Source organism: Lysinibacillus sp. NPDC086135 (assembly GCF_044746345.1).
In the GTDB taxonomy this organism is placed as follows: domain Bacteria; phylum Bacillota; class Bacilli; order Bacillales_A; family Planococcaceae; genus Lysinibacillus.
Genome location: NZ_JBIVCA010000006.1, coordinates 57,672 through 110,255, shown reverse-complemented (window position 1 = coordinate 110,255; position 52,584 = coordinate 57,672). Strand labels below are relative to the sequence as shown.

General features: G+C 36.5%; 51 protein-coding genes and 2 riboswitches (1 of these 53 cut by a window edge). Of the genes, 37 read left to right on the top strand and 14 right to left on the bottom strand.

Going from position 1 to position 52,584, the window contains the following annotated elements:
* Positions 1-344: 344 nt before the first annotated feature.
* On the bottom strand, positions 345-1,163 hold the full coding sequence (locus tag ACIPKN_RS10320; RefSeq protein ID WP_400935723.1) for a glucosaminidase domain-containing protein: 819 nt from the start codon (positions 1,161-1,163) through the stop codon (positions 345-347).
* A gap of 580 nt (positions 1,164-1,743) precedes the next feature.
* Here ACIPKN_RS10320 and ACIPKN_RS10315 point away from each other — a divergent pair.
* The 6 genes from ACIPKN_RS10315 (at position 1,744) to ACIPKN_RS10290 (ending at position 7,429) form a co-directional block, all read left to right on the top strand.
* Positions 1,744-2,703 carry an ABC transporter ATP-binding protein gene (locus ACIPKN_RS10315; protein WP_400935721.1) on the top strand — a complete coding sequence of 320 codons (960 nt, stop codon included), beginning with the start codon at positions 1,744-1,746 and terminating at the stop codon, positions 2,701-2,703.
* Positions 2,696-4,210: an ABC transporter permease/substrate-binding protein gene (locus ACIPKN_RS10310; RefSeq protein ID WP_400935719.1), complete on the top strand. Its 1,515-nt coding sequence runs from the start codon at positions 2,696-2,698 to the stop codon at positions 4,208-4,210. The genes ACIPKN_RS10315 and ACIPKN_RS10310 overlap by 8 nt, the downstream gene beginning before the upstream one ends.
* 479 nt (positions 4,211-4,689) lie before the next feature.
* The gene (locus tag ACIPKN_RS10305; protein ID WP_400935717.1) at positions 4,690-5,928 is read left to right on the top strand and encodes a DUF5068 domain-containing protein; all 1,239 of its coding nucleotides are present in this window, start codon (positions 4,690-4,692) and stop codon (positions 5,926-5,928) included.
* A 288-nt stretch (positions 5,929-6,216) separates the two neighbouring features.
* The gene (locus ACIPKN_RS10300; protein WP_400935715.1) at positions 6,217-6,747 is read left to right on the top strand and encodes a TetR/AcrR family transcriptional regulator; all 531 of its coding nucleotides are present in this window, start codon (positions 6,217-6,219) and stop codon (positions 6,745-6,747) included.
* A gap of 5 nt (positions 6,748-6,752) precedes the next feature.
* On the top strand, positions 6,753-7,079 hold the full coding sequence (locus tag ACIPKN_RS10295; protein ID WP_400935713.1) for a DMT family transporter: 327 nt from the start codon (positions 6,753-6,755) through the stop codon (positions 7,077-7,079).
* 14 nt (positions 7,080-7,093) lie between these two features.
* Positions 7,094-7,429, top strand: a complete 336-nt coding sequence (locus ACIPKN_RS10290; protein WP_400935711.1) for a DMT family transporter — start codon at positions 7,094-7,096, stop codon at positions 7,427-7,429.
* A 72-nt stretch (positions 7,430-7,501) separates the two neighbouring features.
* On the opposite strand, the gene ACIPKN_RS10285 is transcribed toward ACIPKN_RS10290, so the two are convergent.
* Together ACIPKN_RS10285 and ACIPKN_RS10280 are read right to left on the bottom strand one after the other, a co-directional pair.
* Positions 7,502-8,557 (bottom strand): DUF4179 domain-containing protein, encoded by a 1,056-nt coding sequence (locus ACIPKN_RS10285; protein ID WP_400935709.1) that lies wholly within the window; start codon positions 8,555-8,557, stop codon positions 7,502-7,504.
* Between the two features lie 2 nt (positions 8,558-8,559).
* On the bottom strand, positions 8,560-9,102 hold the full coding sequence (locus tag ACIPKN_RS10280; protein ID WP_400935707.1) for a sigma-70 family RNA polymerase sigma factor: 543 nt from the start codon (positions 9,100-9,102) through the stop codon (positions 8,560-8,562).
* 444 nt (positions 9,103-9,546) lie between these two features.
* On the opposite strand from ACIPKN_RS10280, the gene ACIPKN_RS10275 reads away from it, so the two are divergent.
* Both ACIPKN_RS10275 and ACIPKN_RS10270 read left to right on the top strand, forming a co-directional pair.
* Positions 9,547-9,978, top strand: a complete 432-nt coding sequence (locus tag ACIPKN_RS10275; protein WP_400935705.1) for a hypothetical protein — start codon at positions 9,547-9,549, stop codon at positions 9,976-9,978.
* Positions 9,979-10,230: 252 nt separating this feature from the next.
* Positions 10,231-12,489 (top strand): YheC/YheD family protein, encoded by a 2,259-nt coding sequence (locus ACIPKN_RS10270; protein ID WP_400935703.1) that lies wholly within the window; start codon positions 10,231-10,233, stop codon positions 12,487-12,489.
* A gap of 96 nt (positions 12,490-12,585) precedes the next feature.
* Here the strand turns inward: ACIPKN_RS10270 and ACIPKN_RS10265 are convergent, their stop codons facing one another.
* On the bottom strand, positions 12,586-13,788 hold the full coding sequence (locus tag ACIPKN_RS10265; RefSeq protein ID WP_400935894.1) for an ATP-grasp domain-containing protein: 1,203 nt from the start codon (positions 13,786-13,788) through the stop codon (positions 12,586-12,588).
* A gap of 149 nt (positions 13,789-13,937) precedes the next feature.
* Between ACIPKN_RS10265 and ACIPKN_RS10260 the strand changes: the two genes are divergently transcribed.
* Both ACIPKN_RS10260 and ACIPKN_RS10255 read left to right on the top strand, forming a co-directional pair.
* Positions 13,938-15,332, top strand: coding sequence for a UDP-N-acetylmuramoyl-tripeptide--D-alanyl-D-alanine ligase (locus tag ACIPKN_RS10260; RefSeq protein WP_400935701.1), 1,395 nt, complete (start codon positions 13,938-13,940; stop codon positions 15,330-15,332).
* 132 nt (positions 15,333-15,464) lie between these two features.
* Positions 15,465-16,850 carry a UDP-N-acetylmuramoyl-tripeptide--D-alanyl-D-alanine ligase gene (locus ACIPKN_RS10255; protein WP_400935699.1) on the top strand — a complete coding sequence of 462 codons (1,386 nt, stop codon included), beginning with the start codon at positions 15,465-15,467 and terminating at the stop codon, positions 16,848-16,850.
* 98 nt (positions 16,851-16,948) lie between these two features.
* Here ACIPKN_RS10255 and ACIPKN_RS10250 read toward each other — a convergent pair whose 3' ends face one another.
* The 4 genes from ACIPKN_RS10250 to ACIPKN_RS10235 form a co-directional block, all read right to left on the bottom strand.
* On the bottom strand, positions 16,949-17,884 hold the full coding sequence (locus ACIPKN_RS10250; protein WP_400935697.1) for a C40 family peptidase: 936 nt from the start codon (positions 17,882-17,884) through the stop codon (positions 16,949-16,951).
* A 780-nt stretch (positions 17,885-18,664) separates the two neighbouring features.
* On the bottom strand, positions 18,665-19,027 hold the full coding sequence (locus tag ACIPKN_RS10245) for a VOC family protein (RefSeq protein WP_400935695.1): 363 nt from the start codon (positions 19,025-19,027) through the stop codon (positions 18,665-18,667).
* Between the two features lie 59 nt (positions 19,028-19,086).
* Positions 19,087-19,485: a DUF5367 domain-containing protein gene (locus tag ACIPKN_RS10240; RefSeq protein WP_400935693.1), complete on the bottom strand. Its 399-nt coding sequence runs from the start codon at positions 19,483-19,485 to the stop codon at positions 19,087-19,089.
* A 16-nt stretch (positions 19,486-19,501) separates the two neighbouring features.
* Positions 19,502-20,074 carry a TetR/AcrR family transcriptional regulator gene (locus ACIPKN_RS10235; protein WP_400935691.1) on the bottom strand — a complete coding sequence of 191 codons (573 nt, stop codon included), beginning with the start codon at positions 20,072-20,074 and terminating at the stop codon, positions 19,502-19,504.
* 186 nt (positions 20,075-20,260) lie between these two features.
* Positions 20,261-20,440, top strand: a riboswitch (cobalamin riboswitch).
* Positions 20,441-20,759: 319 nt separating this feature from the next.
* Here ACIPKN_RS10235 and metE point away from each other — a divergent pair.
* The 4 genes from metE (at position 20,760) to ACIPKN_RS10215 (ending at position 25,406) form a co-directional block, all read left to right on the top strand.
* The gene (gene metE, locus ACIPKN_RS10230; protein ID WP_400935689.1) at positions 20,760-23,054 is read left to right on the top strand and encodes a 5-methyltetrahydropteroyltriglutamate--homocysteine S-methyltransferase; all 2,295 of its coding nucleotides are present in this window, start codon (positions 20,760-20,762) and stop codon (positions 23,052-23,054) included.
* 172 nt (positions 23,055-23,226) lie between these two features.
* A riboswitch (cobalamin riboswitch) is annotated at positions 23,227-23,417 on the top strand.
* Positions 23,418-23,447: 30 nt separating this feature from the next.
* Entirely contained in the window at positions 23,448-23,570 is a 123-nt protein-coding gene (locus ACIPKN_RS10225) for a hypothetical protein (protein ID WP_400935687.1), read from the top strand.
* A 62-nt stretch (positions 23,571-23,632) separates the two neighbouring features.
* On the top strand, positions 23,633-23,815 hold the full coding sequence (locus tag ACIPKN_RS10220; protein WP_400935685.1) for a hypothetical protein: 183 nt from the start codon (positions 23,633-23,635) through the stop codon (positions 23,813-23,815).
* A 232-nt stretch (positions 23,816-24,047) separates the two neighbouring features.
* Positions 24,048-25,406 carry a PepSY-associated TM helix domain-containing protein gene (locus ACIPKN_RS10215; RefSeq protein WP_400935684.1) on the top strand — a complete coding sequence of 453 codons (1,359 nt, stop codon included), beginning with the start codon at positions 24,048-24,050 and terminating at the stop codon, positions 25,404-25,406.
* 54 nt (positions 25,407-25,460) lie between these two features.
* On the opposite strand, the gene ACIPKN_RS10210 is transcribed toward ACIPKN_RS10215, so the two are convergent.
* The 3 genes from ACIPKN_RS10210 to ACIPKN_RS10200 form a co-directional block, all read right to left on the bottom strand.
* A complete protein-coding gene (locus ACIPKN_RS10210; RefSeq protein WP_400935683.1) occupies positions 25,461-26,066 on the bottom strand; it encodes a response regulator transcription factor in 606 nt (201 codons plus the stop codon).
* Positions 26,063-27,040: a sensor histidine kinase gene (locus ACIPKN_RS10205; protein ID WP_400935682.1), complete on the bottom strand. Its 978-nt coding sequence runs from the start codon at positions 27,038-27,040 to the stop codon at positions 26,063-26,065. The genes ACIPKN_RS10210 and ACIPKN_RS10205 overlap by 4 nt, the downstream gene beginning before the upstream one ends.
* Before the next feature lie 151 nt (positions 27,041-27,191).
* Positions 27,192-28,325, bottom strand: coding sequence for a DUF418 domain-containing protein (locus ACIPKN_RS10200; RefSeq protein ID WP_400935892.1), 1,134 nt, complete (start codon positions 28,323-28,325; stop codon positions 27,192-27,194).
* A 368-nt stretch (positions 28,326-28,693) separates the two neighbouring features.
* On the opposite strand from ACIPKN_RS10200, the gene ACIPKN_RS10195 reads away from it, so the two are divergent.
* The 3 genes from ACIPKN_RS10195 to ACIPKN_RS10185 all read left to right on the top strand — a co-directional run bounded on the left by ACIPKN_RS10195 (position 28,694) and on the right by ACIPKN_RS10185 (position 30,729).
* Positions 28,694-29,164, top strand: coding sequence for a hypothetical protein (locus ACIPKN_RS10195; protein ID WP_400935681.1), 471 nt, complete (start codon positions 28,694-28,696; stop codon positions 29,162-29,164).
* 236 nt (positions 29,165-29,400) lie between these two features.
* Positions 29,401-30,117 carry an MBL fold metallo-hydrolase gene (locus tag ACIPKN_RS10190; RefSeq protein ID WP_400935680.1) on the top strand — a complete coding sequence of 239 codons (717 nt, stop codon included), beginning with the start codon at positions 29,401-29,403 and terminating at the stop codon, positions 30,115-30,117.
* A 12-nt stretch (positions 30,118-30,129) separates the two neighbouring features.
* Positions 30,130-30,729, top strand: coding sequence for a TetR/AcrR family transcriptional regulator (locus ACIPKN_RS10185; protein ID WP_400935678.1), 600 nt, complete (start codon positions 30,130-30,132; stop codon positions 30,727-30,729).
* A gap of 209 nt (positions 30,730-30,938) precedes the next feature.
* Here ACIPKN_RS10185 and ACIPKN_RS10180 read toward each other — a convergent pair whose 3' ends face one another.
* Entirely contained in the window at positions 30,939-31,610 is a 672-nt protein-coding gene (locus ACIPKN_RS10180) for a class I SAM-dependent methyltransferase (protein WP_483869519.1), read from the bottom strand.
* Positions 31,611-31,868: 258 nt separating this feature from the next.
* Between ACIPKN_RS10180 and ACIPKN_RS10175 the strand changes: the two genes are divergently transcribed.
* Positions 31,869-32,111: a hypothetical protein gene (locus tag ACIPKN_RS10175; protein WP_400935676.1), complete on the top strand. Its 243-nt coding sequence runs from the start codon at positions 31,869-31,871 to the stop codon at positions 32,109-32,111.
* Between the two features lie 124 nt (positions 32,112-32,235).
* Here the strand turns inward: ACIPKN_RS10175 and ACIPKN_RS10170 are convergent, their stop codons facing one another.
* Complete coding sequence (locus tag ACIPKN_RS10170; protein WP_400935674.1) at positions 32,236-33,276, bottom strand: NAD(P)/FAD-dependent oxidoreductase; 1,041 nt, start codon at positions 33,274-33,276, stop codon at positions 32,236-32,238.
* A 148-nt stretch (positions 33,277-33,424) separates the two neighbouring features.
* Here ACIPKN_RS10170 and ACIPKN_RS10165 point away from each other — a divergent pair, with 148 nt between their 5' ends.
* The 15 genes from ACIPKN_RS10165 (at position 33,425) to ACIPKN_RS10095 (ending at position 46,754) form a co-directional block, all read left to right on the top strand.
* Positions 33,425-34,213, top strand: a complete 789-nt coding sequence (locus ACIPKN_RS10165) for an ABC transporter ATP-binding protein (RefSeq protein WP_248718757.1) — start codon at positions 33,425-33,427, stop codon at positions 34,211-34,213.
* 15 nt (positions 34,214-34,228) lie between these two features.
* Positions 34,229-35,146, top strand: a complete 918-nt coding sequence (locus tag ACIPKN_RS10160) for an iron-hydroxamate ABC transporter substrate-binding protein (protein ID WP_400935671.1) — start codon at positions 34,229-34,231, stop codon at positions 35,144-35,146.
* A gap of 25 nt (positions 35,147-35,171) precedes the next feature.
* Positions 35,172-36,173 (top strand): FecCD family ABC transporter permease, encoded by a 1,002-nt coding sequence (locus ACIPKN_RS10155; RefSeq protein ID WP_400935669.1) that lies wholly within the window; start codon positions 35,172-35,174, stop codon positions 36,171-36,173.
* A complete protein-coding gene (locus ACIPKN_RS10150) occupies positions 36,166-37,173 on the top strand; it encodes a FecCD family ABC transporter permease (RefSeq protein WP_400935668.1) in 1,008 nt (335 codons plus the stop codon). The genes ACIPKN_RS10155 and ACIPKN_RS10150 overlap by 8 nt, the downstream gene beginning before the upstream one ends.
* Positions 37,174-37,340: 167 nt before the next feature.
* Positions 37,341-37,598 carry a hypothetical protein gene (locus ACIPKN_RS10145; RefSeq protein ID WP_400935666.1) on the top strand — a complete coding sequence of 86 codons (258 nt, stop codon included), beginning with the start codon at positions 37,341-37,343 and terminating at the stop codon, positions 37,596-37,598.
* On the top strand, positions 37,591-37,794 hold the full coding sequence (locus tag ACIPKN_RS10140; RefSeq protein WP_400935664.1) for a hypothetical protein: 204 nt from the start codon (positions 37,591-37,593) through the stop codon (positions 37,792-37,794). The genes ACIPKN_RS10145 and ACIPKN_RS10140 overlap by 8 nt, the downstream gene beginning before the upstream one ends.
* Before the next feature lie 316 nt (positions 37,795-38,110).
* Positions 38,111-39,061, top strand: a complete 951-nt coding sequence (locus tag ACIPKN_RS10135) for an NERD domain-containing protein (RefSeq protein WP_400935662.1) — start codon at positions 38,111-38,113, stop codon at positions 39,059-39,061.
* 372 nt (positions 39,062-39,433) lie between these two features.
* Positions 39,434-39,853 carry a MarR family winged helix-turn-helix transcriptional regulator gene (locus ACIPKN_RS10130; protein ID WP_400935660.1) on the top strand — a complete coding sequence of 140 codons (420 nt, stop codon included), beginning with the start codon at positions 39,434-39,436 and terminating at the stop codon, positions 39,851-39,853.
* An 11-nt stretch (positions 39,854-39,864) separates the two neighbouring features.
* Positions 39,865-41,064 carry an MFS transporter gene (locus ACIPKN_RS10125; RefSeq protein ID WP_400935658.1) on the top strand — a complete coding sequence of 400 codons (1,200 nt, stop codon included), beginning with the start codon at positions 39,865-39,867 and terminating at the stop codon, positions 41,062-41,064.
* Positions 41,065-41,207: 143 nt separating this feature from the next.
* Complete coding sequence (gene efeO, locus ACIPKN_RS10120) at positions 41,208-42,074, top strand: iron uptake system protein EfeO (RefSeq protein ID WP_400935657.1); 867 nt, start codon at positions 41,208-41,210, stop codon at positions 42,072-42,074.
* Positions 42,075-42,080: 6 nt separating this feature from the next.
* Positions 42,081-43,340, top strand: a complete 1,260-nt coding sequence (efeB, locus tag ACIPKN_RS10115) for an iron uptake transporter deferrochelatase/peroxidase subunit (RefSeq protein ID WP_400935655.1) — start codon at positions 42,081-42,083, stop codon at positions 43,338-43,340.
* Entirely contained in the window at positions 43,315-45,030 is a 1,716-nt protein-coding gene (locus ACIPKN_RS10110; protein WP_400935652.1) for an FTR1 family iron permease, read from the top strand. Before efeB ends, ACIPKN_RS10110 begins: the two co-directional genes overlap by 26 nt.
* Positions 45,031-45,317: 287 nt before the next feature.
* Positions 45,318-45,503, top strand: a complete 186-nt coding sequence (locus tag ACIPKN_RS10105; RefSeq protein ID WP_142507840.1) for a hypothetical protein — start codon at positions 45,318-45,320, stop codon at positions 45,501-45,503.
* Positions 45,504-45,754: 251 nt separating this feature from the next.
* A complete protein-coding gene (locus ACIPKN_RS10100) occupies positions 45,755-45,976 on the top strand; it encodes a hypothetical protein (RefSeq protein WP_400935650.1) in 222 nt (73 codons plus the stop codon).
* Between the two features lie 328 nt (positions 45,977-46,304).
* Positions 46,305-46,754, top strand: a complete 450-nt coding sequence (locus tag ACIPKN_RS10095) for a DUF1569 domain-containing protein (protein WP_400935647.1) — start codon at positions 46,305-46,307, stop codon at positions 46,752-46,754.
* Positions 46,755-46,937: 183 nt separating this feature from the next.
* Here ACIPKN_RS10095 and ACIPKN_RS10090 read toward each other — a convergent pair whose 3' ends face one another.
* A complete protein-coding gene (locus ACIPKN_RS10090; RefSeq protein WP_400935645.1) occupies positions 46,938-47,804 on the bottom strand; it encodes a pentapeptide repeat-containing protein in 867 nt (288 codons plus the stop codon).
* A gap of 202 nt (positions 47,805-48,006) precedes the next feature.
* Between ACIPKN_RS10090 and ACIPKN_RS10085 the strand changes: the two genes are divergently transcribed.
* The 4 genes in view from ACIPKN_RS10085 to ACIPKN_RS10070 are tightly spaced (at most 3 nt apart) and all read left to right on the top strand, a layout consistent with a single transcriptional unit that may run on beyond the window.
* Positions 48,007-48,657, top strand: a complete 651-nt coding sequence (locus ACIPKN_RS10085; RefSeq protein ID WP_400935643.1) for a TetR/AcrR family transcriptional regulator — start codon at positions 48,007-48,009, stop codon at positions 48,655-48,657.
* Positions 48,638-49,948, top strand: a complete 1,311-nt coding sequence (locus ACIPKN_RS10080; protein WP_400935641.1) for an MFS transporter — start codon at positions 48,638-48,640, stop codon at positions 49,946-49,948. Before ACIPKN_RS10085 ends, ACIPKN_RS10080 begins: the two co-directional genes overlap by 20 nt.
* Entirely contained in the window at positions 49,933-52,251 is a 2,319-nt protein-coding gene (locus tag ACIPKN_RS10075) for an ABC transporter permease (protein ID WP_400935639.1), read from the top strand. Before ACIPKN_RS10080 ends, ACIPKN_RS10075 begins: the two co-directional genes overlap by 16 nt.
* A gap of 3 nt (positions 52,252-52,254) precedes the next feature.
* On the top strand, positions 52,255-52,584 hold the beginning of the coding sequence (locus tag ACIPKN_RS10070; RefSeq protein ID WP_400935637.1) for an ABC transporter ATP-binding protein. The gene runs 429 nt beyond the window's last position; only the first 330 of its 759 coding nucleotides appear in the window; the start codon lies at positions 52,255-52,257; its stop codon lies off the right edge, out of view.

Below are 52,584 nucleotides of genomic sequence, written 5' to 3'. Positions count from 1 at the left end.
GATGATGTGCATGAACTTAAGAGTGATGTACACGTACTTAAGGATGATGTGCATGAACTTAAGAGTGATGTACACATACTTAAGGATGATGTGCATGAACTTAAAAGTGATGTACAAATACTTAAGGGTGATGTCTTTGAACTTAAAATTGGACAAGCAGAGCTTTAGAAAAATATTATCGAAAATTTAGGTGAGTTTACTGAAAAAATTGCTCAGCAGGTAGAAGGTAGAACTTACGCTTTAAATAAACGAGTCTTTGACTTAGAAACTGTGATTTACAGATTTATAAGTTAGTATAAGCAAAAAATCTCCATGTCTATAATTATTCATGGAGATTTTTTATATTAATATTTATAAATATTTAATTGTTGACCGGCTTCAAGTCTATCAGATCGAAGCTGATTCCATTGTTTAATGGATGTAACTTTAACATTATGAGCCTCTGCAATATGCATAAGAGAGTCACCATCGGCTACAGTAATTGTTTTTTTATCTTTCACAGGACTGTCATACTGTTGTAAAGCATACTTTGCTATCACTGCATTAAGCTTTTCATTGTATTGTGAATCTGTTGCATAGGAGCCTGTTAAAAACTTCGTAGCATCTGCATAAGACTTCGTATTGCTTTTAAAAACGCCTGCATAGAAATTTTTGTTCCAGGAAACCCCATTACGCATTAATTTTACATAATCTTGTATGGAAGCTTCATAGGAAGGGTATTTGCGAAATGCAGCCATCACCCTTGTCATATTACCTGAACCATCATCCTCAGATGTTTCCAATGTTACGGAGTTATTTTGGTAACTGCCTTTCATACCAAATAAATTGTTATTTGGAGCGGATCCAAGGCCACTTTGTCCATGCTCACTTTCTAACACCGCTTGCGCAATGATAACCGATGCATACAAGTCATTCTCGGAACCTTGTTGTCGAGCAATTTCAGCAATAGCGCCAATAAACTCTTCTACACTAGGGCTATTATCGACAACTACAGGCTCTTCAGTTTCATGAGTATTGAAAAATTGTGTCACCATAAAAAACGAAATACAGATAACAATAACAGTAATCAGAAGAACTTTGAAAAAATTAATGAAGTATTTCATTGTCATTGATGTTGGTAGATTACCACATCTTCCTCCTTTCTTTGCATTAACGAGGTTCATATATTTCTAATTATTACAGAGTTATAAATAGAAATAAAGTCAGTTTTCTATAATAGAGTACATCATTCATAGAACGAAAAACCCCCTCATTTAGTTCCTTAATTTCTAGCATAATCGAGAAATGAAAGGCCAATTAAAATATAGTTGCAATCATTACTAGGTAGTATGAACATTTCTGAAGTTAGTCATTTTGAAAGGAAATCTTTATTGAAGGTTATTTATTTGTACCCAAAGACAGTATACGATTTTCTATGGAAATTATGAGACAAATAGAGGAGAGCGTCAAGAGGACCAATGTCTTGATATGAAACAAAAAAGTAAGTTTGAAATGACTTTAGTTAGTGAAATATATATAGTAACTTGATGTCCCTTTTAAAAGAGTTAGTTCTAGACCTACTATGCTGAACGTATATGAAATGAAGAGGATAAAAATAGTAGTTTATTTCTAGATTAAAACATTAAGTCAATATATATTGTTGCCAAAATGATCAAGGTAATCTTTGCAAATGTTGTAGGTGATGTCCGTTCTGAACTAACAGTATGTCATTATGGAGGCGCATTACTAAAAGGAGCTTATACAATGATAGCATTTGAAAATGTCACAAAAAAATATGTAAATGATCAAGTCGCAGTAAAAGCTATTAATTTAGAGATCAATAAGGGAGAATTTTTTGTTCTTATTGGACCGAGTGGTTGTGGAAAAACAACTTTATTAAAGATGATTAATCGATTAATTCATTTAACAGAAGGAACCATCCGCATTAACGGTAAAAGAATTAGTGATTACAACATTCATGAATTGCGATGGAATATCGGCTATGTCCTACAACAAATTGCACTTTTCCCCCATATGACGATTGAAGAAAATATAGCTGTTGTGCCTGAATTAAATAAATGGGGTAAACTGCAAATCCAGCAACGAGTTGGCGATTTATTGGATATGGTTGGACTTGAACGAGATAAATATAGTCAGCGTAAGCCAATAGAGCTTTCTGGTGGTGAACAACAAAGGGTCGGTGTTGTTCGTGCATTAGCAGCTGATCCCGAAATCATTTTAATGGATGAGCCTTTTAGTGCTTTAGATCCGATTAGCCGCACAAAATTACAAGATGATCTTCTCGAGCTTCAGCAAACGATACAAAAAACAATCGTTTTTGTTTCGCATGATATGCAAGAGGCCTTAAAACTTGGTGATCGCATATGTGTAATGAAGGATGGAGAAATTGTACAGATTGGTACTCCACGTGAAATCATAGACAATCCTGTTAATGATTTTGTTCGTGAATTTGTTGGGGTAAAAGAGTATGGGACTTTCCATATCCAAGCTGTACTTGGACCAATTGCTGATGAGGTTCATCAAAGAAATCAAGCGAACGCCATTTCTTCAAAGGATTCTTTGCATACCATTCTTCAAAAATTAGCTCAATATGAATGTTTAAGTGTGGAAGAGAACGGGACAATAATTGGTGTTGTCACGAGAGCAACCATGCTTCGTTATCTAGCACATGATTCCTTAGAGAGAGGTAATTTAAATGGCTAACTTTTTTGGTGTGTTTAATGAACGAAAAGGCCAGCTATTGGCATCATTATTAGAGCATATTCAAATTTCATTCATTGCATTATTTCTTGCGGTAGTGATTGCTATCCCTCTAGGAATCTATTTAACGAATAAAAAGAAAATAGCAGAAAGTATTATCGGTATTAGTGCAGTTTTACAAACGATTCCTTCATTGGCGTTATTGGGGTTGTTGATTCCGTTGTTTGGCATCGGAAAAGTACCTGCCATTATTGCTTTAGTTGTTTACGCACTACTTCCGATTTTACGTAATACATTTACTGGGATAAACGAAGTAGATCCGTCTTTAAAAGAGGCTGCGATGGCGATGGGGATGAATACGCGAAAGCGATTAGTGAAAGTAGAATTGCCTCTTGCTATGCCTGTTATTATGGCAGGGATTCGCACAGCTATGGTATTAATCGTCGGAACGGCAACTTTAGCGGCATTAATCGGAGCTGGGGGATTAGGGGATATCATTTTGCTTGGAATTGACCGAAATAATACCGCACTTATTATTTTAGGGGCTGTCCCTGCGGCGATTTTAGCATTAGTGTTCGATTTCTTCCTAAAAAAACTAGAATCACTGTCGTTTAAAAATACAATTTCGGCATTAAGTATTATTAGTGGAGTAGCATTAATAATGATAATCTTCCCGTTACTAAACTTCAAAGAGAAAGAAGAAATTGTCATTGCAGGTAAGCTTGGCTCTGAGCCAGAAATTCTAATTAATATGTATAAAATGCTTATTGAAAATGAAACAGACTTAAAGGTGCAATTAAAACCTGGACTTGGTAAAACTTCCTTTGTATTTAATGCACTTAAATCTGGCAGTATCGATATTTATCCAGAATTTACTGGAACGGCAATTTCAGAGTTTTTAAAAGAGGAAGCCATCAATAATAATCAGGAAGCTGTTTATCATCAGGCAAAAGAAGGCATGATGAATAAATTTGGTATGGTGATGCTTAGTCCGATGAAATATAACAATACGTATGCATTGGCAGTATCGAAACAAATGGCTGATACTTATCATTTGCAAACAATTTCTGACATTAAGCCTATTCAAGAAACGATAAAAGCCGGTTTCACATTGGAATTTAATGATCGAGAAGATGGTTATTTGGGCATTCAAAAGCGTTATGGTATTACACTTTCTAACATAACAACGATGGAGCCGAAGCTTAGATATCAGGCGATCGAATCAGGAAATATAGATTTATTAGATGCTTATTCAACGGATAGTGAAATACGTCAATATCATCTGCAAGTTTTAGCAGATGATCAGCAACTATTCCCACCTTATCAAGGGGCTCCTTTACTAAGGAAAGAAACGTTAGAAAAATATCCTGAGATTGAAACAGCCTTAAATAAGCTGTCAAATCAAATAACAGATGATGAGATGCGCGAAATGAATTATCGAGTAAATGTAAAAGGCCAAAACATAGAAGAAGTGGCACGAGACTATTTAACAAAGGCAGGATTGTTATAAGACGAAAATCATCTGATATAAGTAGCTAGAAAAGAGATGCTTATCTTTTATCTAGCTTTTTTGTTTTTCTCGAACTTTGACCTATCGATAAGAGAATATATTTGCATGAAAAGGAAGCGACAGCAACAATAAAGGTAAAAATACGTGAATTCACATGTGACTATATTCTTAGGTATATTGTACTTATTCTCTGATAACTGCAGAGAAATACAGGTGTTTTAGTAAATTAATAAGTATTACTAAAAGGAACAACCTCAAAAATGATTAGATGTGGTAAATAAAGGTAATATGAAAATGACATTGAATTATTCAATAGACAATATTTGGATGCTGGTTATTTCGTTAGTACAATTTCTTCCAGTTCAAGTTGTTTCGGAGATGAAAATGGATTAAAATGGGTATCAGCTCAAAAAATAGCTTTTATTATTTACTTTTACAGTTGGGCCTAAAAACTTTAAAGACACGTCTTGGAGGAAGAAATGAAAAAGAATTTATTTTTAATGTCTTCACTAATTTTATCAACTTCAATTATTTTTAGTGGCTGTGGAAAAAGCGCGGACGAAACAAAAAAAGATGATGAACCTAAGAAAACACAGGAGGAAAAAGGACAAGATAAAGTCCAAAAGGAAGAATCTAGTTCAGCTGACTTTGCTTCTTTAATTTCTTATATGGAAAAAGAAACTCAAGGGAAAACGAAAGTTCTTTTTGAAAACAATGAACCACAAGTACATAAAATGGAGAATGTTTCAATTTCGCTTGATGCATATTCAGTTGTAGAATTAAAGGATTTCCACACAGACTTTAATATCCCATTTGGTGAACAAACAAACGGTGGCGTCATTTTAGCTAAATATACAGTGAAAAATGACATGGATAAAGATGTGTATTACATGCCTACTTTAGACGCGACATTCACTGGTGCAACTAAAGATTATACGAATGATAAGTATTTAATTCCTGAAGAAGATCAATTACCAACAAAACTAGGCTATAAAACAGATTATTTATTAAAAGCGGGTGAAGAGGTAACGGGGTATATCGCTTATCCATTCGGTGAAACAGATTTAGCAAAAATCAATGAACTTGGTACAGTAACTGTTATGGTTTCAAAACCGTTTACTGAAAAAGAAAATTATGGCTCTACTTTTGGTTCAGATGGAAGATTTAATCTTGCTTTAACTACGAATGGTTCGAAAAAAGTAGCAAGTAATTCGTCATTTTATCAAGATAAAGTAACAATGGACAATATGGGCGAAAAGACGATGTTAAAGGAAAAAAGCGACATCAATGAAAGTAAGAAAATAGGGGATGTAAATGCTATACTAGAAGGGTATCAGTTTACAAAATTTACACCAAATGAAGTGGAAGCTCCTCGTTTCTCTAATTTCACTAATGGTGTCACTTTATTAACAGTGAAGTTTAAGTTAGAAAATAAAGCAAAAAGTGAAATCGGTTTATCATCTATGTCATCAAAATTGACAGTTAATGATGGTAAGCAATATTCATTAAGCGAAGGTATGCTATTAAATTACAATTATAATGAAGTTATTAAAGCTGGAGAAACTGGCGAGCTATTACAAGTTTTCGTATTAGATCAAGAGCAATATGAAAAAATTTGGAAAGATAAAGCCTTTGAAATTGAATTCGGTCCTATCCGAAATAAAGGAGCGGAAGATACTTCAAAAGGTAAAAAAGAAACGTTTATATTACCGAAATAAATTTAAGGAGCCCTCTCAATATTTGAGAGGGTTTTAGTTTGGCGATAAAAGAATGAATACAAAATATGGTGTAACTATAAGCATAGGTTGATTTTCATTACGAACTGGCGCTTTCCACGGGCTCGGCTTCAATCTCCACGTTACTATGTTCCGACGTGTTGTTTTCACAAGTTCATTCAGCATCAGATCCCAAAATTTTTCGTATTGTAATTGACGATGTGCAATAAGAGTTATAATATAGAAAAAGACCGACCAGACGGTTTTTTTATTTTAAAAGGGAGCGATTGTATGTCATCAAAAGCAGATTTAAAACGTTCACATATTATCCAAACGGCGATTGATTATTTAAAGGACAATGATTTAAGTACTTTAACTTTAGATAAAATAGCTAGTCAAGCAAACATTAGCAAAGGTGGATTATTGTATCATTTTAAGACGAAGGATGCGCTTCAAACAGCAATCGCTGAAACGATTTTGAATGAGGTTGTACAATCCTATGAACATTTAGCAAGCCTTGAGCAAGGGACAGGAAGATTGACGAGAGCATTTATCTTCGCGTCACAAAAAGATCTTGCGAACGGGGCATCCTTAAATATTGCGATTCAAATTATGCAAAATGACCATTCAGCCATCTCAACAGTTTATGACTGTTTACTTGACGAATTGTTCCAAGATGGTTTGGAGGAATCCGTTGTTCATCTGATTCGATTAACAATTGATGGATTGTATTATTCGAAACTATTAAATATCGCACCGATTTCCGCTAAGGCAGCAGACGGTGTCTTTGCACAATTAATGCACATGACAAGGAAGGACTAACATACATGAGTGCTTTTGGTTTTTTATTCATTTCAATTATCTCAGAAGTTTTTGCTAGCTCGATGTTGAAACTTACAAATGGCTTTAAACGATTACTACCGTCAGTGGGTGTAGTAGTTGGATATGGAACGGCTTTTTATTTCCTTTCTCTAACATTACAATCTTTAGCAATTGGCACTGCGTATGCGATATGGGCAGGAGTAGGAACGGCGCTAACGGCGGTCATCGGTGTAGTCTTTTATAAGGAATTATTCAATCTAAAAAAAATTATGGGTATTCTATTAATTATTGTCGGTGTGGTTATTCTTAACCTTGCGGGTAGCGGACATTAAGGAGGGATTTGTAAATGAAAGGGTATTTATTTTTAACGTTATCCATTGTCAGTGAGGTATTTGCAACAACGATGCTTAAGTTTTCAGAAGCATTTACAGTTCTAGGTCCCTCGGTAGCTGTCGCATTTGGATATGGCATTTCGTTTTATTCATTATCTCTATGTTTAAAAACGCTACCATTAAGCCTTGCGTACGCCGTTTGGTCCGGTGTAGGCACAGCATTAACAGTCATTGTGGGAATTGTTGTATGGGGAGATATTTTTAATCTTTACTCAGCTTTAGGCATTACATTAATCATTGGTGGAGTTATTCTACTAAATCATGGGAATCAAAATAATGCCACAACGTAACGTCTAAAGAGAAAACGTCCATTGTCAAATTGGACGTTTTCTTTTTTATATTTTCAAGATTGGTAGACTTAATTATTTGTTCAATTGGGTAGTAATTGTGTACTCATGAAACACTTTGACAACATCCTTGTGAGGAACGCCACTTTTTACATTAATAGAGTGCGGAACGAGTGTGATATTTGTTATTGGCTCCATATTTTCCTTCTGGAAGCGAAGTGTAGAATTTTCGAGCATTGTTTTAAAAGCAGATTGACCTAACTGATTATTATTCTGGTCGTATAATCTAAATTGGACATCATAATCCATTGTCTTGTCAGGCGCCGGAAACATATGATAATAAAGAATTAATGAAACGGGCGATTGAGTAATTTTTTCAACTACAACTTTCTGTCCGTTCGGTAAAGAAAAAGATTGATTAATCATGGTTTCTGTTGTTTTAGCCGCAATGGCTTCACCTGTGGCAATGAAATTAAATTCCCAAGGGTCACTAATTTTATCGTTTTTAAAAGAAAACTGAATTTCATGTGGCTTAGAAAGCTCTATATTTGGAATGCTAATCTGACTATAAATGACAAATGTTTGGTCATCGATTTTATTATTACCTGCTCCTCCTCCAGACTCTACTTCCTTCCCATCTAATTCTATTTCAGGGAAAAGGGGCAGGTAATCTGTGTCTGGAAGGTGCTTATTAACTTGAAGATATTCCGAGTTTGGAACGGGTTTATTGCTATGATAAGTAGTCGTGATGAAAAGTTCTCCTTGATCTAACATAACTTCATTTAACGTTAAGGTTCCATATTTATTTTCTTTTGTTTGTCCGATTATATTTTTATACGTTGTATACATTTCGTCATTAACAGCTGGGTGATTCATATATTGTTCAATAAAGCTACCTATTATGGGTAATTTAGCAAGTGCATTTGGGCTAGAAATGGCTATTGTAGCGGCAAGCATAGCGACACCTACCCCACTTAAAATTGTAAGCTTCTTCTTTTTTGATGTTTGTGTTTTCAATTTTGAATGCAGACGTTTTTTTATACGTGCTATTTCTATATCTGACAACGGGGTTTCATCATATTCTTCTGTTTGAACCTTTGCTCGATTAAATAGTTTAAATAATTCACTCATTTTTATAGCCTCCCTGTAATCCATTTTTGTTTTAATGCACGAAGTTTATGACGTCCACGGGAAAGTCTGTTATGTATAACCGGGACAGACACATTAAATTCTTTTGCAATGTTCTTGGAATTTACATTATCTAAATAATATTTTTTAAATAATAATTGGTCCTCAACAGATAAATGTTGTAAAAGTTCTTCGACGTCCTCTAATTCTGTCCTCTCAGTATTTGTGAAAGACTCTTCAAATTCTAAAGTTGAAATGTAGCGTTCATTATAACGTTGTAATTTTTTTCTTCGATCCAGCGCTTTATATTTTGCAATGATCGCAATCCAATTTTTAAAAGATCCTTTCGCTTCATCGAAAAATTCACCATTTTCCCAAATAGCAAGTAATGTGTCATCCAAACATTCATCAACTTCTTCTAAGTAAGGAAAGAGATGTTTAGTGATGATGCTTTGTAGTAATCCACCATATTGCTCAATGATGAAATGTAAAGCATGTTCATTGTGATTTTGTAGTTCATAAACGACATTTTCAGCTTGTATGTTCATAACAAACTCCTTTCTAAATTAAGTCGCTTCTTACCAGTTTGCTTGAATAGTCAGTGAATAGAACTATTGTTTATCCGAATACTTATCAAGGCAAACAGGTGAGGCATCTATTTCATCGTTCACTATTAAATACGATTTTTTTTATTGAAAACTATCCTGAAATAAAAAACTTTTTAAATTAATTTGATTTTTCGATGAAGGTTTTTCATATTTTACGAAGATTGCGTAACAATAGTGTAAATGTTTCACTCTGCTCTGAAGCATACATATTCAAACAAAATGACCAGTTTTATATGTAAAACGAAAAAAATTGTCATATTTCTTGTCTTTACATATTATAACGAGAGGATGTTGAATAAAGTGAAACTTTCGTTTAGGGCAGTTGATCTTCCACTAGTATCAATGCTAGTAAATTTTAATAAAGACTTGGAAGGAGCGGAGGAAATGAATAATGAATACAAAAAAAAACATTTTCTATGTGAAGCGCTCTACGACATAAAAGCACTCCAGGATGTGATAAAGGATTTTCATTCTAAATATTTTGGTCAGCTTCTTGTGAAAATAGTGGGAAGCGATACGATTCCTTTTTTTTTAATAACACACAACGGCAGTCATTTAAGGTTGATGGATACTGTAAAGCAGTTTGAAACAGAGTTTTTTCGCATAGAGGCTATTGATCGAGAAAGTTGTCGCGGAACTGTTTCGCTTTTGCGAGCCTATGATTATGAAGGACATGATACGAATTTAATGGCAGAGGTTGTCCGATTAGAGCGAACATCCTCAGAAAAATCCATTGACTTAAGTGGTATATCTGCGATTCAGTTATTAAAGCCTGACATGTTAAAAGGGAAATTTATCATTGAGCCCAAATGGTGAAGTTAACGCCTCCGACGGATGTTACGGAAATCGGAAAGGAGTTAAAAAAGGATGTTAGCCTATGGCATTACCGAAATGACCGACATCGTGTTGGCCCTTGTGCAGCCTAAGTACAAAGCCGATTTAAGGACACAATTATGCCGAGGTAAAATACTATTAAAATAACATAAAAATTAGAGCATCTGTCTAGGTGCACGTTGTAGTCATTGAATTTATTAGAGAGAGAATCCTATGAAGGGAAGAGATTAATGAATGACAATTATTGGAATGTTGCATCATCGGTTAGATCCTAGAACTGTTCTAAAGTCATATGCATTTGCGGCCGTTGCACAAGCAGAAGGAGCTCAATTTTTTTACTTTACACCAAAAAGCGTTGACTTTGATAAACGTTCCATTAGAGGAAAGGTATATGAAAATGGTGATTGGCATGAAAAAATGATGCCCTTTCCGGATGTTATATACAATGCAGGAAGTCCAGAAAAATTATCGGTATCAAAGGACATTATTGAGAAATTGAAAAAGGAAATACCTTTTACAACTCATTCTATAGGGAATAAATGGAATGTTATGAAGCGACTTAAAGAAGCAGAGGAATTTGATAAGTATTTAATTCCATCTGAGGTTGTTGAAAATGTTGAATTACTCCATAAATTTATGGCCTTTTATAAAAAAGTCGTATTTAAACCGATAGATGGCCGGAAGGGAAAAGGGATTTATTTTATTTCGAAAGTAGGAAGAACTAACTTTGAGGTAAAGAAGGATAGGGAAACTACATTATGTACACAGTCACAGCTAGATGAGTTAATTAGAGAGCAACTTTCTACAGGCACCTTTATCGTGCAACCCTATATTCAATCAAAAACAAAATCAGGTCAAATTTATGATTTTCGTCTACATGTTCAAAAAAACGGTGAAGGTAAATGGATTATAACGACGGTTTATCCGCGAATTGCACCAAATGGCTCGATTATACCGAATATTAACAACGGTGGTTTTACGAATTATTTAGATCCTTTTTTAGAGCAGGAATTTAAAGAAGATGCTTATGATATTCGGCGTATGTTAGAGCATTTTTCTTTATCACTAGCTCGACATTTAGATGAAATTCAGATGGCGCAATTTGGAGAAGTTATTGATGAAATTGGCATTGATGTAGGCTTAGATGAACAAAGGAAAATTTGGATGTATGAAGTGAACTGGCGACCAGGTTGCCCTCCTGCTTTTTATTTAGAATTAGATGTAGTCATCAATACTATAAGGTATGCAATGTACCTTGCTAAGAACCAGAAGCAAATTAAAAGGGAAATTAGGCAACATAGGAAAATTAAAGATTCATCTGAAGAAAGGGCTTTAGTAGAAGAATCTTTAGTAGAAGAAGCATTACCAGAAAAAAAAGCTTTACCAGAAGAAAAACCTTTAGCAAAAGAAAAGGCTTTACCGATTATTGCGATTACCGGCAGTGCTGGAAAAACAACATCAAAAGCATTTCTAGCCTCCATTTTATCGGTAAAATGGAATATCTTTGAGTCAAAAGATTATTGGAATACAACAGAGCATACGAAAAAACATAAAGAAGAAATTAATGCTTCACATGAGGCTGTTGTGCTTGAGTATGGGATGGCTTATCCAGGTATCATAACAAATCACTGTAGCATTATCCAACCAAATATTAGTATCGTTACAAATATCGGCTTAGCTCATGTAGGTAATTTTGATGGAGATATTAAAGGAGTAGCCAAGGCGAAATCGGAATTAATACATGGGATGGAGCAAAACGGTTTATTAATCCTGAATAAGGACGATGATAATTCTAAGTATTTGGAGACACAGCAGTTTAAAGGAAAAATCCTAACAGTTGGTATTCATAGCACAGCGGACTATCAAGCTTATGATATCCAATATAAAGACATCGGTATGTCCTTTAAAATAAAGCTGCATGGGCAGGAAATGGCAATGTATATCCCAATTTTAGGAGAACATCATGTATATAATGCACTCAATGCCATTGCGGTTGCAGATTATTTAGGATTTAGTCCAGCAGATATTAAAACAGGGCTAAATTTCAAAAAACCACCTAGACGATTAACAATTTATAACTGTCGCAATGATATTACAGTTATTGACGATACCGTTCACTCCCATCCTCAGGGCGTACGTGCTGCTATTGATGTTCTTACAAATATAGCGAAGAAACGTAAAATTGCTATTATTGGTCAAATGCGAGAATTAGGGGATTTAAGAGAAGAGGAATATCGTAAATTGGGCGAATACATTTACGAGCAAAACATAGATTTATTCATCACTTATGGTTTTAGAACGGAGGAAATGGGAGTAGCAGCGAAGGCAGTAGGGATGGATCCTTCTAAAATTTATCATTTCCTGAATAAGGATGAATTACATGAACTCTTAGAGAAAGTGATACAACCTCGCGACACCATTTTAGTAAAAGGTGCTAGTAAAACGAATATGTTTGATACGGTTAAATTTTTAGATCAAAAATTTCAAGAATAAATAAAAAAGCCCGAGTAATTGACCTTTTGAAGGAAACAATTATTCGGGATATTTTTTTATAGCTAAATAATGAGAGCATGGAAAGATATTTTAAATTTAAGATTTTAGAATGAACTTAATTTCTTTTGCGGCGTTAATGGCTTTATTTTTAGCTTCCGCTAATGTTGCGCCTTCCGCAATTACATATGCATAACGATGTCCCATCGATAAAGGAGGGGTCAGCAATGTCCCTCTTTTCGGCTTCACATATACATCCACAACTCCAGGTGAATGAGCTGCTTTATTTCTTCCAATAACTTTTTCTAAAATCCCTTTACTTTCAATAATGACGTATTTCGTATAGACAAACTTTCTATGCTTTGGATTGATATCGGGGCGCTCACCTAAAAATACTTTAAGTGTTTCTTTCACTAAATTAAATCCAAAGGCGGCGTGAAGCATCGTATTCATTGCTCCCCCTGAGATTCGTGGATTAATCTCTATAAGCTTCCAGCCATTCTTTGTTAAACGAAGCTCTAAATGCAGAGCACCATTTTCGATGTTAAACGCTTTAACAATAGACTGAAGAACTTCCTCAAGACCTGTTTGAATTTCTTTCGGAGCTTTAACAAGAACACCATAACCAGTAATGATAAAACGTTTACCTTGAGTAATTTCTTGTTCAATAATACCGATGATATTAGCTTGCCGTTTATAGACAAGTGCTTCTACTAAATATTGCGGACCTTCGATATATTCTTCAATCATTATTGTTTCACGGGGATTTTTGCTTCGCAGATAGCTCAGGTGTTTCTTCAGTTGGTCTGAGTCGTTTGCTAACAATACATCTTTGGAGCCTGTTGATTTTGGAGATTTTACAATAAGTGGAAATTCTAAGTTATTAGAGAAGGACTCATTTGGCTTGAGAAGAAAAAACTTAGGAGAATAAGGCTGGTTTTTTAAAAAATTTCTAGTTTTTTCTTTATCCTCCATCATTTCAATAGCTGTTGAAGATGTAAAGTTGTCACAAAATTCATCACATAAAATTGAGGCAATATGGACAAAAGGATCGACAAAACTAACAATAGATTTTATTTCTAACCCAGTTTTAGTTAAATTATAAATTTCATCTTTCATGTCCTCTATATTCGAAGTATCAATAAGAATCATTTTATGAATATCTGGGTAGGCTTTTCTCTGTTGTAACTGCTTTTTGTTGTTTGTAAAAAGGACAGTATAATAACCTAGGTTTTCTGCTGCTTTTGTTGCTTCACGACTTGACCCGGATTTGTTAGTGCCGATAAATATAATTGTTTTCAGTTATATCACTCCTTCTATTGTTCGTTAGATACTTAATCAACTATATATATATGCGAAGAAATAGATTTCTTCTAGTTATGTATCTTGCTTACATCCAAGCAACTTTTAAAAAGTTACATATACTAGAGGGGAAAGGAGGGGAAATTGATATGAAGCCTCTTACGGTGCAGGATTTAAAAGCGATAACTGCAGGCCAATTAGTGCAAGGGTCGGACGAAGTGTTGATTCAACATGGAGCTTATCGATTGAAGCAAGTGAAAAAACCAAATACCGCCCTTTTTACAAATAAGCGTATTGTGAACTGGAAAGAGTATAAGTCACTTTATCCTATAGTGCTTGTAACCGATAGACGATACAGTCAAAATGAATTACCTGAGCAAATAATTATTATTAGAGTAGAAGATTTAGATGAGGCCTATTGGAAGTTTGTAAATTTTTATCGCAATCAATTTAATATCCCTGTAGTAGCCATTACTGGTACTTCTGGTAAATCGACGACGAAGGAAATGATCAAACATATACTTTCTGCAGAAAAAAGTGTAGCATCCACGCCACTTAGTAGTAATTCTAGAACTGCTTCTTTACAATATTTATTGAATATTGATGATCGTACCGACGCAGCCGTTTTTGAAACTGCTGTTGGTTCACCGGGGGACATCAAACTTGCGGGGGACTATTTCAAGCCGACTATTGGGATTATTACAAATATTGGGGCACATCATTTAAATTATTGTAAAACTTTAGAGGGATATATCCAAGCAAAGGGTGAAATGCTGGACATTATTAGTCCCACAGGCTCCTTAATCCTTAATGCGGATGATGTCAACACCAGTAAAATAGATTTAACGAAGTTTCAAGGACGCATTATTAAAGTAGGTAAGCATGAATCCTGTGATTTTCAAGCAAGAAATATTCGCTACCACAAAAATGGTATGCTGTTCAATGTTCATCACAAGAAAAAACTCTATGAAATCTATGTACCAGGTTTTGGCGAGCATCAAGTATATAATGCGCTCACTGCGATTGCAGCAATTTGTGAAATGGGTTTGCCGATTTCTTTAGCAGCTGAACAACTGCAATCATTCCGAAAATTAAATAAGCAGCTTCAGGTGTTTAAGGGCATTAATAATTCCATATTACTAGATGATACATGGAATATTACGACTACTTCTTTGGAGGCAGGATTAAAGGTTTTGAATGCTCTCGGAGAAGGCAAGAAAAAAATTGCCGTTATTGGGACGATAACAGATTTAGGGTCTTGGGGATATATAATTCACGAACAAGCGGGAGAATTAATTAGTGAAATTGGGGTCGACGTCCTTATTACGATAGGGGAACATGCAAGTATTATGGCGCTTCATGCCATTGAGGCAGGAATGAGTTCACCTGTGTATATTTTTAAAAATAGTACGCGCGTCTATAAATTATTAGAAGATATTGTAGATGAAAATACGGTTCTTTTCATTAAAGGAGATATGTATAGTAAAGAAGTTTCTAAGTTGGCAGATGATTTAAAAATAAAAAAATCTTCAACTTCCGAATAGATTTCACCTAAATAAATGTTATTTTTCATCATTTACTAGAATGAGCATATTTATAGTCAATTGCTAGAAATGCATAAACTATGATACTCATTTATTCAGAAATATACTTTATAGAAAGGGGGCGTAGTTAACTTGCAACATATAAGTGTGAGGGATATAAGAAAATTATTACAAGGAGAATTATTAAGCGGTTCTGAACACTGGTCTGTTAAACATGCAATTTATTATAACCGACATGAACTGACTCAAAATCATACACTTATGTTTGTTAGTAAAAGTGATCAAATTAACTGGCAAGAAATAGATCGAAAGGGACCATCTCTTGTCATTTCTGATAAAACATCAGAGGAATTGAAAAATGCGCTGAAAAATACGACCGTTATACGCGTCAAGAGTATTTTGCATGCCTATTGGAAATTTATGGGACATTACAGAAATTTATTTCAAATACCAGTCGTTGCTTTGACCGGAACATGTGGTAAAACGACAACGAAAGAAATGATTAAACATATAGCTAGTAAGGAATGGAATGTTCAAGCATCTGTCAGCAGTAAAAATGAGCCACGGCAATCCTTACCGTACTTGACTGGAATCGATCAGAATACAAAAGCAGCTATCTTTGAATTAGGGCTGGGTAATATCGGTAATATTAAACACCAATGTATGATCTATCAGCCTACGATTGGTATTATTACGAATATTGGTGTCCATCATTTAGATGGATGCAATAATCTTAATGGCTATATCAAAGCAAAGGCTGAAATTGTAGAAGGAATAAGAAAAGATGGCACGTTAATCATTAATGGTGATGATGAAAACATTAAAAAAATCCCCCTAAGTAAATTTAAAGGAAAGATTATTACCTTTGGCGTCAACGAAAAGGCAGATTATCAAGCTACGAATATACAATTCACTAAAGGCGGCATGAAATTTGTACTAAAAGTGTCAAATGACAAATACAATTTATTTGTTCCAGGATACGGAGAACACCAAGTATATAACGCATTAGCGGCTATAGCTGCCGTGAAGGAAATGGGACTTTCCATTGCTGTTGCAATTTCGCAATTAAAAACGTTCAAAGCGATGGCAAGACACTTAGAATTTTCTACGGGCATCGGTGAATGTACTATAGTAGATGATACTTGGACAAATAACCCGACTTCTGTTGAAGCGGCACTAAAGGTTTTGGATACGATAGGAAAAGGGAAGAAAGTAATTCTTATTTTAGGTGACATTAAGAGATTAGGAAATTTCGAAGAAAAATATCATCGAGAGATTGGCACAATGGTCGCGAAAAGAAATATTGATACGCTTATTACTATTGGCAATAGAGCAGAAAATATTGCGAACCAAGCGTTGAAGGAAGGCACCAAGGCAGATGTTCATATGTTTAAAGATGTTACAGGCGTTTTAGATGTACTAAAGCATAAGCTAGATAGTGAAACCATTGTCCTTATTAAAGGTCCAATGTCTAGCAAATCTATGATAGAATTTGCGAATCAGTTAAAAAATAAATAATAGAAAAAGAAGCTTCCTTAAGGAAAGCTTCTTTTTTAAACATTAATTCTGTTGAGCATTTCAAATTCAACCATTTGAAATGATTCTAGTAAACTTTCTTAAAAAACACGTTTTGCTGTAATATAATGCTCTTTATAATAGTCAACCATTAGTACTCTTGTAGTAATACCACTTGAACTTGGAATGATAATACGTTGATCTCCGGCATAGATAGCTACTAGTGAAGGGCTTTTAGAGCCTTTAACACTATTAAAGAACACTAAATCACCCTTTTTTAAATTGGTACGTGAAACCGTTGTTCCAACATTCATTAGTTCCTTTAAATTGGTTGTACCAAGTTTAACTCCACTCTTACGATAGACGAAATCTACATATCCTGGCGCTGTAAAGCGAAGACTTGCTTCATTATTTGTAGAACTCATAGTTACTTTATTTTTATAATTAAAGGCGTTTTCAACAATCTTATCGCCTTTCGTTGCAGGATTAGCTGAAAGTAATGTAGGTAATACTCTACGGGCCCCTACATAATTATCTGTATAATATGGTTTACTATTTAAATCAGAAATAACAATATTTTGCTTAGAATCAGCCATGTGAATCATTTTGTTGTTTCCGATATACATACCAACGTGGTCAGGGTCTGTCCCAGTTTTTTTACTCTTAAAGAATAGTAAATCACCTTTTTGTAATTGATTTCTGTTAACAGACGTTCCTTGCTGTAACATATAATCTTCATTATAAGTTGCAAGGTCAACACCATTTTTCTCGAAAATGTACATAATAAATGAAGCACAAGAAAATTTATAAGGATATGTAGCCTTGTATACAGAATTGCTGTATGTCGCCTTACCAATTAAGCTTTTTCCAGTTTGAATTAGTTGATCTGCTTTCGCATTAACTGCTTGTGAGTTATTAAGGGCATTTGTTGTTGTTGCAGCCTCAACTTCTATAGGTTGAACAGTTGGCTGTACCATCCCCACTGTGCTAAAACCTATCGTCAATGCTAATGTTGTTGTTAAAAATCGTTTATTCATGTTGTTAATTTCCTCCTGAAGCTATTGTTAGGATTAATCCCAATTTGGTTTGTCACTGGAATTAATCGTAGCATGAAAAAGTAGGGCTTCTTTGAGGAAATTGTTACCACGCTGGATGGGGATTCGCTGTAAACACCTGATATAAAAGGCTTCATCGCCTTAATTTACAGTTTTATTACAAATGTTTCAGTTGGGTGAAGTGTTTGTGGAAAACGAAAAATCAAAGGGGCAGGAAGTACAAGTTTTTCTAGGCATTGAAAGATTAAACGACAATCGCTCCTATACATTTACCATGGTATAGTTAGACTATTTCATCTTTGGGATCTAGCGAGAAATAACGGTTCCATAAGGAGGAGTTTCGTTCTAGCTACTAGGAGTGAGCGTTGAACTGTTTCCCACGGCTTGATTTGTTCCACGCTACGCTTTTGAACTAAAGATAAGTTGTTGCTATCACTATAAAATAGTGTGAGATGAGATGTCAGATACAGGCTTTGTGAAATGGTTAATTAGAGAGGAAAGTGAGCGTTGGGGATCAGCATCACAAATGAGACACTGGAGCGCAAGCGAGATGGATCATCGAACGCCCCTAGTACCTCTCATTATGCCTACAATTTTACGCACAGCTTTGTGTGTAGATCTTTTTTGCTCTTTAGAAGGCGGATGTCGATAAAATTCAGAAGTCGGATGACATTTTGTTAAAACGTCGTTGCTTTGCTAAAGATTCATACTTTATTTCACTAAATATTTTTTTACAGCATGCCTTCTATTCAACTGTTTTCCTTAAATTTCCTGAATCATCTCTACTCTATTACCGAATGGATCTCTAAATTCAAAGCGATCAAAATGAGGAATAGGAACTGAATCGAAAATTTCTATATGATGTTCGGCTAATACCTTCTTCCAATGTTCTATATTTTCAACTTGATAGGCAATATGAGCTTTTGTCGTTAATCTATCAAAGCCATCCTCTGTCCCTACATGTACCTCCCTATTGCCGACCTGTAACCAAAATCCACCTCGTCCTTTCAACGAATCAGGCTTTTCAAGTTCATTTAGTCCTAATACTTGACAGTAAAAATGTTTCCCTTTTTCTTCTTCACCTTTTGGAATTGTTATTTGAACGTGATGTAAGCCTATAACCATTTTTTCTCCTCCTTTAATTCTAATCGATACTTACTTCTAGGATAATAATGCCAAATCCTTTAATTTGACGAAGGAATAGTTTTTTTTCTCACGAATGTGGCCTTTGTAAAACCAGTAAGGAGAATTAGGGAATAAGCCCATAATAGCCATGAGGCGAAAAATCGATCTAAGACAACCGATAAATTCGGAAAAATATCGTCGAAGACTAATAAAACGACTGCATCGATAAGCATTCCAGGTAATGCAATGCAGATAGCAGCCAGTAATCGCTCTGTACCTTTTATTTTTTTTATAGAATAAATAGGTATTGTCGCTAGCCAAACGATTGGAAAAGCTAAAATGTAAGTAGCTATCATGAGGGGAGGTTCTTTAAGGGTAAAAAAGTAATGCCCTATAAATCGAAACACGGCACTTGCTACAAACCAAATCCCAAAACCCCAGCATAAAAAGAATCGCATAGTGTTCCTCCTCTAATTATTTTCCTAGACGATGTAATGTCTCAAGGATTTTTTCGAATTGCTGATAAAATACATCTATATCGAAATCGTCCCGCATCATCACTTGTATGGCCAAGCCATCAATTAGCGCGTTGAAAAAAATGCTCCAAGTTTCCATCGACACGCCATCAATTGGTGATGTATCCCATAATTTGTTTAAAATATTACGCAAATGTTCATTTTCGGCCGCTAAAATTTGTCCAATTTGCTGTCTAATAGTCGGGTTCGTAAAGCCAAAGACGATTAAGGTGAAAAATAATTTATGATAAAAGGCATCATCTTCATATCGACTTTTTGCAGAAAGAAGTGCAGATTGAATCATTTCTTGATCGGTCGTCAAAATCTCATGCCAAGAATTTTCACAGATGTCCTGAACTATTTCGAGAATGATTTGCTCTTTTGATTTGAAATGATAATAAATAGTTCCTTGTGTCACACCAGCTTGCTCAGCAACAGCCTTTAAGGTGAATTTTTCAATCCCTTTTTCTACTAAACTTTGCTTGGCAGCCATTAATAAATCTGATTTTTCAATACCAGTAGGCTTTGCCATTCATTGACACCTCCATTGTTATTAGTTAGTTGGATAACTAACTCAAAAATAACAAAAAATACCTCTATTTACAAGTGTATTTTAGTAATTAGATGTATAGGGCTCCCAATATGATAGAGTTGGATTGAACAAACGTGAAAATAAATCTACTTTTCTGAAAAATATGTGTTATAGTAAAGCATAATTAAATAATGTGTAAGAGTTGGTGCCAAATGAAAGTTTGGCTTAAAAGGGAAGTCGGTGCAAATCCGACGCTGTCCCGCAACTGTATATCGGAGCAAATCACAATTGCCACTGGGGAAACTGGGAAGGCTGTGAGGTGTGTTGATGAGAAGCCAGGAGACCTGCCAATTTCTAGTACACACCAAATACCTACGTGGAAATAGGTGGTGAGATGTGACCGTATCGTCCCTGTGCGACATAGAATCATGCGATATCTTGTAAGAATTTCGTATTGTTTTTTCATAGCTATTTTTAATTTGCGATAACAGCCATTTTCCAAAAAAGGAGAGTGGCTTTTTTTTTTACTTCTTATTAGAAGTTAAAGCCTCTGGCCGATGTCACGGAATCGGAAAGAAGACCGAAATGACCGACATCGTGTCGGCCCTCATACTGGCCTAAGCACATAGGGCCGATTCCGGACTCAATAATGCCGAGGCATACTTAATGGATCGGAGAGATGAACATGATTTATACAAGTACTATAGTTGGTTATCCGTATATCGGAGAAGATCGTGAATGGAAAAAGGCTTTAGAGGCTTTTTGGAAAAATGAGCTTTCAGAGGGTGAATTTTTGCAGAACTTAAAGGATATTCGTCTAGCCCGAATTAACAAGCAGCTTCAACTCGGAGTAGACCTGATAACTGTTGGAGATTTCACACTTTATGACAGAATGTTAGATACGGCAATGATGTTTGGCTTAGTTCCAAAGCGCTTTGATTGGCAGGGAGACAAAGTTGATTTACAAACATACTATAGGGTAGCTCGTGGTAGTAAAAAAGCCCTGGCTAGTGAGATGACGAAATGGTTTAATACAAATTATCATTATATCGTGCCAGAATACGATGGACAAGCTTTGCAATTAACAGAAAATAAAATATTGGCAGATTTTTTAGAGGCTAAGGAAGCGTTTGGTATTACTGCAAAGCCTACATTGATTGGCCCTTATACATTTTGTAAATTAACGAAAGGCTATGACAAACTATCGCAGATTACATTCATTTTAGCATTACTACCACTTTATACGCAGGTCCTAAAGGAGCTCGTGGATGCAGGTGCACAGTGGATTCAATTAGAAGAACCACTTCTTGCCACAACATTAGATGAAGCGGAAGTTAAACTTGTTCAAGAAATTTATACACAATTAGCTGCATCAGTACCCGAAGCTAAAATTATGCTACAAACTTATTTCGAATCATTATCAGCATATGAGTCAATTGTAAAACTTCCTGTTCGTGGGATTGGGTTAGACTTTGTGCATGGCTACGGCAAAAATATGGAGTCATTACGTCAATTTGGCTTCCCAAAAGATAAAATATTGGCTGTTGGTATTATTAATGGAAGAGATATTTGGCGTTCCAATCTAGCAGAAGTTAGCTCAACTATTAAAGCCATTGAACAGCTAAGTGGCGCAAAAGAACTATGGATTCAATCTTCATGTAACTTACAGCATGTTCCAATTACGACCACACTTGAAACTAAGCTTGAATCAGTTCTTAAAAATGCCCTCGCCTTTGCGGATGAAAAATTAGTTGAAATCATGGAAGTAACAAAATATTTACAGGGCCAAGACAGTCCCTCAAATTACAAACTATCGGAAAGTATGAAGGCGATTGAAGCGTTGAAAAATCATCCGATTCGCCAAAATAAAGATGTTCAAAAAGCGGTTCGAACAGTGTCGAAACAAGATTTTGAACGCCATAGTGATTTTAAAGCACGGCAAAAGATTCAACAGCAAGCATTGCAATTACCACTGTTCCCAACGACAACAATTGGGAGCTTTCCGCAATCGGATGAAGTCAAACGAACACGAAGTGCATGGCGCAAGAAACAAATTTCCAATGAGGATTATGCAGTATTTGTAGAACATGAGACAAAGCGTTGGATTACTATTCAAGAGGAATTAGATATCGACGTTCTTGTGCACGGTGAATTTGAGCGCACAGATATGGTTGAATATTTCGGGGAAAAACTAACAGGTTTTGCATTTACGGAGAAAGCATGGGTTGTTTCATACGGTTCCCGCTGTGTGAAGCCACCAATTATTTACGGTGACGTTGCATGGGAAGCACCGATGACAGTCAAAGAAACAGCCTATGCTCAAAGCCAAACGAAACGCTATATAAAAGGTATGCTTACGGGTCCTGTGACAATTTTAAATTGGTCCTTTGTACGGGATGATATTTCCCGAAAGGATGTAACATATCAGATTGCTTTGGCACTCCGAGAAGAGGTGGAGGCACTAGAAGCTGCAGGCATTTCAATTATTCAGGTTGATGAACCAGCATTACGAGAAGGCTTGCCGCTTCGTAAAGAAAATTGGGGAACGTACTTAGAGTGGACAGTAAATGCTTTTAAACTTGCTACCTCTAGCGTGAAGGATGAAACACAAATCCATACACATATGTGCTATTGCGAATTTAATGATTTTATCGAGCCAATTAGTGCATTGGACGCTGATGTTATTTCCATCGAAACGTCACGTAGCCATGGCGAGTTAATTTCTTCTCTGCAAGTCAATCCGTATGAAAAAGGAATTGGACTAGGTGTTTATGATATTCATAGTCCACGTGTACCGAGTGAAAAGGAAATGCTAAGCATAATGCAGGATAGCTTACAGGTTTTATCAAAAAATCAATTTTGGGTGAATCCTGACTGTGGTTTAAAAACAAGGAAGGAGCCAGAAACTATCTCAGCACTGACGAATATGGTAGCTGCAGCAAAAACACTTCGTCAACAAGTACCACAATCTACATTTTAAGGAGAAACTTGACTTCTTTTATGAGGTCAAGTTTTTTATCTTCATATAGCAGAAATTTTTGTAGCAAAAGCAAATCTACAATTACAGAAGAGGCTGAGGGAGCGATCGGTCAAAACATAGATAGATGGTAGAAGTACTCGATTATAACAGGTACTATGGTATAATAATAAAAACGGAATAATAAGATAGAGGTACAAATCAGCAATTTGATTTGTTTAAAAGGGAAGATCGGTGTAAATCCGACGCTGTCCCGCAACTGTAAATGTGAGCATGTTTCAAAAGACCACTGTTACGCATTGTAATGGGAAGGTGAAAAGTGTGATGAACATAAGCCAGGAGACCTGCCTTTATCTAGTACAACCAAAAAACCTACGAGGATAGGGGGTGTTGAGTGTGACTAGAGAAGTTCTCCTGCATGCTCATAGTACGATGATTGCTAAAAAGGTAGCTTCTATAACGAATAGAGAGCTTTTTTCGCCGTGTCAATCACCGTATTATGTCGTGTATTTGTCATAGTAGGCATCTTTCTGATGAAGGAAAGATGTTTTTTTTATGCTAAAATTGAAGGAGTGTTACACATGAATCCACAAGTAATCGAGTATTATGAAAATCTATTAAAATTTGAAGTCATGGAAACGCAATATACAAGTACTTCTCAAACATTAAATGAGGTAGTTGAACAGTATATAGAGCAAAATGCTGTTCATGAAAATGATATTTTAACAGCTTATACGAATGTAATGAAAGAACTAATCGGATAAAGTGGCGTAATATCCCCACTGATTAATAGTCTTCACCAAGGTTTAAAGGCTACATAATGTTCATCTCAACGGGACATTATGTAGCCTTTTCTATGAAAACAAGGGTTTAATCTAATTATATCAATAGGAATACATCTATTTGTCATAAAAAAACCTCTAGGACTTCATACTTATTTCACTTTTTATCTATATAATAATTTTGCGCTTATTATTATAGATTGGAGAATTAGACATGAAGAACACGCTTTATCAGAGCTTTTGGCGAACGCACTTTTATGCCGCATTATTTATTACTCCACTTCTTATTTCACTAACGTTAAGTGGTATAGGTTTTTTATTTTATACCAATGTTGAAAATCAGTTATATGATAAATACTTTTTTGGTGAAAGTGGAAAAACCGAGGTTCAATCTATTGATGATGCTGTTAAACTTGCAGAAGAATCATATGCTGGCTATAAAACAAATAAAATTATAGAGTTAGAAGAGCCTTACAATACTCGTTTATCGATGAAGAATGCAGATGGCAAAGAGAAATATGTGTTCCTAGATAGTCATAACCAAATTATCGGTGGTCAAGATGCTGATTACACATTTGCAAATATTATGAGAAATGCCCATAGTTCCTTATTTATTGGGGGAACGGTTGTCAATTATTTAGTAGAATTAGCGGCTTGTTGGGCTATTTTCTTACTATTTTCAGGCATTTACATGACGTTTAAAGCAAAAATACTAAAGAAAACAAAGCAGACAAATAAACGTCAAAAGAGTAGAAAATTCCATGCGCTTGTTGGAACAATTATAACAATTCCAATGCTTGTTATTATTTTCACAGGCTTACCATGGTCAGCACTAATGGGGAAATATATTTATCAAGCTTCACAAGATCATCCATCTTTTGGTACGCCGTTATTACAGCAGCAGCCACCTACATCTGATGTCAGTGAGATTCCTTGGGCTACTCGTCAAGAAACCCCTCCATCGTCAGATTCGGCTCATGCAGCGCACCATGGTATGGGAGCTAATATGGGCTATGTTGCTAACCCTAACCAACTGAGTGTGGAAAAGCTGCAACATGAAATTGATGCAATGAATATATCAAAACCATACGCTATTATTTATCCTACTAGTGAAGACGGTGTCTATACAGTTGCAAAATCTAGTAACACTGGTGTCACAGGGCTTGATGTTAGTCCGTATGATGAAACGACAATGTATTTTGATCAATATAGCGGAAAATATATAGACAAGGTTGGATATGAGGACTATGGTATTCTTGCCAAATGGTTCACATGGGGAATTCCTTTGCATGAAGGTCACTTGTTTGGTTGGCCAAATAAATTAATAAATTTACTAGTATGTCTAGCATTTTTAGTAGTTATTATTTGGGGAGTTAGTACATGGCTACTACGAAAGAAACAAGGTATGCTATCTGCACCACCTAAAATCTCTCAAAAGGTATCCATTCCTTTTATTATCTTCATGATTATTTTAGGTATACTGATGCCACTATTTGGGCTATCATTAATTGCTGTAGTATTCGTTGAAGTAATGATAAATTTAGTGTCTAAAAATAAAAAAGAAGTCCATTAAAAAAAGCGATTACTGTATCCTATAAATAAGGAATACAGTATCGCTTTTCTTTTTTTAAAGCCACCCTTTATCACTGGCGATTTGCACAGCTTGTTGTCTAGACTCGACATGAAGTTTTTGAATAGAGGTAGATAAATAGTTTCGAATAGTGCCTTTCGTTAAAAATAATTTTTTACTAATCTCATTTGTTGTGAGTCCTTCTTTTACAAGCTGCAGAACAGCAATTTCACGATCATTTAGTGGATTCTGTTCTTTCATAAATAACGTAGCAGCTAAATCTCTACTAACTACTTTTTCACCATTCATCACTTTTCTTATTGTTGCAATTAAATAGTCAATTGGCTCATCTTTTAATAAATAACCTTGTACCTCACAATCCATCGCTTTTTGTAAATAGCCAGGGCGTGCAAAGGTAGTGACAATCATCACCTTGCACGGTAAATTTGCCTGTCTTATTTTTTCAGCAAGTTCAAGACCAGTAAGATTAGGCATTTCGATGTCCAATACACAAACGTCGGGTAGCTCTTGTTGAATATATTCCCATGCTGTTTGACCATCTGAAACTTCTGCAATCACTTCTATATCTGGCTCAAACGACAATAAGGACTTTAAGGCGCCACGTAACATTTGTTGATCTTCTGCTAATAATACTCTAATCATGTAGTTGGCTCCTTTTTATAGTGTTGGATTGGCATTGATAATGTCACAATCGTCCCGCCTGTCGGGAAATTGTCAATGGAAGCATTTCCTTGAAGGGCATTCATTCGTTCTTTCATCGATGAAAGTCCATTCCCATGGCCTTGGTTATGTAAGCCAATACCATCGTCCACAACGTTTATCTTTAAAATCCCATTATTATAGTTGATATCTATTTGGCATTTTTTTGCTTGGCTATGTTTAATAATATTGGTAGTTGTTTCACGAAGACATAAGGACAGCATCGTTTCTTCCACACTAGCTAGTAGTAGCTTAGGACAGTTATTTTTTATTTTTATGGAGATATCTGCTGTTTGTAAGTGCTGCTTACAATGAATAAGCTCACTTTCTAACGAAATAAAATTCATATCGGAAACTAATTCTCTTACTTGCTTTAGCGCTGTTCGTGTTGTTGCTAAAATATCATTTAGCTCATCTTTCACACGCATTGTATCTTTGTCGACTAATTTTGTTGTTAGTTCGGTTTTTATTTTAATCATTGTCAATGTATGACCAATCGTATCGTGGAGGTCTCTCGCAATACGTTGTCTTTCTTCTTGCTGAACAAGCTGGGTATTTACCTCAGTTAATTCTGATTGTAATTTTTTGGACTTTTCTACGTAGTAAATTAGCATTGGAAGTAGTAGCTGAATGATCATGATTGGTATTAATGCTTGGAATTGTAATTTATAAGATGCTCCTGATTCAAACCAAATAACTATAAAAAACATTAAGGCAACGGCAATCATTCCTATAGCAATATGCCATTTTTTTTTAGCTCTCCCAATTAAATCAGCAAATGTAAATCCAAATAATAACATAGTAGATCCTTCATAAATACCCAGTATGATAATAAGTGTAAAGCCTAGTAAAGAAGCTAACAGTAAACGCCAATCTTTAAACCATAAAGCAATATAGAAGGCTACTAAAAATAACATAAGGATAATCATTTTAGCCATTAATGGTAATGGAGAATTCGAACTTAATACCATGGTAAATAAAAAAACTAGCGATACAACATCGATAATTAAATAGCGTTTTGCCTGATCTCTTGGATATATCTTTATAGTTCACACCAACCCTTGTCGATTATTTCTGTGTGACACTTTGAATGGCATGTTTGCGAATCCATTCCATTGGCCCTACATGAAAATGCTTGATACAAATATGTGCAATAAAAAGTTGAAGAAGGGAAAGGGTTAACCAAATACCAATAACTTCAATGCTATTCAATTTTCCACCTAAACCTAAGCCCCAGCCATAGAAAATAATAGATGCAATAATATTTTGCAGCACATAGCAACTTAAAGACATTTTCCCAATCTCACCAAATTTCTTCCATAACCAATCTAGCTTCTTATATTCTACCATTTTACCTAATATTCCAATATAACCAATAGATAGGATTGGTGCAAATAAATATCGAACAGGTAAATCAAATACTCCTCCAGGAATAAAGATTAGGAGATTTAAAGGTATCCCAATAAAAATACCGATTTTGAATAGCTTTTGACGCGCCTGACGTCCTCTGTCATCTTGTAAAAATACACCATTCCTCATTAGCTTAACACCAAGTAAAAATAAAAAGATATTCATGGGGATAATAAAAATAGCTTCCGTTCTAAAATAAAGAAAATGTGTTAAACGATTTTGTATTTGCTCAAACCAAGTGCCATTTTCATAAAGACTAACGATTGGATCGAGCCCAACAATGGAAACATTAGCGCCGCCCTGCAATGTGCCGACTAAAATCAATAGAATCATTAGTGCATGGAAACTACCTAAAACGTATAACGCACGTTTAATCGCTTTGTCACCAAATTTGACGATAAAGGCAACGATAACAGCTGTCACAGCATAGCTCATTAAAATATCATATTCCATAACTAAGGTGAAGTGGATAAGACCCTCCATAAATAAAAAGACTATCGTCCAAATATACATGCCTGGCCAAACATTTCCTTTTCGCAAAGCTTGCTGATATTTTAATTCCAGACCAACACCAAACATGATTGTTAATAAACCAAGGAGTTTACCGTTTACTAAAAAAAGGACTGTCATTCGTAAAAAATCGTTCAATGACCACCAACCTGAATAACTACTCGTTGTGATATACGAAATGTCTCCAAGATATGCAAAAATCCAAATATTTGTGCCAAGTGTCCCTAATACGGCAAAGCCTCGTAACATATCGATTAGGGGTAATCTTTGTTGAACTTTCATCATAAAATCACTCTTTCCTTGTTTTCTTACAATAATGATAAGAAAACGAAAGGAAAAAACATATTCACACCAGTCAAAGGTTCCTTATGACAGGTGTCATTTTATGTAGCGAAAACTAACGGTCAGCTAAAAGACCTTACTTTAAATTAATGGGTTAACAATTTAATTGGGAGTTCAATTAGCATACGAATTGGACCCTTCTCATTTGTTGATATATAATGATTTTCGTCGTTTAAACAAGTTGGTTAGCATTGAAACTAACAATACAATTAGCAACAGTCTGTTAACTTTCTCAAAATAAATGACATCATCTATATGGAGTGACTGAAGAGAGTCTCCTCTTCATGTTAAACGGGAGGAACAATTATTTGAAAAAGTTTCGTGGAAAAAAGCGTTATTTCCGTAACTTATGGCGGGAGACAAAAGCCGAACGGTATAATTTGGACTTTGGAAAAGAAGGTTGGTTTGATTTATGGCACACCCATCTTGATTTTTACGGGGTTGGGAATAATAGTTTGAAAATAAAAAGAGAACATATAAAAGCAAATATAGCTTTATTGTATGGTTTATTAGAAGAACTCCAAACACTCGGAAAACCATATCAATCGTGGATTGAAATAGTTGACGAAGATGCTGGTTTAGATGCTATCTATATACATACTCCTAATCCAAATGAGGACAATTTTCCACTTAAGATAGAAAAATTAAACTGGCATTGCACTGTCCCTAAATATTTGAAGGATATAATTGACCTAAAAGAATTTAATGTAGGACACTATAAGTGGGACTCATATAACTCCTACATAATTCAGTCCAAAAATAACGAGCTTGAATTATAAATTTATTAAAGCGAATAAAAAGCAGCCGAGAAATGAACTGCACCCCAATTGTTAGACACAGCATCTAACAATTGGTGGTGTAGTTTTTTTATGACTAAATTTACGAGCGAGATAAAGTTAAAGATTATTCAAGGCTTTAATTCAAAGATTTTTTATAAAAAAATAAATATTGCGAAAACTAATCAAATTAGTTAAAATGGTAATACAATTAGTCAACGAAGGGGATATGAGTTAGAATGAAGATTACAAAGAATGGTACAGTGTTTCAATTGTCATTTATGCCAAGGATTTTTCCCGTTAATTGTTATATTGTAGAAGAAGAAAGCGAGCTTACACTGATCGATGCAGCCCTACCATATAGTGCAAAAAGTATAATAAAAGCGGCTGAAAGTATTGGTAAACCGATTACAAGAATCATCATTACTCACGCACATAGTGATCATATAGGAGCTCTAGATACGTTAAAAGAATTATTACCAGATAGTCAGGTGTGCATTTCTTCCAGAGACGCTTTGTTATTGGAAGGAAATAGTGCATTACTTCCAAATGAAAAAAATACACCAATTCGGGGAGGCATACCAAAAAATATTAAAACCAAACCAGACTTATTACTCGAAGAAGGTGATCGTGTTGGCTCATTAGAAGTGATAGCAACGCCAGGTCATACACCTGGCTCCATCACTCTTTTTGATACACGTAATAGAAGTTTAATTGCTGGTGATGCCCTCGTAACTAGAGGAAAACTACTAGTATCGGGAGTGGTGAATCCGTTGTTTCCATTTCCTGCTCTTGCAACATGGGATAAAAGCACAGCTCTAATAAGTGCAAAAAAATTAAGGGAGTTAAATCCAAGCTTACTTGCTGTAGGGCACGGGAAAATGTTAAAGCAACCACAGGAGCTTTTGGACATAGCAATAGCCGAAGCAGAAAAAAATTTTAGACAATCCAAATAGGAAGTGAAAAAAATGTCCCGTCGAATGAAAATAGATATATCGATTATTTTACAAAAGGCAATGGAGCTAGTTGATGAACAAGGATTGGACCAACTTTCAATTGGACTATTAGCTGAAAAATTGGAAATACGGCCACCTTCCTTGTATAACCATCTTGATGGATTGAATGAATTGAAGCAGAAGTTAGCTATTCAAGGCGTAAAAAAATTAAATGAATATATGCTTCAAGCTGCAGTAGGACGTTCAGGTGATAATGCTGTTCGTGCAATTAGTCAGGCCTATATTCAATTTGTTAGAGAGCACCCGGGGTTGTACGATGCTAGCACTCGCTTTCCGGATGCTAACGATCAAGAACTACAGCAAGCCCAAGAAGCTGTCGTGCAACTTGTACTTCAAGTGCTTGCTGCCTATAATTTGCAAGAAGAAATTGCGATTCATATGGTCAGAGGATTAAGAAGTATTCTACATGGATTCACTTCTATTGAACAAATGGGGGGATTTGGGCTGCCACTTGATATCAATAAAAGCTTCTTAATCTTAATTAATACTTTTATCGAGGGCATTCATGCAGTTACGTTTAATGAAGATAAATATATGCAAATGAATGATTAAGGAGGAAATTTTGCTCCATTTTAAAAGGGATATTCTGAATGGGGAAAAAAGAAAGAAGCGGGAAATGACACAGAGGATCAATTTCCCGCTATAACTTGTTGAATAGAATGGATGTTGGCATAAGAGATTTGTCGTTGAACGGGTCTGCTGCTCATTTTCATTTACATAGCAGTTAAGAAGTATGCTTTAGTTTGAATTACATCCCCACATTATTTAGTACATGAATAAATTCTATAGTCTAAAACGCCTTCATACTTTAAGTTCATATCAAAATGTTTATCCATTACTTCATAAAGTTCAGGTGCAATGTCCTTCGAGTGATGAAGTTCAGGAATGGAGAAGATCGATTTATTTTTTTGTATACGAATATTTTTAAAACCAGCCTGGTTAAACAAAGCTACCCAATCCTTTTTCATTGAACAAGAATCAAATCCATAAAACTGTTTGATTTCCTTGTCAATTTGTTCCTCAAGTGGTTGATGAATAGTAAATTCAATGGCAATAAACCGACCCCCATTTTTTAATAAACGAAAAATTTCTTTAAGGGCATTAGGTTTATTGACAAAAGAAAGAACAGATTCAGAAATAATAAAGTCAAATGTATGATCAGGTAATGGAACTTGTTCTATAGAGCATTGAATTATTTTTACGGGTAAGTGATTTTTTTTCATTCTCTTTTTAGCCTTTGCAACCATTTCAGGATTGATATCAATACCAGTTACTTTTGCTTTATATGTCTCCGCCAAGTAGGCAGCAGTTTGGCCTGTACCACAGCCTACATCCAAAATGCGGGAATTTTCGCTAACGCTCTCTACCTTGAATATTTCCTTTGTTAGATTAATACCACCAGGATGCGCACCGCCTACACCAAATTTGGACAGAAAATCTAGATATTTTGAATTTTGAATCGGAATCCCTTCTTTATTCGTATTTTTGTATAATATGAAATTAAAAATAGTATGGTTACTGAGATGTCATGAGGAAGCTTTACAGAAAGGAAGAGGAGAATTATTAATAGTTGGGCTTCAACATTTTACAATACATATCTATATATTTTTTTAGCAACTTCTCCGATAGTCTAAACAATAAAAAAATACAGACGTATACTAGTAAAAAGATATTTGATAGGGGGTGAATTGATGCCATTTTATCCACCGAATCCTAGAATGAGACCATTCCCACCAAGAAATAGACAAGGTTTTGGCCCTCCTATTCAAGGTAGAAGAGGGCAACCTTTCTTTTACCCTAATCAGCAACCCCAAACTTCGAGATTTGGAAGATTACCACAGCATTTAAATACCATTATGAACCATGCAGGAACAATAACAAATGGAGTTGGTATGTTAAGGCAAATGGGAGCATTTTTAAATTTCTTTAGGTAGATTATTTCGATGGATCTTTTAAAGTCCGCCTTATAAAAATAGTAAGAAAGGCTTGAAAACCCCTCTGAAGAGTAAATTTTCTTAAGAGGGGTTGTTGTGATTGAATAATCATTGTTTAGAATGCTTATTTAAGTTGCTTTTCAATAATAGAGCGATTTTTCTCTTTAAACAATTCATTATGTGATGACACGACCCCATGACGATAGGCAGTAGGCTCTAAATACGTTTTAATAGAGTTCACGGCATTAGCTGCATCCTGGAAGGTACCTAGAAGTAGATTGATTTTTCCTTCAAACGCTAAAATATCACCTGCTGCAAAAATACCAGGCTGCACAGTTTCACCCGTTGCTTTTCCTTCGAAATAGTAATCTCTTTTTTTAGGAATGGTCAGTGATTGATCCAATTCTAATGATGCTTCGCGGTTATAGCCATGACTAACAATTACTTCATCGATTTGACGCGTATAGCTTTGCTTTGTTTTTGAGTTTTCACATGTCACTAGTTGAATCGCTGTTTTGTCAGCATTAGCAGTCAATTTTGAAATAGTTGTATGGCATTCAATCTTTACGCCAGCATCTAAAGCTTCTTGTATTGTTGCTTCATGCGCAGATAACTTATCTTTACGATAAACTACAGTTACATTTTTAGCGATAGGACTAAGTTCAACTGCCCAGTCAATAGCCGCGTTTCCGCCTCCTGAAATAATAATTTCCTTGTCCACAAAGTGTCGATAAGACTGCACAGTATAGTGTAAATTAGTCATTTCATATTTTTCTGCACCTTCTAGTGAGAGCTTTTGAGGGTTAATAATACCACCACCAACTGCTAAAAGAACGGTTTTAGAATAATGTTTATCTCCTTGTGTAGTATGTAGAACAAAAATATCACCTTGGCGCTCGATGAAATCGACTTTTGTACCTGTTAAAATGGTTGGATCAAAGGTTTTTGCCTGCGCAATTAACTGTTTGACAAATTGTTCGCCTAATACAGGAGGGTGTCCACCAATATCCCAAATGAGCTTTTCAGGATAAAGTAAAACTTTACCACCAAGCTGTTGCTGACTCTCAATTAATTTCGTTTTTAATCCTCGTAAACCACTATAAAAGGCACTATATAGACCTGCAGGGCCACCACCAATAATTGTTACATCGTATAAATGTTGCATTTATATCACCATTTCCTTAAAAAATAATAAAAAAGTGTTTGACAAAACTCTATAGGAAAACTAGACTAACTTTAGTGATAATGATTATCATTATCGACTAATCGTTATCATAGCATGGAAAGAAGTAAAAGGAAAGAGAGGTTATGTTGTGCGTTTACAAGTTGAATCGATTCGTATCGGCTATGAGGACAAAACGATTGTGCATGATTTATCGCTACAAATTCCGGACGGTAAAATAACGACCATTATTGGGTCCAATGGCTGTGGCAAATCAACACTTTTAAAGGCTATTACAAGGATTTTGAAGCATAAAAGTGGACAAGTCATATTAGATGGTCAAAATATTTCCGAGATGAACACAAAAGAATTAGCGAAAGAACTTGCCATCTTGCCACAAAGCCCGGAAAGTGCACATGGTTTAACAGTAGAAGAACTTGTATCCTACGGTCGATTTCCATATCAAAAGGGCTTCGGTAATTTATCGCAAAAGGATAAAGAAATGATTGACTGGGCCTTAAAGGTAACTAAAACGGATGACTTTCGTCAGAACACGGTTGATGCCTTATCAGGTGGACAGCGTCAACGGGTGTGGATTGCAATGGCATTAGCGCAAGAGACCGATATTATTTTTTTAGATGAGCCAACAACGTATTTAGATATGGCCCATCAGTTAGAGGTTTTAGAATTACTTTACAAGCTTAACGAAGAAGAAGGACGCACAATTGTTATGGTGCTACATGATTTAAATCAGGCAGCACGTTTTTCAGATTTTATCGTGGCGCTATCAAAAGGAGAGCTTGTGAAGTTTGGTACTGCAGAGGAAGTCATGGTACCTGAAGTATTAGAAAAAGTGTTTAATATTGATGCAGTCATTGGTAAAGATCCACGAACAGATAAGCCAATGTGCATTACATATAACTTACTAGAAACAGTGTAAAAGGGAGATATATTTATGAAAAAGTGGCTATTACCAATGTTTATGATGGTCGTACTAGTGCTTGCAGCGTGCGGCAATAAAGAAGAGAAGGCGGATGAGGGCTCTAAAGATAAAGCATCAGCAGAAACGATAACGTATCAATCAGAATCAGGTCCTATTGAAGTACCAGCTAACCCTAAACGTGTAGTTGTGTTATCTTCATTTGTTGGAGATTTACTACAGCTTGGCGTTAATGTTGTCGGTGTCGATTCATGGGCTGCAGATAATCCGAACTTCCAAGATGATATTAAAGATGCAGTAGTTGTTGAGAATACGGATATCGAAAAAATTATCGAACTTGAGCCAGATTTGATTATTGGTTTAAATGGTATTGAAAATGCGGATAAATTAGCAGAAATCGCACCAACTGTATTATTTACTTATGGCAAAGTAGATTATTTACAGCAATTTATTGAAATCGGTAAAGTTGTCAATAAAGAAAAAGAAGCAACTGATTGGGTAAAAGATTTTAAAGAGCGTGCTGCAGAAGCGGGTACAAAAATTAAAGAAAAAATCGGCGAAGAAGCAACAGTTACTGTTGCAGAAATGTTCAATAAACAATTGTATGTTTATGGAGATAATTGGGGTCGCGGAACAGAAATTTTATATCAAGAAATGGGCTTGAAAATGCCTAAGAAAGTGAAGGAAGGTGCTTTAAAACCAGGTTATTTAGCCATTTCTCAAGAGGTATTAGGTGATTATGCGGGTGACTATGTGATTTTTAGTACATTTAAAGGTGAGGATAGCGCCATCAAAAATGCTGCGTGGTTTAAAGATTTAAAGGCTGAGAAAAATGGTCATTTATTTGAAGTGAATGCCAACGAATTTTACTTTAATGACCCAATCACTTTAGAAAATCAACTAGATTTCTTTGAAAAGAAATTTTTACAATAATTTCAGTAGAGAGTAGCGAAGGCAAATGACAAAGTTTCGACATTTCCCATTTTGGCTTCAGGTGTTGCTTGCACTGATCTTATTAGCAGTGACAGTTACGATTTCGCTTTGTATCGGAGCGGCAAATACGAGTATTGAAGATGTCTTTCAAGCAATTGTTGGACGAGACGGCGGTAAGCATTATGCTATTTTACGAGAAATTCGATTTCCACGAATTATTGCTGCTATTTTTGTAGGTAGTGCACTCGCAGTTGCTGGGGCTATTATGCAAGGGGTTACTAGAAATCCATTAGCAGATCCGGGACTTCTTGGCCTCACAGCAGGTGCCAATGCAGCACTTGCATTGACGATGGCATTTATCCCAAATACGTCGTATTATATGCTTATTTTTGCATGTTTCGTAGGTGCAGGCGTAGGGATGATTGTTGTCTATGGTATTGGCGCTTCAACTAAAAATGGTTTTTCTCCATTAAAGTTAGTTTTGGCTGGGGCTGCTGTATCCGCGCTATTACAAGCAATAGCAGATGGTACGGGAATATTATTTCAAATATCAAAAGATGTTTCGATGTGGACGAGTGGTGGTTTAATAGGCACTACATGGCAAGCTTTAACGATTGCTCCTGTTATTTTGGTCGGATTAATTGTTGCGTTTGCGTTTAGTCGTCAGCTAACCATTTTAAGTTTAAATGAAGAAGTAGCTGTTGGGTTAGGACAAAATACAGCCGTTATTAAAGGAATTATGATGTTTGTCGTTGTAATTCTTGCAGGGTCCGCAGTAGCACTTGTAGGTAATCTAGCGTTTGTTGGGTTAATGGTGCCACATATTGTCCGTGCAATTGTAGGGACAGACTATCGATTTGTTTTACCGATGAGTGCCATTATCGGTGGATGGTTTATGGTAACAGCGGATTTTGCAGGTAGAATGATTAATGCTCCATATGAAACTCCGGTAGTTGCGATTATTTCAATTATTGGCCTTCCGTTCTTCTTACTTCTTGTTCGGAAGGGGGGGCGTCAAATTGTTTAATATAGGGCGAAAAAAACAACGTAGATGGTTATTGGCTTGGATCTTATTAACAATAGTCATTTTTGTTATGGGTATTTCAATGGGAGCAGCTTCGGTGTCGATTGATCGCATCATACCGATTTTAATGGGAGATGGTAGCTTCAAAGAATCATTCGTATTGTTCTCTGTTCGCTTGCCAAGATTGTTTGTGCTGGCAGCAGCCGGGATGGCTTTAGCTTTAGCTGGTGCCGTTTTGCAGGGGGTGACCCGTAATGACTTAGCGGACCCTGGTATTATTGGAATTAATGCAGGTGCAGGTATTGGGATTACGCTTTTTTATCTCCTTGTCAATGGAGATTTACCTAATTTTGCGTATATGTTACCACTTGTAGGATTTTGTAGCGCTTTATTAACGGCAATCTGCATTTACTTTTTCTCGTATAAACGCAATGAAGGTGTGCAGCCGGTCCAACTCATTTTAGTCGGAGTAGGTGTAGCATCTGCCTTATCGGGTGTAATGATCATATTAATTTCCTCAGCTGAGCGTAGTGATGTGCAATTTATCGCGCAATGGCTTGCAGGCAATATTTGGGGAGCAGATTGGCCATTTTTCTGGGCTTTATTGCCTTGGCTTGTGCTAGGCATTCCATTTATTTTTTATAAAGCAAATGTGTTAAATGTACTGGCAATGACAGAACAAACGGCGGTTGGCTTAGGCTTAAATATCGAACGAGAGCGCTTACAATTAATAGTTGTCTCTGTAGCACTAGCTGCGGCAGCTGTATCAGTCACAGGAGGCATTGCCTTTATCGGTCTCATGGCTCCACATATTGCAAAGCAGCTTGTCGGACCGCGCTTCCAGTTCTTTTTACCCCTAACATTGTTTATCGGTGCAAGCTTACTAATGCTAGCGGATACAATTGGCCGCGTAGCAATTTCAAGTGCGACAGTGCCAGCAGGTATTATCGTCGCATGTATTGGTGCACCATATTTTTTATATTTACTACGAAAAAACGACTGAATGGCTTTGGCTGTTCAGTTGTTTTTTTATAAACGGACAGGGGGCTTCGTATGACGAAGAAAGCTAGGATAGCCCGCTCAAAGTTGCGGATAGAAAACCGAGAAAGCTGTATAGCGTGCTCAAAATCGTGGATAGAAAGATGAGAAAGCTGGATAGCGGTCAAAATCGTGGAAAGAAAGCTGAGAAAGCTGTATAGCCCGCTCAAAATTGTGGAAAAAAAGATGAGAAAGCTGGATAGCCCGCTCAAAATTGTGGAAAAAAAGATGAGAAAGCTGGATAGCCCGCTCAAAATTGTGGAAAAAAAGATGAGAAAGCTGGATAGCACGCTCAAAATCGTGGAAAGAAAGCTGAGAAAGCTGTATAGCGTGCTCAAAATCGTGGATAGGAAGTCGAGAAAGCTGGATAGCGGTCAAAATCGTGGATAGAAAGCTGAGAAAGCTGGATAGCCCGCTCAAAATTGTGGAAAAAAAGCTGAGAAAGCTGGATAGCCCGCTCAAAATCGTGGATAGAAAGCTGAGAAAGCTGGATAGGCCGCTCAAAATCGTGGATAGAAAGCTGGATAGCGGTCAAAATCGTGGAAAGAAAGCTGAGAAAGCTGAGAAAGCTGAGAAAGCTGTATAGCCTGCTCAAAATCGTGGATAGGAAGTCGAGAAAACTGGATAGGCCGCTCAAAATCGTGGATAGGAAGTCGAGAAAGCTGTATAGCCCGCTCAAAGTTGCGGATAGGAAGAGGAGAATGATCGATAATAGCGTCGTCAAAGTGGGGGTATGGAGCAGAAAAGTAGTAGCAGGTGCTAGAGCAAGGCGATTTTTTTCGTTCTTTTTATCTAAAAAAATAAGCTGAAAATTTATTTTGCACAATTAGTATTTCAAGTTTTTTGGAACCCCTTTTTAGACCGGTAATTATTAATATAATAAATACAGGAGGGAAGAGACAATGATATTATTAGCACGACAGCAATCACAAATGCATAGAATTCTAGAAGCCTTAATACAAAGGTTGCCTAATACACACGTAGACTACATGAATTATTTTGAAAGATTAATGCGTATACAGGCTGGCTTTGCTGGAGAAAAGCGTGTAGATGCAGAATGGCTTGAAATTAATTTACCCACTCCACATTACTTCCTCCATGACTTACAAATACTTAATCACTTCGGGAAAACACATCAAATAGACACTATCCTAATATGCCCCCATTTTATATTAATACTAGAAATTAAAAATATAACAGGCTTTCTTGAATACGATGAGTCTTTTACTCAATTTACAAGAACTACTGCTCAAGGTGATGTTGAGGGAATGATTGATCCTTTTCATCAAGTTAGACGTCATGCTGAGTGGATAAAGAAGATATCACAGCAGTATAAGGTGGAGATTCCTATTCACTATGCAGTCGTTTTGGCAACGAAAAATGCTATTTTATCAGAAAGTTTAAAAGGACACCCAATTTTTCATGTTTCAGGATTACGTTATCATTTAAGGAAATGGCTAAAACAGCATAAAGAGGTGATACTAGATGTAGACATGCTCTTTCTTTTTGCTACTAAATTAATGTCCAGTCATATGCCAATTAAAAGAGAAATAGCTATTCCTGTTCAGGATATTATAAAAGGAGTGCTATGTGTACGTTGTTCAAATGGACAGCGAATGAGTTATCACTCTAAAAAATGGACTTGTCAACGTTGCGGATTAGTTGATCAGGAGGCTATTTTCAGAACGCTTGAAGATTACAAGTTGTTAATGGGTGATTCGTTAACGAATAAAAGCTTTTGTGAGTTTTTCGCAATAGATTCACCAGATCTAGCGTATAGGCTATTGCAGAAATTACCCTTAAAAGTAGAAGGAATAAAAAAACATAGGAAATATTGGATTTACGATGGATGATAGTCCGGTCAAAGTCTTAGGAATAAAGTGGGAAAAATGGATAGAGCGCTCAAAGTTGACGGGGAAGTCGAGAAAGGTGGATAGAGCGCTCAAAATCGTGGATAGAAAGATGAAAAAGCTGGATAGGCCGCTCAAAATCGTGGATAGGAAGTCGAGAAAGCTGGATAGCGGTCAAAATGCTGGATAAAAAACTGAGAAAGCTGGATAGGCCGCTCAAGATCATGGATTGAGCGTCGAAAATGTCGGAAAGACCGTTCAAAAAGCCGGATAGCTGCCCTAAAACCACGGACTTCTCCCTAATTTCCTACTAGACAAATAGATTTTTTAAGTATATAGTTAGCTAGGCTAACTAATTTAAAAGGAGTGGTATTTTTGACAATCGAACAAGAATTTTTTAATCAGTACCGCTTAATGTACAGACCGTTTATCAATCTAGTGAATGAGCAGTTAGGGAAATATCAGCTGTATAGCTCTCAATGGGCTCTCCTTCGGTTATTGATGGATAAAGGGCCGCATACATTTGTTGATATTGCGAATTTCATGTTTATTGAAAAGCCGAGTGTGACAAGGCTTGTACAAAAGCTTGTTGAGCTTGGATACGTGGAAACGGTAGCGGGTAGGGATAAACGTGAAAAGCTTGTACAATTAACGGTTAATGGTGAAGTGATTGTGCAAGAAATTCAAGCGCATTTAAAACCAACTATGGAACAGGCACTCGCAGGGGTATCAGAGCGAGATATTGAAATTGCGACACAAGTTTTAGCGAACATTTGTGCAAACATCAATCGGTAGGAGAGAAAAAAGTGGAAGCATCTAGACAAAAACTTTGGACGAAGGACTTTTTAATCGTCTCACTCATTAACTTTACCATTACCTTAATATTTTTTTTATTGATGGTAACAATTGCAGGTTATGCGGTTGAGCATTTTGGGGCTTCAACTAGTACGGCAGGGCTTGTATCGAGTATTTTTATTATTGGTACATTATTTGGTCGTCTCGGGACTGGACGTATCATTGGGGATTGGGGTAGCAAAAAAACACTATTTTGTGGATTATTATTGTTTATGTTATCAACGATGTCTTATTTTATCGCGACGAATTTGCTCCTTCTTATGCTCAATCGTTTAGTACAAGGGATTGCACTTGGGGTGGCTAGTACGGCGACAGGAACAATTATTGCACAAATTTTACCGCCTGAGCGACGAGGGGAAGGTATCGGTTATTATAGCTTAAGTGCTATTTTAGCAACGGCTATAGGACCTTTTGTAGGTATTCTTTTAACACAACTGTTTGAAGATTATCGGATGATTTTTGCTGTTGATTCCGTATTAGCTATTGTTTGCTTTTTGATGTATTTTATCGTAACCATTCCAGATGCACCGAAGAAGGCAAAAGAAATGGCTGAGAAAACAGGGTTTAAACTATCCAATTTTATCGAAATGCGTGCTGTGCCAATTGCTTTTGTGGCGCTTGTTATTGGCTTTGCCTATTCAGGGGTTATGTCATTTATGACGTTTTATGCGAAAGAGCTTGATTTGGTAACAGCGGGAAGTTATTTCTTTATTATTTATGCAATTGTCATTTTAGCGACACGTCCATTTACAGGGAAATTACTAGATACTAGAGGTGCGAACATTGTAATTTATCCATGTCTAGTCATTTTTGCAGTCGGTATGTATGCTTTTAGTTCGGCGACAAGTAGTATTGTCTTTTTACTAGCTGCTGCTTGCATAGGAATTGGTTATGGCAATTTCAATTCAGTAGCGCAAGCAATCGCTATTAAAGTTACACCAAATGAGCGTTTAGGACTTGCGACATCGACATATTTTATTTTATATGATTTAGGTTTAGGTGTTGGTCCTTATTTCTTAGGATTCTTCGTTCCGACTTCGGGGTACAGTGCTATTTTCTTCGCGATGGTATTCGTTATTTTAGTATCAATTGTCCTTTATTATTTTTTATATGGAAAAAAAGAAAATGTAAAACAAGCAAAAATTTCATAGTTTAGAATCTTTATATTGAAGAAAAAACATTATTATCATCTAGATAATGATGTTTTTTTCTTCAATTGAAAATACTTCTTGCAATCGAGTATGATAATCATTATCATTCTCGATATAAACTATTTCGGAAGTAGGTACTTAGCATGAAAAAAAATTCATTATTGTCAGTATTAGTTGCAGGGGGCATTCTTATGACTGGCTGTGGCAATACAGATGAAGCTAAAAAAGAAGATAAGCCTGCAACAGAGCAAGCAGAAAAAGGTACAAAAGTTGATCTATCCGTTGAAACTGCAGCCTATCAAAAATTTGCCTTAGAGCAAATGGATCAATTCTTACTAGAAACAGAAAAATTTGTGAACGCATTTAAAGCCGGTGACATTGAAAAAGCGAAAGCTGCGTATGCACCAGCACGTATGTATTTCGAGCGTTCAGAGCCCATCGCTGAGAGCTTCGGTGACCTTGACCCACGTATTGACGGTCGTTTAGCTGATATCCAAGAAGAAGGCAAGGGCGAAGAAGAATGGACGGGCTATCATAAGCTTGAACATGCGCTTTGGGTAGAAAATAAAACTACAGGCTACGAGGCAATTGCAGATCAATTACTAGCAGACGCTAAAGAATTACACGCTTTAGTTCAAACTGTAGAAGTATCACCAGATTTAATGATTACAGGTGCGGTTGATTTATTAAATGAAGTATCAACATCTAAAATCACTGGTGAAGAAGAAATCTATTCTCACACAGACCTATATGACTTTAAAGCAAACATCGAAGGTGCAGAAAAAATCTTTGAAATTCTACGTCCGAAATTAGAAGCGAAAGACAAAGACTTAGTAGCAACATTGGATGAAAAGTTCAAAGCAGTAGATGATTTATTGGCCAAGCATGCAACTGCTGATGGCGGGTATGTTTCTTATGAAGAATTAACTGAAGAAAACACAAAAGCACTTGCAGGAGCCGTAAATCAACTTGGAGAACCATTAAGCCAAATGGGTATTATTTTGGAGTGATAATAAATGACAGTGTCAAATGATGAAAAATGGAGCAATAAAAAAATATCTAGACGTGACATGTTAAAGTTAACAGGTATGGGAGTAGCTGGTGTAGCAATCGGTGCTTCTGGCTTTGGTGGTGTTATGAAAGTAATGGGCTATGATGTGTTTGAGCCTGTTGCAGACAGCACGACAGCAGTTAACAAAGTTGATTTCTATGGAAAACATCAATCTGGCATTATTACACCTGTTCAGACAAATATATATTTTGCTTCTTTGGATGTTTTATTTACATCAAAGAAAGAACTACAAGAGTTGTTCAAACAATGGACACCTCTTGTTGTACGTTTAATGAATGGTGAATTAATGGTAGATTTAACAACAAATACTAGAGTGCCTACAGGAGATACTGGTGAAGCGGATGGGTTAGATGCTTCAAACTTATCGATTACAATAGGTGTAGGACCTTCTTTGTTTGATAAACTTGGTATCCAGCATTTGAAGCCTGAGGAATTAAAAGACTTACCTCACTTCCCGAAGGATCAGTTACAAAAAGAATTTACTGGTGGAGATCTTTGTATTCAAGCATGTGCGGATGATCCACAAGTGGCATTCCACGCTGTACGTAATTTAGTTCGTGCAGCTTCTGGTAAGGTAGAAATTAAATGGTCACAGGCAGGATTTAACTCATTCCCAGCTGGCGGAGGCTCACCTAGAAATTTATTTGCATTCAAGGATGGTACGGTAAATCCATCGAGTACCGATGAAAAAGATTTAAATAAAGTAGTATGGGTCGATAAAGGTTGGCTAAAAGGCGGCTCTTATTTAGTTGCCCGTAAAATACAGATGCATCTTGAAACATGGGATCGTACATCTTTAAAAGATCAGGAAGCAACATTTGGTCGTTATCGCGATAGTGGTGCACCTTTTGGTAAAAAGAAAGAATTTGATGATTTCGATGTAGAGGCGAAGGATAGTAATAGTGAGTATATTATGCCAGATACTTCACATGTGCATTTGGCCCGTAAATCTGGTGCACGTATTTTACGTCGTTCATACTCTTATGCATCTGGAGTTATGACGAATACTGGTACGCATGATGCCGGACTATTATTTATATCTTATCAAAAAGACCCAGCCCAGTTTACAACAGTCCAAAATAGCTTAGGGCGAATGGATAAATTGAATGAGTACATTACCCATCGAGGCAGCGCAGTGTTTGCTTGCTTCCCTGGTGTATCAAAGGGGAGTTATATAGGTGAAGCACTTTTTAACGCGCTGTAGTTTAGTACTTTGCTTGTTATTGGCACTTGCTGTACCGGTGCAGGCAGCGCAATCATATAGTCAGTTGTACATTTCTATTAGTGATGCGCTAATGAATACGAAGCAGGACAAAGAAGCCGAGGCAGAACATGCACTTGAACAATTTGCCACAGACTGGGCATCGGTCACGTCTGAGCAAAAGGACGCAAAAGTAAAAGTAGATGAAATTCTTGCGCAAGCAGTTAAAGCTACTTCTAAAGAAGAACGTTTAAAGGCATTGTCTGACTTGTCAAATGCCTTACGTGCTTTAGAAAAGCTTGAGAATCCTGTAGATGAAGCTGCGCAGCGAGCAGAATTTGGCACGAAATTTAAACCTAACATGAAAGCATTTGAAGATGCCTTAGCAAGTGGTGATTTAACTAAAATCGACGCAGCGTATAAGGATTTTAATACAAAATGGAAGAAAATTGAACGCCCTGTACGTGAGCAAAGTATTGCGATGTACGGACAAATTGAAACACAGATGGCCTTTATCCGAATCTCACTTGCTTCCGAAAAGCCAGATGTAGCCTTAATGCAATCTCAATATGTAGAATTAAAACAAACAATCGAGGATTTTGTAGCAGGTAAAGATACGGCGGAAGTTGTTGAAGGTGAGTATTCTTTAGCAACACTAGTCGCTTATATTGATGAGGCAAACGATTTTATCGATGCAGGTGATTACAAGGCTGCATCTGATAAAATTCGAGAGTTCATTAAAATATGGCCAAGTGTAGAAATTGATATTTCAACACGTAACGGCAGCCTTTATACAAAAATTGAAAGTGATATGCCGATCCTCGTTAGTGATTTATTAAAGTCTAACGTCGATGCCAAAGCAATTAAAAGTAAGCTTGATACTTTCCGCACTGAAATTGAACTGATTCAAGGTGACTCGGATTATACTCTGTGGGATGCAGCATTAATCTTACTGCGAGAGGGCTTAGAGGCACTGCTCATTATTATGGCATTAGTATCGTTCTTAGAGAAATCTGGACAAAAAACAATGCGCAAATGGATATATGTTGGCGCATTTGTAGGAATCTTACTATCAGCGATAGCAGCTGTTTTAATGTCGACACTTTTCCAATCTGCGACAATTGATACGAGTCGAGAGCTGATGGAAGGGTATATTGGGTTACTAGCAGCTGCGATGATGATTGGAGTTGGTATTTGGCTCCATAGTAAATCAAGTGTGACAAGCTGGAATCGCTATATCTCCAAACAAATGGGCAATGCAATCTCAAGTGGCTCGGTGTTTGCGATGGCAGCAATTAGCTTCTTATCCGTTTTCCGTGAAGGGGCAGAAACACTTGTCTTTTATGCGGGGATTGCACCTAAAATGGAGACATCTCAATTTGTGCTAGGTATCGTAGTAGCACTTATATTATTAACTATTTTTGCATTTGTGTTATTGAAAGCAAGTGGAAAAATTCCAATTCATAAATTTTTCGCAGTGGCAACGGTGTTAATCTATGTATTGGCGTTTAAAATTATTGGTGTCAGTCTGCATACACTGCAGCTAAGAGATACAGTTTCAACTACAATTGTAGATGGCTTGCCAGTTGTCAGCTTCATTGGTTTTTATCCAACAGTAGAAACAATGATTGGACAAGCGATTTTACTTTTACTTGTTGTAGCTACAATTATTTATAAAAAGAAACAAAAATAAATAGAGGGCGGATGAATATACTTTCATCTGCCTTTTTGCTTTTCGATAAAAAATGAATCTATATGAAAGTCTTGCAATAAACAAAGGTTTGTTTTTTATGTAAACTCATGACTTCATAAACGGTGCTTCTAACGAATTGGACGTTGTTAGAATTTACTGCATCGTTACAAAAGGAGAATAAATAGGCTCATTTTCTACAATACAACTTTACGACTTTATGTAATTAATTGTATTGTCGCCTTTCCTGAATAAGTAGAAAAGAGTACTATTGTATGGGGAGGATGAATATGGTAAAAATTATAAAGAAAAATATACAATATTCGCTAATTTTTTTCATAGTATTTATTATAATTCAATGGTTATTTCGTGATGCCATTCAATGGGGGCAAATTATTGGAACTTCAATTTTATTTTTCCTTTTTAATATATTTTACGATTGGGCAAATATTCCCTATAAATGGAAGAAGGAGTAACTTATTTGAGTTATAATTCGAATAGGTAATTACTACGAGAGCTAACGCAAAGTTGGATCTCTTTCGGCGGATGGCGGAGCTTCCACTGAAATAGAGGAACTTAGTCCAAGAACACCATGTCCTGTGGCAATTTATCTGTGCGAAAGCGAAGCGCCAGCAACAATAGGTTTTATCTGTGCGAAAGCGAAGCAACAGGAACATCAACCATGACTCAGTGACCAACATCAAGTTGGCCTAAAGTAGACGGGGGAATGAAGATGGATAGTGAAAAATACGATAATGAAAGTAATGAAATCTACAGTTATAATACTTACAATATTTTTGCGTATATTATAGGTATTCTATTTTCACCATTACTAGGGGTGATTATGGGAATTGTAGGTGTAATACAGCGTAAGAAAAATGCTTGGAGTATTATTATCATTTCAATTCTTGGTTGGGTTCTGAATGTACTCGTAATTAATAATCTATAAATGTAGCTATTATTGAAATAGGGATTATATAATCATTGAGTGCAATTTCCATAATGTTTTAGCTCCAACAATCTAGGGACTTGTGCGTATTACAACTCATATACGTAAGTCCTTTTGTTATGTTGTTCACTCATTTACAGGAGCGCATCGACATCTTCATATGTAGCATGCATCTCTTTGAACAGTCAAAGCTGTGATTATGATTGAATCAGCGCTCACAAGTGCGACAGCTGCTTTGAATACTTCTGTAGTCTTAATCAAACTTTTTTACTAATAGCGGTGTCAGCCGTTTAAAATACCACCATCTTTAAAGGGGATATGCCAGCTAATGAAAAATATTTTTAATCATATGCATACAGCAGAAGTTTTAAAGCGTATGGACAAATTGAGTCCAAATTCACAACCACAATGGGGAAAAATGGACGTTGCTCAAATGCTAGCGCATTGTTCATCTTTTCAAGACATCGCAATGGGAAATTCTTTTCCACCAAGGAGTTGGTTAGGAATAATAGTAGGGAGGTTTGCAAAAAAAATGATATACAATGACAAGACATTACCTCATAATATGTCTACTATTCCAACTATTTTGATTGCAGATGTTAGAGATTTTGAGACAGAAAAAGAAAAGCTTAAACAAAAAATTATCACATTCCAAAATAACGGACCAGAGAAGTGCACAACTCATCCCCATCCTTTTTTTGGGAAACTCACTTCTGAGCAATGGGGTAAGGGAATATACAAGCATCTTGACCATCATTTTAAACAGTTTGGAGTTTAAGCATATTAATCGGGCGCTTTAATTGAGCAAGGAAACTTTTATAAAAGGATGATTCAATTGAATTTAGAAAAAACATGTTTTGACAATCTTTTTTCAAGGTTTTATAAATACCATTCAGCTTTCAGCAAACAATATAGTGTTTTTTCTCTGAGGGGGAATTGCTGTCTTCCCCTCTTTTAGAAGTTAGTTATCCCAATGCGACGGACGTTTTAGGTGGGAGGGTAATTTTGTTTGGTGATTGCCTTGTGCTGAATTTATTTGCATTTGGATTAAAAACATACTGCTAGAAAGGTCTGCGCCTCGTAAATTGGCGTCACGTAAATCCACACCTATAAAATCCACACCTCTTAAATCTGCATTTTGTAGGTTGGCAGCAATTAAATAAGCTCCTCTAAGATCAGTTGCTCTTAAATCCTTGCCCTTTAAATTCTTTCCAATCCAATCAACCCCACGATAGTCATACTTTCGAGCGCTTTTTCCATTAATCTCTTCGATAAAGCTTTGGCGAATTTGCTCACTTGTTTCTAACAGTAAAACATTCACCGACAGTCGGAAATTAGGAATATCTATTGCTAGTAATGCATCTACTTCTAGCTCAGTTGCACGCTGTAGCTGTTCTAATTGCCTATGTAGTTTGTTAAATAGGGATGAATCAACCGTATACGATAATGCCTCTGCTACGTAGGCAATCATTTCATAAAGTTGTTCCATAATCGGAAAGACACGAAACATTTTCTCAGAAATTTCAGGGTGTTGTCGCCAGTCTTGACCATGGAAGGTTGTTTGTGACACTTTTTGTCCTGCTCCTAAACAATCAAAAACTGTACATCCTTTAAACCCTCGATCTCTAAGTTTACTATGAATTTGACAGCTAAAATCCGATTGTAGATTAGGGCAAGGTGTCCCAGCAGCTTTATTAATGGCAAAGTCGCTAGAAGCAGCAATATTTAAAGCTGTGCAACATAGACCAAAACAGCTTTGGCAATCTGCCTGTAAGCCTTTACGTATTTTATTTCCTATTGTATAATCGATTTTTTTTACTTCAGACATTATTGTTTACCTCACTTAACACATAAACTTTTTACATTTTATTCTATCACTTATTATGCGTTAAAAGGATAATTTTGTATGGATGAATTTATAGTGTACCTCTAAATAATAAATGGATAGTTTTTTACAGCCTATTGACAATTTATTGTAAAATGCTATAATTTTTATCGACAGACAGTCGGTCTAATAAGGAGGAATAAAAATGAGAAAAGAAGCGATGGAGCGCAGAAACGAAATACTTGATGCGGCTGATGAGCTTTTCGGTCAGAAGGGCTTTGATGGCACTAGTACTAACGATATTCTCGAAAAGGTCGGAATTGCACGAGGAACGCTGTATTATCACTTCAAGTCGAAGGAAGATATTATGGACGCGCTAATTGAGCGGTATAATGCTCAAATTTTAGGTGCAGCCAATGGAATTGCTGCAGATAAGAGTATAGCCGTTCACGAGCGTATTATCCGTGTTGTAATGGCATTAAACATAAGCGGCGGAAACGGTAAGGAAATTATTGACCATATACATAAGCCCCAGAACGCGCTTATGCATCAGAAAATACAAAAGGTTATTATGAACGGTCTTCCCCCAATACTGACGGAAATAATCCGTGAGGGGATTGAGCAAGGACTATTCAGTACGCCGTACCCGTATGAATGTATGGAAATGATTGTGGCCTATACGAATACCGTTTTTGATGATGATATGGTTAATATAACCGATGAAGAACGTGCTGCACGAATACCAGCTTTTGTCTTCAACGTAGAAAGACTGCTCGGTGTCGAAAGTGGAAGTCTTATGTACATGATGAAAATGTTTGGCGATGGGGGTGAAGAAAATGGAAACAACGATGGTTGATTCCAAGGGTTTTTTTAAAAAATTTCTTCTGCTTTGGTCAGGACAACTAATTTCAGCAATAGGAAGCGGGCTTACAGCGTTTGGGCTTGGGATTTATGTTTTCCAGAAGACGGGAAAGGCATCGGCAATGGCACTTGTAACTTTACTTGCGTTTATGCCTTCGCTTCTATTAAGCCCTGTGGCAGGAGTGCTTGCGGATCGTTATGATCGAAGAATTTTAATGGTGTTAGGCGACAGTCTTTCAGCGATAGGACTTGTTTATATTCTTATATGTATGCTAAGCGGGGAAGCATTGCTATGGCAGATTTGTGTGGGAGTTACGATAAGCTCGGTGTTTTCATCGTTGCTTGATCCCGCATACAAGGCAACGGTTACGGATTTATTGACCGAGGAACAATACACAAAGGCAAGTGGTTTAGTCCAGGTGGCGGGTTCTGCAAAATATTTGATTTCACCTATCATTGCGGGATTTTTACTCACCGTTTCCGATATAAAGCTTTTGCTTGTTATTGACATTTGTACATTCTTTGTAACCGTTACAACAGCTCTTGCAGTACGTAAAGGGCTTGCTTCAAAGACATGCGAACAGACACAATCGTTTTTCCGTGAGTTCAAAGATGGTTGGCGTGCAGTTTCTGAAAATCGAGGTGTGCTCGTTCTTGTCATCATGACATCGGTGCTGACATTTTATCTTGGAATTATTGAAACACTTTCCATTCCGATGTTGCTAACTTTTACGAACAGCTCCGTAATAGGAACGGTGGAAACAGTTGTCGCTACAGGGATGCTCGTATCCAGTGTCATCATCGGATTTCTTCCAATCAAAAAAGGCTATGTGAAAATTCTTTCGTTTTCGCTGTTTTTTGAAGGAATATTTATGGCGGTATTCGGACTTCGAGAAAATATAGCTCTAATCTGTATTTCAGGTTTTTTCTTTTTTGCCATGATGCCATTTGCAAACTCAACTTTGGATTTTCTTGTTCGTACCAATATTGATAATGCTGTTCAGGGTAGAGCGTGGTCACTTATAGGGGTAATTTCACAGTTTGGATTTGTAGCGGCCTATGCGCTTTCGGGAGTACTTGCGGATTATGTGTTCACTCCTTTTCTAGTTGACGGCGGATTGCTTGCTGACAGCGTAGGGAAAATTACCGGTACAGGTCAAGGTAGAGGAACGGGCTTACTCATCATAATTGCTGGCATTTTATTATGTGTTACTTCGTTCATTCTGTGCAACTTGAAGTCAGTTAAAAAGCTTGAAAACAGAGGTGACGTATGTATTTCAGATTAATCCGTAATGACATTGCTAAAAGCAAACTGATAACGCTGACAACAATGATATTTGTCGCTGCTGCGGCTATGCTCGTTTCCCTTTCGGTGATACTTATTGTCAATCTTTCTGGTGCGATCGATTCTCTAATGAATCAAGCGAAAACGCCGCATTTTATGCAAATGCACTCGGGGGATATTGATACTGTACGACTTGCGAATTTCGCGGAGCAAAACAACGATGTTGATGAATTTCAAGTGCTTGAGTTTCTTAATATGGACAATGGGCAAATTATTTTAGGTGATCATTCGCTTGCGAATAATGTTCAAGACAATGGTTTCAGTATACAGAGTGAAAAATTTGATTATCTTCTTGATCTTGACGGAAACGTCATAAACGTATCCGATGGCGAGCTTTATGTTCCGATAAACTATATGAAGGACATCGACATAAAGGTCGGTGATAAAGCCGAAATAGGTGGAAAGGAATTTACTGTAGAGGGCTTCCTTCGTGATTCACAGATGAATTCTATGTTGTCTTCCTCAAAAAGATTTCTAGTCAGTCCGAATGATTACGCGGCAATAAAAGACAATGGAAGTACGGAATATTTGATTGAGTTTAGATTAAAGGATTTATCTGCGCTTAGTGAATTTGAAACTGCTTATGCCTCCGCAGGGCTTGAAGCGAATGGACCAACGATTACGTATCCACTTTTCAAAACACTTAACGCAATTTCCGATGGGCTGCTGATAGCAGTTATCCTTCTTATAAGCGTTCTAGTCGTTGCAATCGCATTTATGTGCGTACGTTTTACACTCCTTGCGAAAATCGAGGATGATTACCGTGAAATTGGTGTTATGAAGGCGATAGGGCTGCGTCTTTCTGACATTAAGAAAATTTATCTTGCGAAGTACACAGCGATTGCAGCAGGGGGGAGTATTCTTGGTTTTGTACTTTCATTAATATTCAAAGACCTGCTTCTTGAAAATATCAGGCTTTATATGGGGGAAACGGAAAACTCCTCCTTTGCTGCAGCTTTAGGAATAATCGGAATTCTGCTTGTATTTCTCGCAATCATTGCCTATGTAAGCGGAGTACTGAGACGGTTTCGGAAAATATCTGCAGCAGAAGCAATCCGTTTTGGCACTTCACAGGAAAAAAACGCAGGAACAAAGCGCTTTTGCCTGCATAGAAATAAGCTACTTAACCCGAATATTTTTCTTGGTATCAAGGATGTTCTTGCAAGGAAGAGACTTTACGCTACAATGCTTGCAGTACTTGTAATTTCAGCATTTATCATTATTGTTCCACAAAACCTTTACAACACGATTTCCTCCACAAGTTTCATTAAATATATGGGTATTGGAAACTACGATATTCGTATTGATATTCAGCAGACTGATCATATTTCTAAAAAATCTGCCGAAGTTTTAACATTTATGAACAACGACAGTTCCATTTCAAAATATACCATTCTTACAACAAAAACATTCAAAACAAAAATGGAAGACGGTTCGGAAGAAAATATAAAAATCGAACTCGGCGACCATTCGATATTCCCAATTCAATATACCGAGGGCAGAGCACCCGCAGTTGAAAACGAAATTGCACTTTCATCTTTGAACGCTGATGAATTGAGCAAAAATGTCGGCGATGTCATTACGGTCGTGATGAAGGGGAAGGATATAAAGCTCACGGTAAGTGGCATTTATTCCGACATTACGAACGGCGGAAAAACGGCAAAGGCTGTTTTTACTGATAATTCGGAAGGTATAATGTGGAGCGTGATTTGCGCGAAGCTTTCAGATAAATCTCTTGTTAATGAAAAAGTTTCAGAGTATGCAGACAGATTTACTTTCGCTAAGATTTCCAATATCGATGAATTTGTAACTCAAACATTCGGCTCGACCATAAAATCGATCGGGAAGGCATCCATTGCTGCAATTGCCATAGCGCTTGTAATAACGGTACTAGTGACACTGTTATTTATGAAAATGCTTGTCGCAAAGGACAGATATTCGATTGCCGTCATGAAAGCATTAGGTTTTACAAAATTGGATATTACGATACAGTTTGCTTCACGAGCGGTATTCGTATCAATGATAGGAATTGTTCTTGGCACTCTATTGGCGAATACTCTCGGAGAAGTACTTGCGGGCGCAGTTATCTCCTCGTTTGGGGCGTCGTCGTTTAGTTTTTCGATCAATCCACTTTCGGCGTACGTGCTTTGTCCGTTAATGATGGTTTGCTCGGTACTAATCACAACAATAATTGGTACATCGGGCGCGGGGAAAATAAAAATATCCGAAAATATAAAGGAGTAGTTTATGAAGAAGATTATCATCGGTGAACATATTGTAAAATCTTTCGGCGAGGGCGATGAAAAGTGCAATGTTCTCGACGGAGCGTCCGTTGACATAAACGAGGGTGAGTTTGTAGCGATAATGGGACCCTCTGGCTCGGGAAAATCAACGCTAATGTTTGCGCTGAGCGGCATGGACAGCGTTGATGGCGGAAAGGTTATTTTTGATGGTAGTGATTTATCTTCCGTCGGAGAGGTTGAACTTTCAGATATTCGTAGAACTAAAATGGGCTTTGTATTTCAGCAGCCAACGATGCTTAAAAATCTAAATATTCTCGATAATATTATTCTGCCA

What these genes read in the sequence shown, in the direction of transcription:
- ACIPKN_RS10220 (WP_400935685.1), top strand. Translation starts at nt 23,633, where the DNA reads ATGAATCCACAAGTAATCGAGTATTATGAAAATCTATTAAAATTTGAA.
- efeB (WP_400935655.1), top strand. Translation starts at nt 42,081, where the DNA reads ATGACAGTGTCAAATGATGAAAAATGGAGCAATAAAAAAATATCTAGA.
- ACIPKN_RS10215 (WP_400935684.1), top strand. Translation starts at nt 24,048, where the DNA reads ATGAAGAACACGCTTTATCAGAGCTTTTGGCGAACGCACTTTTATGCC.
- ACIPKN_RS10245 (WP_400935695.1), bottom strand. Translation starts at nt 19,027, where the DNA reads ATGGTTATAGGCTTACATCACGTTCAAATAACAATTCCAAAAGGTGAA.
- ACIPKN_RS10105 (WP_142507840.1), top strand. Translation starts at nt 45,318, where the DNA reads ATGGTAAAAATTATAAAGAAAAATATACAATATTCGCTAATTTTTTTC.
- ACIPKN_RS10080 (WP_400935641.1), top strand. Translation starts at nt 48,638, where the DNA reads ATGGAAACAACGATGGTTGATTCCAAGGGTTTTTTTAAAAAATTTCTT.
- ACIPKN_RS10320 (WP_400935723.1), bottom strand. Translation starts at nt 1,163, where the DNA reads ATGAACCTCGTTAATGCAAAGAAAGGAGGAAGATGTGGTAATCTACCA.
- ACIPKN_RS10275 (WP_400935705.1), top strand. Translation starts at nt 9,547, where the DNA reads ATGAATAATGAATACAAAAAAAAACATTTTCTATGTGAAGCGCTCTAC.
- ACIPKN_RS10085 (WP_400935643.1), top strand. Translation starts at nt 48,007, where the DNA reads ATGAGAAAAGAAGCGATGGAGCGCAGAAACGAAATACTTGATGCGGCT.
- ACIPKN_RS10075 (WP_400935639.1), top strand. Translation starts at nt 49,933, where the DNA reads ATGTATTTCAGATTAATCCGTAATGACATTGCTAAAAGCAAACTGATA.
- ACIPKN_RS10175 (WP_400935676.1), top strand. Translation starts at nt 31,869, where the DNA reads ATGCCATTTTATCCACCGAATCCTAGAATGAGACCATTCCCACCAAGA.
- ACIPKN_RS10280 (WP_400935707.1), bottom strand. Translation starts at nt 9,102, where the DNA reads ATGAACATACAAGCTGAAAATGTCGTTTATGAACTACAAAATCACAAT.
- metE (WP_400935689.1), top strand. Translation starts at nt 20,760, where the DNA reads ATGATTTATACAAGTACTATAGTTGGTTATCCGTATATCGGAGAAGAT.
- ACIPKN_RS10160 (WP_400935671.1), top strand. Translation starts at nt 34,229, where the DNA reads ATGAAAAAGTGGCTATTACCAATGTTTATGATGGTCGTACTAGTGCTT.
- ACIPKN_RS10305 (WP_400935717.1), top strand. Translation starts at nt 4,690, where the DNA reads ATGAAAAAGAATTTATTTTTAATGTCTTCACTAATTTTATCAACTTCA.
- ACIPKN_RS10235 (WP_400935691.1), bottom strand. Translation starts at nt 20,074, where the DNA reads ATGGCAAAGCCTACTGGTATTGAAAAATCAGATTTATTAATGGCTGCC.
- ACIPKN_RS10300 (WP_400935715.1), top strand. Translation starts at nt 6,217, where the DNA reads ATGTCATCAAAAGCAGATTTAAAACGTTCACATATTATCCAAACGGCG.
- ACIPKN_RS10205 (WP_400935682.1), bottom strand. Translation starts at nt 27,040, where the DNA reads ATGTTATTTTTAGTAGCCTTCTATATTGCTTTATGGTTTAAAGATTGG.
- efeO (WP_400935657.1), top strand. Translation starts at nt 41,208, where the DNA reads ATGAAAAAAAATTCATTATTGTCAGTATTAGTTGCAGGGGGCATTCTT.
- ACIPKN_RS10310 (WP_400935719.1), top strand. Translation starts at nt 2,696, where the DNA reads ATGGCTAACTTTTTTGGTGTGTTTAATGAACGAAAAGGCCAGCTATTG.
- ACIPKN_RS10210 (WP_400935683.1), bottom strand. Translation starts at nt 26,066, where the DNA reads ATGATTAGAGTATTATTAGCAGAAGATCAACAAATGTTACGTGGCGCC.
- ACIPKN_RS10155 (WP_400935669.1), top strand. Translation starts at nt 35,172, where the DNA reads ATGACAAAGTTTCGACATTTCCCATTTTGGCTTCAGGTGTTGCTTGCA.
- ACIPKN_RS10285 (WP_400935709.1), bottom strand. Translation starts at nt 8,557, where the DNA reads ATGAGTGAATTATTTAAACTATTTAATCGAGCAAAGGTTCAAACAGAA.
- ACIPKN_RS10240 (WP_400935693.1), bottom strand. Translation starts at nt 19,485, where the DNA reads ATGCGATTCTTTTTATGCTGGGGTTTTGGGATTTGGTTTGTAGCAAGT.
- ACIPKN_RS10100 (WP_400935650.1), top strand. Translation starts at nt 45,755, where the DNA reads ATGAAGATGGATAGTGAAAAATACGATAATGAAAGTAATGAAATCTAC.
- ACIPKN_RS10185 (WP_400935678.1), top strand. Translation starts at nt 30,130, where the DNA reads ATGTCCCGTCGAATGAAAATAGATATATCGATTATTTTACAAAAGGCA.
- ACIPKN_RS10135 (WP_400935662.1), top strand. Translation starts at nt 38,111, where the DNA reads ATGATATTATTAGCACGACAGCAATCACAAATGCATAGAATTCTAGAA.
- ACIPKN_RS10270 (WP_400935703.1), top strand. Translation starts at nt 10,231, where the DNA reads ATGACAATTATTGGAATGTTGCATCATCGGTTAGATCCTAGAACTGTT.
- ACIPKN_RS10190 (WP_400935680.1), top strand. Translation starts at nt 29,401, where the DNA reads ATGAAGATTACAAAGAATGGTACAGTGTTTCAATTGTCATTTATGCCA.
- ACIPKN_RS10295 (WP_400935713.1), top strand. Translation starts at nt 6,753, where the DNA reads ATGAGTGCTTTTGGTTTTTTATTCATTTCAATTATCTCAGAAGTTTTT.
- ACIPKN_RS10260 (WP_400935701.1), top strand. Translation starts at nt 13,938, where the DNA reads ATGAAGCCTCTTACGGTGCAGGATTTAAAAGCGATAACTGCAGGCCAA.
- ACIPKN_RS10315 (WP_400935721.1), top strand. Translation starts at nt 1,744, where the DNA reads ATGATAGCATTTGAAAATGTCACAAAAAAATATGTAAATGATCAAGTC.
- ACIPKN_RS10200 (WP_400935892.1), bottom strand. Translation starts at nt 28,325, where the DNA reads ATGAAAGTTCAACAAAGATTACCCCTAATCGATATGTTACGAGGCTTT.
- ACIPKN_RS10090 (WP_400935645.1), bottom strand. Translation starts at nt 47,804, where the DNA reads ATGTCTGAAGTAAAAAAAATCGATTATACAATAGGAAATAAAATACGT.
- ACIPKN_RS10170 (WP_400935674.1), bottom strand. Translation starts at nt 33,276, where the DNA reads ATGCAACATTTATACGATGTAACAATTATTGGTGGTGGCCCTGCAGGT.
- ACIPKN_RS10250 (WP_400935697.1), bottom strand. Translation starts at nt 17,884, where the DNA reads ATGAATAAACGATTTTTAACAACAACATTAGCATTGACGATAGGTTTT.
- ACIPKN_RS10095 (WP_400935647.1), top strand. Translation starts at nt 46,305, where the DNA reads ATGAAAAATATTTTTAATCATATGCATACAGCAGAAGTTTTAAAGCGT.
- ACIPKN_RS10290 (WP_400935711.1), top strand. Translation starts at nt 7,094, where the DNA reads ATGAAAGGGTATTTATTTTTAACGTTATCCATTGTCAGTGAGGTATTT.